This window comes from Streptomyces glaucus (genome assembly GCF_039533365.1).
Classification (GTDB): Bacteria; Actinomycetota; Actinomycetes; order Streptomycetales; family Streptomycetaceae; genus Streptomyces; species Streptomyces glaucus.
Genome location: NZ_BAAATK010000011.1, coordinates 57672 through 115342 on the forward strand (window position 1 = coordinate 57672; position 57671 = coordinate 115342).

At 70.9% G+C, this 57671-nt stretch carries 44 protein-coding genes and 13 pseudogenes (2 of these 57 cut by a window edge); 33 read left to right on the forward strand and 24 right to left on the reverse strand.

Annotation, left to right across the window (positions count from 1 at the left end; genetic code table 11):
• On the forward strand, positions 1 to 565 hold the 3' portion of the coding sequence (locus ABD363_RS11090) for a LysE family translocator (RefSeq protein ID WP_344602212.1). The gene continues 59 nt to the left of window position 1, outside the view; only the last 565 of its 624 coding nucleotides appear in the window; the start codon falls outside the window, past its left edge; the stop codon is at positions 563 to 565.
• A 10-nt stretch (positions 566 to 575) separates the two neighbouring features.
• Here the strand turns inward: ABD363_RS11090 and ABD363_RS32620 are convergent, their stop codons facing one another.
• The 4 genes from ABD363_RS32620 to ABD363_RS11105 form a co-directional block, all read right to left on the reverse strand.
• Positions 576 to 809, reverse strand: a complete 234-nt coding sequence (locus tag ABD363_RS32620) for a transposase (RefSeq protein ID WP_425577972.1) — start codon at positions 807 to 809, stop codon at positions 576 to 578.
• An 85-nt stretch (positions 810 to 894) separates the two neighbouring features.
• Positions 895 to 1074: a transposase gene (locus ABD363_RS11095; protein ID WP_344602214.1), complete on the reverse strand. Its 180-nt coding sequence runs from the start codon at positions 1072 to 1074 to the stop codon at positions 895 to 897.
• 566 nt (positions 1075 to 1640) lie between these two features.
• Entirely contained in the window at positions 1641 to 3551 is a 1911-nt protein-coding gene (locus tag ABD363_RS11100) for a serine hydrolase (protein ID WP_344602216.1), read from the reverse strand.
• Between the two features lie 1114 nt (positions 3552 to 4665).
• Positions 4666 to 5403, reverse strand: coding sequence for a dienelactone hydrolase family protein (locus ABD363_RS11105; protein ID WP_344602218.1), 738 nt, complete (start codon positions 5401 to 5403; stop codon positions 4666 to 4668).
• 144 nt (positions 5404 to 5547) lie between these two features.
• Between ABD363_RS11105 and ABD363_RS11110 the strand changes: the two are divergent.
• Positions 5548 to 5733: pseudogene (locus ABD363_RS11110) on the forward strand (DUF4158 domain-containing protein); the annotation flags it as partial.
• 154 nt (positions 5734 to 5887) lie between these two features.
• On the opposite strand, the gene ABD363_RS11115 reads toward ABD363_RS11110, so the two are convergent.
• Entirely contained in the window at positions 5888 to 6136 is a 249-nt protein-coding gene (locus ABD363_RS11115) for a hypothetical protein (protein WP_344602220.1), read from the reverse strand.
• A 321-nt stretch (positions 6137 to 6457) separates the two neighbouring features.
• Between ABD363_RS11115 and ABD363_RS11120 the strand changes: the two are divergent.
• A pseudogene (locus ABD363_RS11120) lies at positions 6458 to 7048 on the forward strand (potassium-transporting ATPase subunit KdpA); the annotation flags it as partial.
• Positions 7048 to 9036: pseudogene (gene kdpB, locus ABD363_RS11125) on the forward strand (potassium-transporting ATPase subunit KdpB); the annotation flags it as partial. The pseudogenes ABD363_RS11120 and kdpB, both read left to right, overlap by 1 nt.
• Here the strand turns inward: kdpB and ABD363_RS11130 are convergent.
• The 7 genes and pseudogenes from ABD363_RS11130 to ABD363_RS11160 all read right to left on the reverse strand — a co-directional run.
• Positions 9029 to 9416 (reverse strand): annotated as a pseudogene (locus ABD363_RS11130) (IS5/IS1182 family transposase); the annotation flags it as partial. The pseudogenes kdpB and ABD363_RS11130 overlap by 8 nt on opposite strands.
• Before the next feature lie 607 nt (positions 9417 to 10023).
• Positions 10024 to 10410 (reverse strand): hypothetical protein, encoded by a 387-nt coding sequence (locus tag ABD363_RS11135; protein ID WP_344602222.1) that lies wholly within the window; start codon positions 10408 to 10410, stop codon positions 10024 to 10026.
• A gap of 163 nt (positions 10411 to 10573) precedes the next feature.
• On the reverse strand, positions 10574 to 14941 hold the full coding sequence (locus tag ABD363_RS11140; RefSeq protein WP_344602224.1) for a trypsin-like peptidase domain-containing protein: 4368 nt from the start codon (positions 14939 to 14941) through the stop codon (positions 10574 to 10576).
• 8 nt (positions 14942 to 14949) lie between these two features.
• Positions 14950 to 15255, reverse strand: coding sequence for a trypco2 family protein (locus tag ABD363_RS11145; RefSeq protein ID WP_344602226.1), 306 nt, complete (start codon positions 15253 to 15255; stop codon positions 14950 to 14952).
• A gap of 65 nt (positions 15256 to 15320) precedes the next feature.
• A pseudogene (locus ABD363_RS11150) lies at positions 15321 to 15470 on the reverse strand (GNAT family N-acetyltransferase); the annotation flags it as partial.
• 391 nt (positions 15471 to 15861) lie between these two features.
• Positions 15862 to 16926 carry an MFS transporter gene (locus ABD363_RS11155; protein ID WP_344602228.1) on the reverse strand — a complete coding sequence of 355 codons (1065 nt, stop codon included), beginning with the start codon at positions 16924 to 16926 and terminating at the stop codon, positions 15862 to 15864.
• A 180-nt stretch (positions 16927 to 17106) separates the two neighbouring features.
• Positions 17107 to 17952: an alpha/beta hydrolase gene (locus tag ABD363_RS11160; RefSeq protein ID WP_344602230.1), complete on the reverse strand. Its 846-nt coding sequence runs from the start codon at positions 17950 to 17952 to the stop codon at positions 17107 to 17109.
• Between the two features lie 117 nt (positions 17953 to 18069).
• On the opposite strand from ABD363_RS11160, the gene ABD363_RS11165 reads away from it, so the two are divergent.
• Positions 18070 to 19002: a LysR family transcriptional regulator gene (locus ABD363_RS11165; RefSeq protein WP_344602232.1), complete on the forward strand. Its 933-nt coding sequence runs from the start codon at positions 18070 to 18072 to the stop codon at positions 19000 to 19002.
• 32 nt (positions 19003 to 19034) lie between these two features.
• On the opposite strand, the pseudogene ABD363_RS11170 reads toward ABD363_RS11165, so the two are convergent.
• Positions 19035 to 19145, reverse strand: a pseudogene (locus ABD363_RS11170) (IS5/IS1182 family transposase); the annotation flags it as partial.
• Positions 19146 to 19341: 196 nt separating this feature from the next.
• Here ABD363_RS11170 and ABD363_RS11175 point away from each other — a divergent pair.
• The 5 genes and pseudogenes from ABD363_RS11175 (at position 19342) to ABD363_RS11195 (ending at position 23468) form a co-directional block, all read left to right on the forward strand.
• Positions 19342 to 19524: a hypothetical protein gene (locus ABD363_RS11175; RefSeq protein WP_344602234.1), complete on the forward strand. Its 183-nt coding sequence runs from the start codon at positions 19342 to 19344 to the stop codon at positions 19522 to 19524.
• 13 nt (positions 19525 to 19537) lie between these two features.
• Positions 19538 to 20738 (forward strand): annotated as a pseudogene (locus ABD363_RS11180) (IS3 family transposase).
• 177 nt (positions 20739 to 20915) lie between these two features.
• Positions 20916 to 21200, forward strand: a complete 285-nt coding sequence (locus ABD363_RS11185) for a polyprenyl synthetase (protein ID WP_344602236.1) — start codon at positions 20916 to 20918, stop codon at positions 21198 to 21200.
• Entirely contained in the window at positions 21193 to 22245 is a 1053-nt protein-coding gene (locus ABD363_RS11190) for a polyprenyl synthetase family protein (RefSeq protein WP_344602348.1), read from the forward strand. Before ABD363_RS11185 ends, ABD363_RS11190 begins: the two co-directional genes overlap by 8 nt.
• A gap of 59 nt (positions 22246 to 22304) precedes the next feature.
• Positions 22305 to 23468: an oxygenase MpaB family protein gene (locus ABD363_RS11195; RefSeq protein WP_344602238.1), complete on the forward strand. Its 1164-nt coding sequence runs from the start codon at positions 22305 to 22307 to the stop codon at positions 23466 to 23468.
• A gap of 39 nt (positions 23469 to 23507) precedes the next feature.
• Here the strand turns inward: ABD363_RS11195 and ABD363_RS11200 are convergent, their stop codons facing one another.
• A complete protein-coding gene (locus ABD363_RS11200; RefSeq protein WP_344602240.1) occupies positions 23508 to 24230 on the reverse strand; it encodes an integrase core domain-containing protein in 723 nt (240 codons plus the stop codon).
• 256 nt (positions 24231 to 24486) lie between these two features.
• Between ABD363_RS11200 and ABD363_RS11205 the strand changes: the two genes are divergently transcribed.
• The 11 genes and pseudogenes from ABD363_RS11205 (at position 24487) to ABD363_RS11255 (ending at position 33022) form a co-directional block, all read left to right on the forward strand.
• Positions 24487 to 25257 (forward strand): helix-turn-helix transcriptional regulator, encoded by a 771-nt coding sequence (locus ABD363_RS11205; RefSeq protein WP_344602242.1) that lies wholly within the window; start codon positions 24487 to 24489, stop codon positions 25255 to 25257.
• A 231-nt stretch (positions 25258 to 25488) separates the two neighbouring features.
• Positions 25489 to 26532 (forward strand): iron-siderophore ABC transporter substrate-binding protein, encoded by a 1044-nt coding sequence (locus tag ABD363_RS11210; protein ID WP_344602244.1) that lies wholly within the window; start codon positions 25489 to 25491, stop codon positions 26530 to 26532.
• Positions 26529 to 27572 (forward strand): FecCD family ABC transporter permease, encoded by a 1044-nt coding sequence (locus tag ABD363_RS11215; RefSeq protein WP_344602246.1) that lies wholly within the window; start codon positions 26529 to 26531, stop codon positions 27570 to 27572. Before ABD363_RS11210 ends, ABD363_RS11215 begins: the two co-directional genes overlap by 4 nt.
• A complete protein-coding gene (locus ABD363_RS11220) occupies positions 27569 to 28621 on the forward strand; it encodes a FecCD family ABC transporter permease (RefSeq protein WP_344602248.1) in 1053 nt (350 codons plus the stop codon). Before ABD363_RS11215 ends, ABD363_RS11220 begins: the two co-directional genes overlap by 4 nt.
• Positions 28618 to 29466: an ABC transporter ATP-binding protein gene (locus tag ABD363_RS11225; protein WP_344602250.1), complete on the forward strand. Its 849-nt coding sequence runs from the start codon at positions 28618 to 28620 to the stop codon at positions 29464 to 29466. The genes ABD363_RS11220 and ABD363_RS11225 overlap by 4 nt, the downstream gene beginning before the upstream one ends.
• Before the next feature lie 2 nt (positions 29467 to 29468).
• Positions 29469 to 30773, forward strand: a complete 1305-nt coding sequence (locus ABD363_RS11230) for an MFS transporter (RefSeq protein ID WP_344602252.1) — start codon at positions 29469 to 29471, stop codon at positions 30771 to 30773.
• 105 nt (positions 30774 to 30878) lie between these two features.
• Positions 30879 to 31025, forward strand: a complete 147-nt coding sequence (locus ABD363_RS32625) for a hypothetical protein (protein ID WP_425577970.1) — start codon at positions 30879 to 30881, stop codon at positions 31023 to 31025.
• 131 nt (positions 31026 to 31156) lie between these two features.
• A pseudogene (locus ABD363_RS11240) lies at positions 31157 to 31276 on the forward strand (DUF6879 family protein); the annotation flags it as partial.
• Between the two features lie 77 nt (positions 31277 to 31353).
• A pseudogene (locus ABD363_RS11245) lies at positions 31354 to 31752 on the forward strand (Scr1 family TA system antitoxin-like transcriptional regulator); the annotation flags it as partial.
• Positions 31749 to 32144 (forward strand): hypothetical protein, encoded by a 396-nt coding sequence (locus ABD363_RS11250; protein ID WP_344602254.1) that lies wholly within the window; start codon positions 31749 to 31751, stop codon positions 32142 to 32144. The pseudogene ABD363_RS11245 and the gene ABD363_RS11250, both read left to right, overlap by 4 nt.
• Before the next feature lie 69 nt (positions 32145 to 32213).
• Positions 32214 to 33022 (forward strand): IS5 family transposase gene (locus ABD363_RS11255; protein WP_425577971.1). Its coding sequence is split into 2 segments (ribosomal slippage): positions 32214 to 32553 and positions 32553 to 33022, totalling 810 coding nucleotides; the frame shifts between segments, so codons are not numbered across the junction.
• A 9-nt stretch (positions 33023 to 33031) separates the two neighbouring features.
• Here ABD363_RS11255 and ABD363_RS11260 read toward each other — a convergent pair.
• The gene (locus ABD363_RS11260) at positions 33032 to 33226 is read right to left on the reverse strand and encodes a hypothetical protein (protein ID WP_344602258.1); all 195 of its coding nucleotides are present in this window, start codon (positions 33224 to 33226) and stop codon (positions 33032 to 33034) included.
• 17 nt (positions 33227 to 33243) lie between these two features.
• Positions 33244 to 34213, reverse strand: a pseudogene (locus ABD363_RS11265) (acetylxylan esterase).
• Between the two features lie 140 nt (positions 34214 to 34353).
• Here ABD363_RS11265 and ABD363_RS11270 point away from each other — a divergent pair.
• Genes ABD363_RS11270 through dgoD form a run of 5 tightly spaced genes read left to right on the forward strand, consistent with a single transcriptional unit; the run spans position 34354 to position 38982 of the window.
• Positions 34354 to 34998 (forward strand): bifunctional 4-hydroxy-2-oxoglutarate aldolase/2-dehydro-3-deoxy-phosphogluconate aldolase, encoded by a 645-nt coding sequence (locus ABD363_RS11270; protein WP_344602260.1) that lies wholly within the window; start codon positions 34354 to 34356, stop codon positions 34996 to 34998.
• Between the two features lie 41 nt (positions 34999 to 35039).
• Positions 35040 to 35963, forward strand: coding sequence for a sugar kinase (locus ABD363_RS11275; protein ID WP_425577973.1), 924 nt, complete (start codon positions 35040 to 35042; stop codon positions 35961 to 35963).
• Between the two features lie 40 nt (positions 35964 to 36003).
• Positions 36004 to 36963 (forward strand): SMP-30/gluconolactonase/LRE family protein, encoded by a 960-nt coding sequence (locus ABD363_RS11280; protein ID WP_344602264.1) that lies wholly within the window; start codon positions 36004 to 36006, stop codon positions 36961 to 36963.
• 38 nt (positions 36964 to 37001) lie between these two features.
• On the forward strand, positions 37002 to 37778 hold the full coding sequence (locus tag ABD363_RS11285) for an SDR family NAD(P)-dependent oxidoreductase (protein WP_344602266.1): 777 nt from the start codon (positions 37002 to 37004) through the stop codon (positions 37776 to 37778).
• A 58-nt stretch (positions 37779 to 37836) separates the two neighbouring features.
• Positions 37837 to 38982 (forward strand): galactonate dehydratase, encoded by a 1146-nt coding sequence (dgoD, locus tag ABD363_RS11290; protein ID WP_344602268.1) that lies wholly within the window; start codon positions 37837 to 37839, stop codon positions 38980 to 38982.
• Between the two features lie 79 nt (positions 38983 to 39061).
• Here dgoD and ABD363_RS11295 read toward each other — a convergent pair whose 3' ends face one another.
• Entirely contained in the window at positions 39062 to 41440 is a 2379-nt protein-coding gene (locus ABD363_RS11295; RefSeq protein WP_344602270.1) for a beta-galactosidase, read from the reverse strand.
• Positions 41441 to 41787: 347 nt separating this feature from the next.
• Here ABD363_RS11295 and ABD363_RS11300 point away from each other — a divergent pair, with 347 nt between their 5' ends.
• From ABD363_RS11300 to ABD363_RS11320, 5 genes are all read left to right on the forward strand, one after another.
• Positions 41788 to 43107 (forward strand): ABC transporter substrate-binding protein, encoded by a 1320-nt coding sequence (locus ABD363_RS11300; protein ID WP_344602272.1) that lies wholly within the window; start codon positions 41788 to 41790, stop codon positions 43105 to 43107.
• Positions 43104 to 44072 (forward strand): carbohydrate ABC transporter permease, encoded by a 969-nt coding sequence (locus tag ABD363_RS11305; protein ID WP_344602274.1) that lies wholly within the window; start codon positions 43104 to 43106, stop codon positions 44070 to 44072. The genes ABD363_RS11300 and ABD363_RS11305 overlap by 4 nt, the downstream gene beginning before the upstream one ends.
• On the forward strand, positions 44069 to 44974 hold the full coding sequence (locus ABD363_RS11310) for a carbohydrate ABC transporter permease (RefSeq protein WP_344602276.1): 906 nt from the start codon (positions 44069 to 44071) through the stop codon (positions 44972 to 44974). The genes ABD363_RS11305 and ABD363_RS11310 overlap by 4 nt, the downstream gene beginning before the upstream one ends.
• A gap of 112 nt (positions 44975 to 45086) precedes the next feature.
• Positions 45087 to 46691, forward strand: a complete 1605-nt coding sequence (locus ABD363_RS11315) for a glycosyl hydrolase 53 family protein (protein ID WP_344602278.1) — start codon at positions 45087 to 45089, stop codon at positions 46689 to 46691.
• Between the two features lie 146 nt (positions 46692 to 46837).
• Positions 46838 to 47563 carry a FadR/GntR family transcriptional regulator gene (locus tag ABD363_RS11320; protein WP_344602280.1) on the forward strand — a complete coding sequence of 242 codons (726 nt, stop codon included), beginning with the start codon at positions 46838 to 46840 and terminating at the stop codon, positions 47561 to 47563.
• 141 nt (positions 47564 to 47704) lie between these two features.
• Here the strand turns inward: ABD363_RS11320 and ABD363_RS11325 are convergent.
• Positions 47705 to 48126, reverse strand: a pseudogene (locus tag ABD363_RS11325) (transposase); the annotation flags it as partial.
• Positions 48127 to 48558: 432 nt separating this feature from the next.
• On the opposite strand from ABD363_RS11325, the gene ABD363_RS11330 reads away from it, so the two are divergent.
• Together ABD363_RS11330 and ABD363_RS11335 are read left to right on the forward strand one after the other, a co-directional pair.
• Complete coding sequence (locus tag ABD363_RS11330) at positions 48559 to 50106, forward strand: IS1182 family transposase (protein ID WP_344602350.1); 1548 nt, start codon at positions 48559 to 48561, stop codon at positions 50104 to 50106.
• A gap of 105 nt (positions 50107 to 50211) precedes the next feature.
• Positions 50212 to 51218 (forward strand): annotated as a pseudogene (locus ABD363_RS11335) (IS5 family transposase).
• Positions 51219 to 51300: 82 nt separating this feature from the next.
• Here ABD363_RS11335 and ABD363_RS11340 read toward each other — a convergent pair.
• From ABD363_RS11340 to ABD363_RS11365, 6 genes and pseudogenes are all read right to left on the reverse strand, one after another.
• Positions 51301 to 51921 (reverse strand): histidine phosphatase family protein, encoded by a 621-nt coding sequence (locus ABD363_RS11340; protein ID WP_344602352.1) that lies wholly within the window; start codon positions 51919 to 51921, stop codon positions 51301 to 51303.
• Positions 51922 to 52261: 340 nt separating this feature from the next.
• Complete coding sequence (locus ABD363_RS11345; RefSeq protein WP_344602282.1) at positions 52262 to 52837, reverse strand: tellurite resistance TerB family protein; 576 nt, start codon at positions 52835 to 52837, stop codon at positions 52262 to 52264.
• Between the two features lie 862 nt (positions 52838 to 53699).
• Positions 53700 to 54053 (reverse strand): annotated as a pseudogene (locus ABD363_RS11350) (IS6 family transposase); the annotation flags it as partial.
• A 79-nt stretch (positions 54054 to 54132) separates the two neighbouring features.
• Positions 54133 to 54477 carry a Pepco domain-containing protein gene (locus tag ABD363_RS11355; protein ID WP_344602284.1) on the reverse strand — a complete coding sequence of 115 codons (345 nt, stop codon included), beginning with the start codon at positions 54475 to 54477 and terminating at the stop codon, positions 54133 to 54135.
• Positions 54452 to 55720 (reverse strand): CHAT domain-containing protein, encoded by a 1269-nt coding sequence (locus tag ABD363_RS11360; RefSeq protein ID WP_344602286.1) that lies wholly within the window; start codon positions 55718 to 55720, stop codon positions 54452 to 54454. The genes ABD363_RS11355 and ABD363_RS11360 overlap by 26 nt, the downstream gene beginning before the upstream one ends.
• Positions 55717 to 57671, reverse strand: partial view of a hypothetical protein gene (locus tag ABD363_RS11365; protein WP_344602288.1) — the 3' portion only. Its footprint extends 625 nt past the window's final position; the window shows 1955 of its 2580 coding nt (coding positions 626–2580); its start codon lies off the right edge, out of view — the gene reads right to left on this strand; it ends in the stop codon at positions 55717 to 55719. Before ABD363_RS11365 ends, ABD363_RS11360 begins: the two co-directional genes overlap by 4 nt.

The window sequence follows — 57671 nt, forward strand, 5'->3', positions numbered from 1 at the left end:
ACCCGGGCCTGATATGGCCTACATGCTCGCAGTGGGCCTCGAAGGTGGTCGCCTGTCCGCGCTGAGAGCCATCCTCGGTATAGGAACAGGTATGAGTGTCTATGCCGCCGCCGTCGTTGCCGGGATGGGGGAGATCGCCCGATCGCACCCATCGGTGCTCGATGCGGTGAGAATGCTGGGCGCAGTGTATCTGCTGTGGTTGGCGTACGTGACGATACGAAGCGCGCGTCGCGCGATCGACGGGCACGGGAACATCGCGACAGGTAGATGGTATCTGCGAGGAATGCTGGTCAGCCTGACGAACCCGAAAATAATTCTCTTCTACCTCGCGGTGCTCCCGCAGTTCATGGGGGGTGCAGATGATCCCGAATTGCAGATGGCCGTTCTCGGTGCAATCAACGTTCTGACGGAGATAATTCTTTACGGGTGCATCGGGGTGCTGTCGGGGTTCTTTCATGCACGGCTCACCGGCTCGACAAAAGCGACAGCCGTGCTGAACTATGCTGCGTGCACCGTTTATGTTGTGCTGGCAGTGGCGATCACTGTCGAGATTCTCCTGGCCTGAAAGGGCAATCTCATCCGGCGAGCCCGCGACAGCAGATCAGGGTGCATGCGAGGCCCGTGAAGGCGAGGAAACGCTGAGCTTCGCGCTCGTAGCGGCGATGGAGTCGACGGCATGCAGCGAGCCAGGCCATCGCGCGTTCGATGGTCCAGCGGTGCCGCCCGAACCGTTGGGAGGGCCGGCTCCCTTGCGGGCCATGCGGTGCCGGATGCCCTGCTCGGACAACCGTCGTCGCAGGTGGGAGCAGTCGTAGCCGTTGCCGGCGTACAGTTGGTGGGGGCTTGCGCCGTCGGGGACTTCGCCTTCGGGAGTGGACCTCAGCACGCGCTTGGTCAGCTGCTGCTGCGAGCTGCCTCCTGCGGGGACAGCCCGCCCTCGCCGGTCAGCTGCAGGCCGCTCGCGCGGGCCCGGTCGACCAACGGCCCGACCAACTGCTCGTCCAGCACGTCCGCCGGCACCCCGGCCGGCCGAACCTCTTCAACCGCCTCGGCAGAGACAGTCACGTCACTCATCAGGTACTACTTCCATGATCGGGAGTTGTACCGAAGACCGCACGGACCCGCTGCTTGACCAGACCGGATGATGTGCCCGCACCCGCAGGACCGGAGGCGACCAGATCCTCGTCCTCCAGCGCGGCGGCGCGTACGAGTCCGGGCGCGGCACAGCGACAGCCGGAAGACGCATGGCGGCGCGGACGCGGCCGGACAGGGGCGACCGGGAACGCTGGCGCACGACGGTACGGCCAACCCGGCGGCAGGCGGGGCGGGGACGGCGGTGCCGCCCGTGACGCAGCCGCGGCGGCCCGTTCCGCGGCGGCGTGCACGCGCTCAGTCATGGTCCGCAGGGCCAGGTGGCCCGTGTGCTCGGCGTCCACCGGGTCCCTCAGCAGGTACTCGGCCACCACCGGCCGGTCACCGTTCCGTTGGGCGGCCGACAGTGTGCGTGCCCAGCGGGCCGCCAGCCGGCGTGTCCACCCCGCCGGTGCCCCCGCCCGGGCCGGCCCGGTGATGCGCGGCAGCAGGGGACGGACCTCGCCCGGGCCGAACCCGCGAGCCGGCGGCGGCCGGGGAGGACCAGGTCAGATGGCCTGTTGCACTTTCCACATCAGGTCGTCGAACTCCGCGGCGAGCGCGGTGTTCGGACGTCCGGTGTTGCAGACGGCGCTCCAGGCGCGGCCGTCGGAGGGCCGGACGAGGGTCGCCTGGGTGCCGGGCAGGGTGCCGTCGTGCCAGATGGTCCCCACGTTGTTGACCCACCACCCTCGGGCGTAGCCGGACTCGGTGGGGGTGACCGGGCGGACCGAGGACGCGGTGGTCATCGCTGTTCGTGTCGCGGGCCGCAGCAGGTCGGGGGGTGTCGGCAAGCCGTCGACGGAGAAGAGGAAGCGGAGCACTTCGGCTGGCGTCATGACCCAGCCGCCATGGGCGTCCATCCGGTCGACCCGGATCTCGTAGGGCGCTTCGCGGTTGAGGCCGAAGTACATCGCCTCCTGGCCATGCCGGTTCGCCGCGGTCGCGCCGGCCAGGACGGACTGGCCGGCGTTGCTCGGCTCCATCACGGAACGGTCGACGAACTGCGCGTACGACATCCCGCTCACCCGCTCGATGATCCGGCCGAGCAGGCAGTAGCCGAAATTCGAGTAGGCGTAGGTGGTGCCGGGGTCCGTGGTGAGCGGCCGGTTGTTGAGCGTCCAGGAGATGAGCGCGTCCTGTCCCAGGTGCTTCTGCTGGAACATGGGGTCGTCGCTGTCGTTGGCCCAGCCGCCGGCGGAGTGTTCCAGCAGGTGCTGCAGTCGCAGGGCAGCGAGCCGGGCGCTGTAGGGCTGTGTCCCGTACGTGGTTCCCAGCAGTGCCCCCGTGCCGAACACCTTGTCCGTCAGGGCGAGGCGGCCCTGGTCGATGAGCAGGTGTACGGCGGTGGAGGTGATGGGTTTGGCGACGCTCGCGACACGGAAGCGGTGGTTCGGCGTGGCGATCTCGCGGGTGATGCGATTGGCGTAGCCGAAGGCGCCGGTGGCCCGGATCGCGCCGTTGCGGGCAAGCGCGAAGGAGAATCCCGGTACGGCCCACTTCTGCATGAAGGGCACCACCAGTCCTGCCGCGGCGCCGGCGCTGGGGCTGGTCTCCGGGGTCGACTCCCAGATGGTGGTGTAGCGTGCCGAACTGCCGTCCCTCGCGCCGCTCACATCGACCAGGCGCAGCCGTGCGGCCGAATTGGCGTCGAACTGGCCCTGGTAGTCGGCGTGCGGGAGGCCGTGGGCCGCGTTTCCCGGATGACCGGGCGAATTCTCCCAGATACCCGCGTACCGGATCTGGCCACCGATCGGGTAGCCGACCACTCGCACCAGACGGAAGCCGCGCTGTTTCTGCGCGTTGAATTCGTCCTGGTATTCCTGCGCCGTCAGACCGTGCCGGGCCGTCCATGCGGGGCCGGCGTAACGGTCCCAGATGCAGGCGAAGCGCACGCCGTTCTGGTCCTCGTAAGGGGACACACAGCGTAGGCGGAAGCCCTTGTTCGACAAATCGGTGAACAGGGCTTGGTATTCGTCTCCGGTCAGTCCGTGGCGGGCGGCCCACTCCAGGCCTTGCTCCTGTTCCCAGATCGCGCTGAACAGGACGGTGTTCCCCGAGCGGAACACCGACAGGTCGACAGGCCGGAAACCGTCGCTGCTCAGCGAGGTCACCGCTGCCTGGTAGTCGCTGGCCGAGATGCCATGCCGGGCCCGCCAGGCGCTCCCGCCCTGGATCGCCCAGATACTGGCGAAGCGCGGGATGCCGCCCAGTTCATAGCCTGCGATCTTGAGAAGTCGGTAGCCCCTGCCGGTGAGCCGGTCGAACTCGGCTTGATGCTCCGCCGCGGTGAGGCCATGACGGGCTTGCCAGTCGGTGATGATCATAATCAGCTCCAGTGCTCGGATCGCCCCATTTCGATGGGAGGCCCGGGCGGGCGAGGAACGGCTTTCGCTCTTGTCCGGCTCGCTGACGAACAAGCCGCAAGGGAGGGGGAAGGGCGGTCGTATGACCCGGATCCGTCGTGCGGCTGCGCATGCGAAGAGACGGGCACTCCGGCGTCACCGACCGCCGCGACATGGGGTGATCTTCACTCCTCCGGCGGCCTTCACGGCATGGTGACGCGGAAGGCCCCGGATACAGGCTCGAAGGCCCCGGATACAGGCTCGAAGGCCCTGGATACAGGTTCTTGCAGACCGGGGGGAGCCGCAACCGGGCGATCGCTCCCGGGCACGCCTCGGGGGGAACACGAGGGCGTACCTTTCATCTGGTACGGCGCCCGTCGCCGTGTGCTGCTCACCGCCCCGCGGCGGTCGACGTGCCCGTCCGGCCCACGCGGCGCCCATCGCTGACCGACCCCTGCCCTGGGGGTTCCTCATGACTGCCATCGGCATACCGGGCCGCCGGCCACGCCGCTCCCGTGCCCGCGGCGGCCGGCGCCACACCGCCGGTACGCGCCGAGTCCGGCGCCGCGTGCGGCCGGCTGCTGCCCGGGACGGACGACCCGTCATGGGACACAGAAGGCGCCAACGGTGTCGGCACCGTTCCAGCCGCCCGACTCAGGGCGGACGCGGCCGTTCTCCACGCTTCGAGATGCCGGGTCACGGAACTCAAGGGAACGGCCGCTGTGTGTGAGTCTCCTCGCCCACGGCCCGCAAGCGAGGTGAAGAAGCCCTGACCCACGGGCCCGGCCCACTCCGTCTCGCGGAGGTCCTCGGGCTCGACGAGAAGACCGCGATGCGCTGCGCGGACTCCGCACGATCCCTGCTGGAACAGGCCGCCGAGCCGGGGTTCAGCCGAGATGCGCGGCAAGGGGGCGATGAGCAGATCCTGATGCGGCTTTACGCGTGGTCAGCACAGTGACGCCGCAGTAAGTGCGTACATCTCGCCCTGGAAGCCGGAACGGTCCGCCGCAGGTCGCGACGATCACGGCCGGGGCTCCGTCGCAGTGAGTCCGGTATTCCCTGCGGCAGTCGGGAGTGCGTCTTTGCGACCGCACGACTGTCCGAATGCGGGTCTGCTGTGAGGGTTCGAGGGGAGGAGACTGTCGGTGCGCGACGCCGACCAGGCCTGGCACCAGCGTGTTTGCCTGGGTCATGCCCCCAGGTCCTCCGTCACGGGCAGGCACTCGGCGAGCAGGGCGACGACGTCGCGCCAGGCTCGCTGCGCGTGCTGCCGGTGGTAGCCGACGCCGGGGACCACGGGGTGGTCGACCGGCGGATGGTGGAAGGCGTGCAAGGCCCCGCCGTAGACCGTGAGGCGCCAGTCGACGCCCGCGGCCTGCATCTCAGCGGTGAACGCGTTCCGTTGCGCGGGCGGCATGATCGGGTCTTCCGACCCGACCCCGGCCCACACCGGGCAGCGGATGCGCGCCGCCTCGCCCGGTCGGCCCGTGGTAGTTGCGTTGACTGTCCCGATCGCGCGCAGGTCGACGCCGCCGCGCCCGAGTTCCAGCCCGACGGCGCCCCCGGTTCCGTAGCCGACGGCGGCGATCCGGTCGGGATCGGTCCGGGGCTCGGTGCGCAACACGTCGAGCGCCGCATGGCCGATCTCCCGCATCCGGTCGGGATCAGCGAGCAGTGGCAGGCAACGGGCCAGCATCTCCTCGGGGTCACCCAAATAGCGCCCGCCATGAAGGTCGAAGGCCAGCGCTACATATCCCAGCTCGGCGAGAGCATCGGCCCGGCGGCGTTCGACGTCGCTGAGCCCCATGCCCTCTGGTCCGAGCAGCACCGCGGGCCGACGGTCGACACCGGCCGGGAGCGCGAGGTGCCCGATCATCGTCAAACCGTCCGCCGGGTACTCGACCGTACGCGTCGTAATCGCCGTCATGAGACTGGACTGTAGTGATCGTCGAGCCCGGTCCGGCCGGTGTTCTGCCGCCGGCAGAACAGCACGGGTGTCCCTCCGGAATACGGGGCAGGCCCGGCGCTCGGGGCTTCAAGATCATCCCGTTGCCCCTTCTGGCGCGTATCTCGCCACATCGGTCGGTTCCTCCCCGACGATCCGCTCGATGCGCCGTGGCCGGTGATCGAGCATCTGGTCGCGCAGCTCGGCACCGAGGACGCGTCGTCGGCGAAGCGGTACACCGAGCGGCCCAAGCCGGCCTACGAGCACGCGTGGGAGATCCGGGACGCCTACGAGTACCGCGAGTACGAGAATCGCGTCAGCGCCCTCATCCCGACCGGACCATGATCCGGGCCGGCGGCTACCGCTGATTTCCGTCCGGATACGCCCCGAGGGCCTTTTCGAGACCGTTCACGTTCCCGGGCGCAGGCCGGCGCCGGCGCCCGGGAGGTAAGGGCGAGGAGTCCGGCTAGCGGACCCACACCTCCCAGATGCCGTTGTTCCACCGGCACTGGAACTCGCGGTATCCCTGGGTGTTGTGGTCGATGTAGTCCCGTCCCTCGACCTGGCAGGCGTGGTGCGTGGGGAACCCGCCGGCCAGGTGGAAGCCGTCGGGGTCGGTGGGGAAGGCCGAGGCTGTGCCCGCGGTCAGCGGAACGGCGAGCAGGGCCGCGCCTGCCACGGCCGCGGCGGCGATACGGGAACGCCAGGAGGTCATATGTCTCCTTCGGTAGAGGGCCGTCCGGCTGTGCGGCCGCCGCCCTGCGTGCGGTGTACGGGGAGCAAGACGGATCGCGGGCGTCAAAGGTTCACCCCCCGCGCCGATCCGCCCAGGAGGCGCCAGCGGGTGGTGATCATGCCGTCCTCCGGGCCGGTGGCCGGGCGGTGGCGGGGTTGGGCCGGTGTCCGGCGACGGGGTTGCGCTCCCAGCGGTCGCCCTCCTCCGCGCAGCTCAGCAGGGCGCGGGAGCCGTCGGCCCAGCCGCCGCGGCGGCCGATGCGTCCGAGGGTGCGGCCGGCGCGGCGGGCGGCGGTGGCGAACCCTGCTCGGCATGATGCTGGGCGAGATCGCGCCCGGCGGCGTGGGCTCCGGCCTGTACGGCATGCCGATCATGGCCGTCGTCGCGGTGTTCATCGCCGGCCTGATGGTCGGCCGCACCCCCGAGTACCTGGGCAAGAGGATCGGCACCAGCGAAATCAAGCTGGCGGCCCTGTACATCCTGGTCGCACCGGCGCTCGTGCTGGTCTTCACCGCCGTCGCGATGGCCCTGCCGACCCCGGCGAACTCCATGACCAACAGCGGTGCGCACGGCTTCTCCGAAATCCTGTACGCCTACACGTCCGCCTCGAACAACAACGGCTCGGCCTTCGCCGGCCTGAACGCGGACACCCGGTGGTTCGACACCACGCTCGGCATCGCGATGCTGCTCGGCCGCTTTCTGCCGATGCTGTTCGTCCTGGCCCTCGCCGGCTCGCTGGCCCGGCAGACGCCGGTGCCGGTCACCGCGGGCACCCTGCGCACCGAGAAGCCGCTGTTCACCGGCCTGCTGGTCGGAGCGATCCTGATCATCACCGGTCTCACGTACTTCCCCGCCCTCGCGCTGGGTCCGCTCGCCGAAGGGCTGGCGTGATGACCACCCGCACTCAGAAGCCAGAGGACCGCATGTCCACTCCCACCCTGGCGCCCCACCAGGACGCGCCGACGGGCCACAAGACCCCCGAGGGCCGTGTCGACGCGGGCCTGTTCGACCCCAAGCAGCTGCTGAAGTCATTGCCGGACGCGTTCGGCAAGCTCGACCCGCGGGCGGTGGTCAAGTCCCCCGTGATGTTCGTGGTCCTCGTCGGGTCGGTCCTGACGACGGTCCTCTCCGTCACGGACCCGGGCGACTGGTTCGGCTGGACGATCAGCGCCTGGCTGTGGCTCACCGTGATCTTCGCGAACCTCGCGGAGGCGGTCGCCGAGGGCCGCGGCAAGGCGCAGGCCGACACCCTGCGCAAGGCGAAGACCGACACGGTCGCGCGCCGCCTTCTCCCGGACGGCACCGAGGAGCGGGTACCCGGCACCGGGCTGAAGGTCGGCGATCCGGTCGTCTGCGAGGCGGGAGACGTCATCCCGGGCGACGGTGACGTCATCGAGGGCGTCGCGTCCGTCGACGAGTCGGCCGTCACCGGTGAGTCGGCGCCCGTCATCCGCGAGTCGGGCGGTGACCGTTCGGCCGTGACCGGCGGTACGAAGGTCCTCTCCGACCGCATCGTCGTCAAGATCACGACGAAGTCCGGCGAGACCTTCATCGACCGGATGATCGACCTGGTCGAGGGCGCGGCCCGGCAGAAGACGCCGAACGAGACCGCACTGAACATCCTGCTCGCCTCGCTGACGATCGTCTTCCTGCTGGCGGTGGCGACCCTGCCACCGTTCGCCGGCTACGCGGGCTCCCCCCTGTCGACGGTGGTGCTGGTCGCCCTGCTGGTGTGCCTGATCCCGACCACCATCGGCGCCCTGCTGTCCGCGATCGGTATCGCGGGCATGGACCGCCTGGTGCAGCGCAACGTCCTGGCGATGTCGGGCCGGGCGGTCGAGGCAGCGGGTGACGTCTCCACGCTGCTGCTGGACAAGACCGGCACCATCACGCTCGGCAACCGGCAGGCCGCCGAGTTCGTGCCGGTGCGCGGCACCACCGAGGCCGAGGTCGCCGCCGCCCGGCTCTCCTCCCTGGCTGACGAGACGCCCGAGGGCCGCTCCATCGTCGCCCTGGCCAAGGCCACGTACGGGCTGCGCGAGCGCCACCAGGGCGAACTGGCGGGCGCCGAGTGGATCGCCTTCACCGCGCAGACCCGCATGTCCGGTGTGGACATCGACGGCAGGAAGATCCGCAAGGGCGCGGCCGGTTCGGTCGTCGCCTGGGTCGAGGAGCGCGGCGGCCGGGTCGCCGGGGACGCCGGCACCGTCGCCGACCGTATCTCCGAGGCCGGCGGCACCCCGCTGCTGGTCGCCGTCGAGGACACCGGCGGCACCCGGGTCCTGGGCGTCATCCACCTCGAGGACGTCGTCAAGGAGGGCGTGCGGGAGCGGTTCGAGGAGCTGCGCCGCATGGGCATCAAGACGATCATGATCGCGGGTGACAACCCGCTCACCGCCAAGGCGATCGCCGGGGAGGCGGGCGTCGACGACTTCCTCGCCGAAGCCACCCCCGAGGACAAGACGGCCCTCGTCAGGCGGGAGCAGGCCGGCGGCAAGCTCGTCGCGATGACCGGTGACGGCACCAACGACGCCCCGGCGCTCGCGCAGGCGGACGTCGGCGTGGCGATGAACACGGGAACGTCGGCCGCCAAGGCGGCCGGCAACATGGTCGACCTCGACTCCAACCCCACCAAGCTGATCGAGATCGTCGAGATCGGCAAGCAGCTGCTGATCACCCGGGGCGCGCTGACGACGTTCTCCGTCGCCAACGACGTCGCCAAGTACTTCGCGATCACCCCCGCTCCGTTCGCCGCCGCCCACCCGGGCCTGGACGAGCTCAACGTCATGGACCTGTCCTCGCCGGACTCCGCGATCCTCTCGGCGGTGATCTTCAACGCGCTGGTGCCGCTGTCCCTGAAGGGCGTGCGATACCGGCCGGGTCGGCGAGAACCTGCGCGTTCATGCCGTGATGCCTCTTCTTCCCGGAGTGGTGGGCGGTCGGCGGCGATGCGGTCGATCGGCAGGAGCGTGCCGTCGAGGATCGTGTACGCCTTCCTGCGGACCGTGTCCATGGCCTGCTCCGGCGTCGGAGCGAGCGGGGCCAGGGGGGCGACGGCCTCGCGTATGTAGCGGTAGACCGTCGCGAGGCGGGCGTAGGTGTCACCGCAGCGCAGGTGCGCGAGGACGAGCAGGGCTTGCCGGCCGCAGGTGAGGAGGCGCCGGCGAGAGCCGATCCGGCGCCGGTGCCCCGCGAGCAGACCGGCGAGACGCTGCAGGGTGCGGCTGGACAGGTCGATGGCAGACGAGTGGACAAGCACGAGAGCCCCTGACGGACTGGTGATCTTGGCCGTGAACCCGTCTACCGGGAGCTTTCTTCATGCCCGCAACCGGGGCGCCGACCCAGCCACCCGTCAGGTTGGAAAAGGCTCACCGACAACGGCCGGACGCCGGCAGACACGGCAACCGGCTGCTGCCTTCGAAACTGACGAACATCTCCTGGCTCCGCGGTCCCCAACTGCCTCCCCGATTCATCGACAAACGCTGTCGGTGAACATGCGCAAAGCCACCCGTCGCTGACTTCATGCCGACATACGTCCAGTCCTGCCAGCATCTGCCCTGTGCCGGCAGCAGGAGCTCACGGTGGTTCTTCCCCGGACGCCAGCCCGGCCGGCCGATGAACCCGGTCAGCCTTCAAGTGCGCTTGCGCGAGACCGGCGTCCTGCCGCAGCGCGGCAGGAATTCCGCGATCCGACAGCTCGTCCTCCAAGCCCCGGCTCCCGTCATCGCGAAGGCCCTCGGTCACCACGGCAAGACAGCCACCCGCCTGGTCACCGAAGCTGGAGGAACCTGGCGCCGATACGCTCCCGGCGACCACACACGGTGATTGCGCCTGAGCTCGGTTCGTCGCTCCACACGCTCGCGAGATCAGTCGTCCGGCGGAGACTCCCGGTTCAGAAGCTGTAGTACCTCCTGCTGCCGCCGATGAGATCCGGGCAGCAGGGGCTGCACGAGGGCGAGATGCTCCGTGCTCGACAAGCCCTGGTGAGCAGGCGGCTGCGCCGGGTGATTCCGATCAAGGGCCTTGTTCATCGAAGCACAGAACAGGTACGCCCTTCCCAAGGCCTCCGAGTCGAAAACGATCTGTCCGGCCGCCACTGAATCGACCGGGCCCCATACGCCTTCGACCAAGGCGCCCAGCACATCAACGGCGACCGCCGGATCACCGGCCGGGTCCCACCGGGCATGCATGAGCGCAGCGCGCATGCCCTCGGCCGACTCCGAAGCCGACGGCTCCGCCGGATCGCTCGCCATCCCCGCATCGTCCCGGCCTGACTCGTGGAAAACCACCCTGAACCAGCTACTCGCCGTGACCGAAGTCAGGGATACCCAGCGAATACACGACACCTCGACATGCGAGCCCACCAGTCCCGAGGCCGACCACACCGTCGGTCGGGCGCCCGGCCGGGTGCGCGGGTCACCTTCCGGCTTCGAGCAGGGCGTCGACGCAGCGCGGGTCCACCCGCACGGCGAGCGTGAGCGGCCCCGTGCCGTCCTGGAACTTCCAGTGGATCTCCGTCCAGACCTCGGCGGCCAGGGCCTGCGCCGCACGCCTGGTCGCGCGCCGCGCGTGCCGGTCCCGCGCCTCCGGCTCGGTGCAGCGATCCCGCATCGCCAGATCGGACTCCACCAGTCCCGTCAACGCCCGCGCTCGGTCACCGGGCGAGTGCAGCCGGGACACGAACTCGTCGGCCCTGTCGTGCTCGCCGATCCGGTCCGCGGCCTTCGCCAGGGCCTGGAGCGCGCCGGACGGGTTCGGTACCGCCCCGGTGCCGAAGGTGGTGACGGCCCGCGCGAAGACGGCCCGGGCGCGGTCGGCGGCACCGGCGTCCGCCAGGGCTGCCGCGATCTCGGCCAGCGTCTGCGCCCTGTCGTCGGTGCCGCTCACGGATCCGGCCAGGCTCTCGGCGAGATCGTGGTCCCGGGCGTCGTGCGCCACCTCGCGGACGAGCAGGGTCAGTGCGTGATCCCGGTCGCCCTGGCTCCAGTGCCAGACGGCGTCCTCGGCGTGCTCGATCATCGACTGGATCTCGTCGCGGTCGCAGACCGGGGCGGCGACGTGCAGGATCTGTCGCACGTTCGACGCCAGGGTCGGCCCGTTCTTCTCCCGCAGCGCCAGCTCCTGCGCCCGGAGGACGGCCGAGCGCGCGAGTTCGCGGTCGCCGAGCTCGATCGCCGCCTTGATCACCATTTCCAGGACGATCAGGATCTCGTGTCTCCTGGGGCAGGACGCCGCGATGCCCGGTACGTCGCGCAGCAGTCGCCCCGCGTGCTCGCGAGCGCCCGCCCGGGCCGCCATCAGCGCCAGGTCGGTGAGCGCGCACGCCCGGTAGTAGGGTTCGGCGATCCCCCGCGCGAGCGGCTCCACGTGGGCGGGGTCGGCGTCGTCGGTGCCCTTGGTGAGCAGGTTCAGCGCGCTGAGCTGGTCGGCCGGGTCACCGATGCCGTGCAGCACCGTGGCCGCCTCGTCCTGTTCGCCGATCAACGTGGCGACGCGGACGAGCAGTCCGAGGCCGTGCCGGTAGCCGGGGGAGGCCGGCGCCGCGCGCATGACCGGGGACGCCGACCGGAGCATGGCCGCCGCCCGGGCCCGGTCGCCCTTTCTGGCCGCCTCGTCCGCCAGGACGCACTGTCCCCACGCCTGGTCGGTCGGCACGTGCGAGGACCGCAGCATGGAGTCGGCCCTCGAGGCGTGGCCGGTCGCGGAGATCACCATGACAAGACGTTCGAAGACGTGCCGCCGCCGTCCCGGCTCCCCGATCTGGTGGATCTTCGCCTTGGCCAGCCTGATCAGCGCACGCGCACGGTCGCGGTCCTCGGGTGCGGTGGACCTCCCCACCGCCTCCAGGACGGCGATGAGCCCGTCGGCCTGGATCCTGGCGTAGTCCGTCGAGCCCATCGCACCCTCGCACCCGGCGATGAACCGCCGGGCCCTGTCCTGCTCGCCCGCGCCGGCGGCGACCCAGGCCAACCGGGCGAAGGCCTCGGCGGTGTCCAACGCCCTGGGCAGCGACCTGGCGAGATGTTCGGCCCGCTGGTAGTCCCCCTTCTCGGCCATGACCTCGACGAGCCGGATGAGATTCCAGGCCGGCGAGGCGCCCGCGGGCATCAGCCGGGCGACCCCCTCCGCCCGGTCGTACTCGCCGGCCCGCGCCATGCGCTCCACGAGCCACTCCGACTGGTAGACATCGTCGAACTCGTCCGCCTCGTGCAACAGGTCCTCGACGCGATCCCAGTCCCCGTCGAAGGCCGCCAACCGGGCGAGTACCTGCTGGTGGCCCACCGGGTCGGTCATCGCGCGCGCGAGTTCCCGTGCGGCTGCGGCGAGTTCCCGCGCCCGCGCGTGCTCACCCCGCTCGGCCGCGACCTCGGCCACGCCGACCAGGGTCTCGGCGCGCTCGACGAGGGCGTCGTCACCGTCGTACCAGCCGGCGTACACGTCGTCGCCGGTGTCGGCGACACCCACGGACCGGGCCAGCGACTCGGCCCGGGCGAAGTCACCGCGCCGCGCCGCGGCCAGGGCCCGGCGCGCCGTGAGCGAGGGGTAGCCGCAGGCGCGCGCGAGCAGCTCGGCCCGTTCGTGGTCGCCGGCCGCCTCGGCCGCCACCGAAAGACGGTCGAGCAGCTCACGATCCTGCCGGGTCGGGTCCAGGGCGATCCGGTCGGCTCGCTCGTGGTCGCCGGCCGCCTCGGCGACCACGGCAAGCGTCGCGTGGTCGTCGAGCCACCCGGCGACGGCCTCGGCGCGCTGCCGGTCGCCGTTCTCCGCGATGGTCTCGGCGACCTGCCGGATCGCCCAGTACCGCGACACCCCGCCGTGCAACCGGGCGAGCGACTCGGCCTGCTCGTACGCGCCGAGCCTGGCCCACACGGCCGGCAGGATGCTGGGCATGTGCTCGTACCGGCGGGCCAGTTCGTCGCGGCACAGGGCCAGGCGCAGCGCCAGCGGCAGATCGGTGGCATGCTGCCGGACGTTGAGCTGGTAGGCCATGTCGATCTCGGCGATGGCCAGGAAGTCGTTGCCGGTGCGTCGACGCAGCATGTCCTGCCGCGCCCGGTCGGTGGCGCACCGGGCGAGACCGGCGAGGTCCCGGGTGGCCATGAGCAGGTTGGGATAGTCGTACAGGAGGTAGGCGGGGGTGCTGTCCGGCCAGTCGCGCCGCCGGTAGCCGTCCGCCCAGCGGTGCAGCCGGTCGCGCAGGTCGTCGATCTCCGTGCCGAGGCTCTGCTCGGTCGCGGTCTGCAGCGTGTCGTGGCTGAGGAAGTAGGTGAGCTGCCCGGTCGCCGACGACCGGCCGGTGACGCTGTGTCCGAGGTCGGCCCGGAGCAGGGCGTCGATGTCGTCCGGTTCGCGTCCGGTGAGTTCGCCCAGGTCGGTGCCGGTCAGCCCGCCACGCGCTGCGGCGACGAACCCGAGCACCTGTCGCCGCACGCCGGTGTCCCGCAGTGTGTGCGCCAGCTCCGTCGAGGCGTCGTGCTCCAGCAGGCGTGCGTGCGGGGACGCGGCGAGTTCACGCACCGGGCACGTCCGCAGGGGGTGGTCGCCCGGCACGTCGGCCGGCAGGCGGAAGTCCGGCCGGCTGGACACCAGTACCCGCATGTTGTCCGGCGGGTGCCGGGGCAGCAGTGCCGCGATGCTGGCGGAGTCGCCGCCGAGGGCGCCGCTGTCCTCGTCGAGACCATCGACGACGAGCAGCAGCACCCTGCCGTTCCCGCGCGCCCGTGACGCCGCGGACTCGAACAGCGAGGCGAGCCGGCCGCGCCGGTGGGACGCGGCCCCGCTGCCGGACTCGCCGTCCGCCGACGCGGAGAGCTGCCGCGCGACCGTGGCCGTGAACGCGTCGCCGTCGGCCGCACCGGGCAGGCGCCGGGTGACGAAGAACGACACGACCTCCACCCCGGGCGGCGGGTTCAGCACGAACCACGAGAGCAGCGCCGTCTTCCCGGCCCAGGCCTCGCCCCGCACCCATGCGTAGGGCTGCCGGCCCGCGCAGAACGCCGCCAGGCCGGACAGTTCCTCCTCGCGGTCCCGCAGTCGCAGGGGCGCGAAGTCCTCACGGACGGCCGCCTGATGGACCCGCCTGACCACGTCGTGCCGGGTCGGCGGGAGGACGGGGGGCAGCGGCCCCGACTGCGGTGTCCCGGCCAGCTCCGCGAGGCGGAGGCGGTCGCCGGTGCCGAGGGCTGCGACGCAGCGGTCCACCCGAAAGGCCGTCAGGCTGCCGTCGCCCTCTTTCCCGTAGTGCCGCGCCAGCACGCCGACGATCCGGTCGCGGCACCACAGCGCGGCCCCTGACATGCCCTCCCACGGCGAGACGGCGCCGTCCGGCTCGGCGCGCGGCGCCGCCACCCTGACCTCCAGGGTGCCCTGCATCCGGTTGGACGCCGTCCCGATCGAGCCGTCCGCCTGGTGGGTGTCGCGGTACCACGTCCTGCCGTCGTCGTCCGACCGCAGTTTGAACCGCGGGAAACCGATCGCCAGGGCCTTCAGCCGCAGGACCCTGTCGTCGGGGATCCCGCCCAACGGTGTCTCGGGCAGGGCCTCGGCGCGGCCCTCCATGGCCAGGACGGCGATGTCGTGCTCCGGGCACGACCAGGCCACGGTGGCGTCGGCGGCCCACTCGGTCCTGAGGCCACCGTCGAACCGCACGCGGATCGAGCGTGCGCCGTTCACCACGTGCGCGGCGGTCAGGACCGCCGTCGGGCGGATCCGGTAACCGGAGCCGCGCTGCGGGGCACGGCCCCCGGCATCGACGATGATCTCGGCGACGCGGCGGACGTCCACCCCCGACGTCACCGTTCACCCGGCAGCGAGTCGCCCGTGATCATCATGCGGGAGTCCGGGGCGCTGGTCCGGCGCGGGTCGAGACTCAGCCTGATCCGCTGGGTCGACTGCGTCGAGAACTTCGCGTCGGCCCCCATCTCGACCACCCAGAACTTCACCTTCGCGGAGGGGCCCGCGTCCCTGGACACCGCCAGGGTCAGCTCCAGTTCCACCGGACCGAGTTCGAAACGCAGCTCCTCGCCGTCGCCGGCGTGCATCGCCGCCGAGAGCTCGGCCCGAAGCTCGGCGATGACCTCTGATAACTCGACGCTCATACCGCAACCCCCTCGTCACCCGTAATCTAGCGGCATCCGGGGGGACGGGCCCCGGATACCGCCGGTCACAGCGCGCGGTGCACGATGCGCAGCCCGGCGTAGCCCTCCGTCGGGTGCCGGAAGCCCTCCGGCACGGTGCCCAGCACGCCGAAGCCGAGCGACCGGTACAGCTGCACCGCATGGACGTTCGTCTCCACCACCGCGTTGAACGGGAGGCGAACAGGGACCGCGCAGAGGGTGCGGTTCGGTGCCACGTGATCTGACGCCTCGCTGGCGGGTTCGGCCACCGGGCTCACCAGCGGCGACCTCGATCGGCTCAGTCCGGGACGCCTGTGGCGGTTGCGGTCCGCAGGTGGCGGTAGACGGTTTCGCGGCTGATGCCGTATTCCTTGGCCGGCGTGGATTTCCGCTCACCGGCGGCGCGCTCGCGTGGCTGGCGGGCTTGGCCGGGGGCGAGTACGGGGTTGAAGCACTCTCAGGCACGCAACGGGCTTACTGGTCGTTTCGGAATGAGGTTCGCAGACAGCGGAGGCAGATGATGCCGCAGGCCGGCTCGGCGTTGGGGCTCACGAGCCTGCTGCCTCGCATCCCGGCGCTTCGCCGGGCTCACGATCCAGGTGTTCCGAACGTCCCCGCGGCACGCGCTGCATCTGCCCGTGGCACGGCTGATCGGTTCCGATCGCGCATCCGAAGGCTGATCAGCGCGGTGACGGTGAAGACGGCGGCCTCGTAGATCATGGCGTGCCGAAACGCGGCAGCCGGGCCGGCGGCGGGTGCGAAGTGGACGAGCCCCGCCGCAGCCACCCCGATCGACCCGCCCAGCTGCTGAGCCGTGGGCAACACAACAGCCCGGACACGGAACCGGCCGCGGAGCCGTCCGCCCTCGCCGGCACCAGAGCGAACACCGAGGCGGTGAACGAACCGAACGCGGTGCCGCCGAGACCAGGACCGGCAACGCTGCCCAGCGTCCGGCTGCCGTGCCGATGAGCGGCGCGAGAGCCAGGGCCGTCCCCGCCAGTACCGGCGCCGAGATCGTGAGCACGGCTGACCCGTGTCGGCGGGCCGGCGCGGGTGCGCCACGACTGCCCAGGACGGCCACCGACACGGCCGGCGTGGCCCATGTCCACCAGAGCCAGCCGGCTTCCCCTCCCAGCGCGAGCGGCAGCACAGCGCACCGAAGCCCACGGTGGTCAGCAACACGCCCACCCCGTCCACGCGCTGTCCGGCCGCGCCTCGCGTGCGAGGCAGCACGGTCGCGCCCGCGAGCGAGACGAGTGCCACCGGCACCGTGACCAGGAACACCGAGCGCCAGCCGAGACCGAAGAGGTCGGCTCCGACGAGAAGTCCGCCGATCAGCGGCCCGGCCAGCGACGCCACTCCCATCGGGGCACCGAACAGGCCGAGAGCCCGTGGGCGCCGGGCAGCGGGGACGGCGACCTGGGCGATCGGCAGAACCTGCGGGGCGACCAAGCCGCTGCCCGCGCCCTGGACCAGCCGGGCTGCGATGAGGAACGCGGCATCGGGAGCACGCGCGGCAGCCACTGAACCGGCCGTGAAGACGACGGTGCCCAGCACGAACAGCCGGTGGTAGCCGTACCGGTCGCCGAGGCGCGCGGCCGTGATGAGCAAACAGGCGTAGGCCAGGGTGTACCCGGCCAGAATCAGCTGCACGGCGCCTGAGCCGGCACCCAGGTCGGCCGGACCGCCGGGGCGGCGATCCGCGCGGCGGTGACGTTGAGCAACTGCACGAATGTCGCGCTCAGCACGACGGCAGCACGAGCCGCCCGCCGCCACCGGCGTCGAGCCGTTCCCGGCTCAGGGACGGGGAACCCTTCACGGGCCGATGCCGGCTCACGAGGCGAGGGCCGCGGCGAGTTCGCCCGGCCGGGCAGCGAACGGGCTGTGGCTGCCGGGCAGCGTATGCACGATGAACGGATTGCCGGGAAAGGCCCGGTCGGCTTCCGCGATCATCAGGTCCTGCGCGGCCGGTGCCAGCGCCCGGTCCTCGGCGCAGCGCAGGAAAGTTCGGGGAATTCGTCCCCACCGTGCTGCGGTCAGCGTGACCGGAGCCGTCGGGATCGCCAGGGGCAGATCAGGGCTCAGCGCGGACCGCCACCGGTCAAAGCGGTCCAAGGGGGTGTCGTGGTAGTAGGTTTCCCGCAGCTCGTCGAGGTAGGCGGGATCCGGCGAGAACGGATTGATCCGTACGGCGCCCAGGGCCTCGGGGTCGCCGAGGTTCAGGTTCTGGCCCAGCGCGGTGGCGTTCTCGGGTGAGCCCAGATAGTCGAAGAACCGCGGCCGCCCGCCCGGGACGAAAGCGGACAGGTAGACGATCCGGTCCACCAGCTCGGGCGCCCGCTCCGCGGCCAGGGACGCGGGACCGCCGCCCGCGCTGTGCGCGACGAGCACGACAGTGCGATGGTGACGCACCTGGTGCAGGACGCTCAGTACCGCCTCGGCGCAGTCGTCCATCGTCAGGGTGGCGAGCTGTGACTTCTCGGTCAGCAGGCCCGGCTGGCCGGGCAGCAGGTATCCGGTGGGCAGGGGTGCGTCGAAGCCGTGTCCCGGCATGTCGACGGCCACGCTTGCAGCGCCCAGTCCGGCCAGCGCGCGTTGCGTCGCCGCCCACTGTCCGGAGCTGTGCCAGGCACCGTGCACGAGGACGAAGACGGTGTCGGTCAGAGATACGTTCTTCATGGCTCCATTCCGGGCAGGAACCACAGCGCCGTCCATCCATAGATCTGGTAAGTGGCACGGCGATACCTTTGAGGTATTGCCAGCAGTCGACGGGACCGATGGGACGAGGGCAGGGGCATGGAAGCGCGACACCTGCGGTATGCGGTTGCTCTCGCCGAGCACGAACACTTCGGCCGGGCGGCCCGCGAGCTGGGCATCGCACAGCCGCCGCTGTCCAGGCAGATCGCCGACCTGGAACGCGAGGTCGGGGTCCGGCTGTTCGACCGCACACGTCAGGGTGTGTTCCCGACCGCCGCCGGCGAGGCGTTCCTCGCGCGGGCCCGCCGGGCGCTTGACGAGATCGCGGCGGCCACGGTCGACGCGGGCCGGGCCGCGCGCGGCGAGACGGGACGTCTGCGCCTCGGCTTCATCGCCTCGGCACTGCTCGACCCGCTGCCGGGCGTCCTGAGCCGGTTCGGCCGTGAACGACCCGACGTGAGATTGGAACTGCACGAGATGGCAACCAGCCGCAGCAGCCCGGCTCTCGTCGCCGGGGAGCTGGACGTGGCCATCACCCTCGGCCCCCCACGAGGTGCCGGAGCCGAGCATCTCGTGTCCGTCCCGATCGGACGCGACCACGTGATCGCTGTGGTAAGTACGGCGCACCCGTACGCGGGGCGACAGTCGGTGAGTGCCGACCAGTTGCGGCGACAGCCGCTGATCGTGTCGGCCGGCGAGGACGAGCCCGCTGTCGTCGCCGGACTGCGCGCACTGCTGGGCACGGACTCATCGGCTCTCGGCGGCGCGATCGTCGCGAGGGACGTGCACACGATCATCGGCCTCGCCGCCTCCGGCGTGGGCGTCGGCCTGGGGCCGTCCCGCATGAGGGCGGTCCCGCGTCCGGGAGTGCGGTTCTGTGCAGTGACCCCGCGCACGCCCCTGCCCGATCTCGTCCTGTCCTTCGCGGCCCGCGATCACTCCCCGGTGCTGCGTGCCTTCCTCGACACCATCCGGACCAACTGCCCCGAAGTCGGTGCCGCGCTCGACGACCGGCTCCGACCCCAGACCTGATGCGGGCCGGCCATCCCTTCTCATGCACGTGTCCGGCCTTCCGGGCGGATCCGTAGCCGCTTGAACCGGTGCAGCCGGGCGAAGGCGCGCCCGACGACCCAGCGCACCTTGCCCGGTCCGGAACCGTGGGCGACGCCGCGTCGGCGATCAACGGCTTGCTGCCCCGCTTCCACAGCAAGCAGCAGGACCTACGACCTGGTCCACGCGGGCACGGACAACGCCGAACGCACCACGCTCGGCTCGGCCTGGTTCCACCACACCGCCCTCGGCCTCGCCTCCACGGCCACCCACGGCGTCGACACCGTATTCATCCGCGAACCGGCGGGCACGCTGAATTCCATGACGACTGGGGGTAAGGCGTACTACTGCCTCACCGACGCCACCGGCAACGTCCTCGGCCTCGTCGACGACACCGGCGAACGCACCCACACCTACGGCCCGGCCGGCCTGCCCCGCACCACCCCCACTGGGGCCTTGGCCCCTGATCTTGGACACACGAGACACTGGATCCGGAGGATCTGAGAACGGACATCTCGTGGTCATGAAGAACTATCCGCCGCAGTTCAAGGCGGATGCGGTCGCGCTGTACCAGTCGCGACCCGAAGCGACGATCAGGCAGGTCGCCGCTGACTTGGGGGTGAACCCGGAGACGTTGCGGAACTGGGTCAGGGCGGCTGGTGCGAGCCGGCCGCGGGGCCGCCGGGCCGGGGCGTCCATTGAGCCGCCCACTGCGCTGGAGGCGGAGAACGCGGTCCTGCGCAAGAAGATCCGCGAGCTGGAGGAAGAGCGCGAGATCCTGCGGAAGGCGGCAAAGTATCTCGCCGGCCAGACGCGCTGGTGAACCCCTTCCAGTACGTCGCCGACCACCAGCGCCGCTACGGCGTGAAGCGGCTGTCCACCGTCCTGGGCATCGCCCGCTCCAGCTTCTACTACTGGCGCCGCACCGCCGCCGACCGGGCCGCCCGGCAGGCGGCCGACGCCGCTCTCGCCGCACGGATACGGGCCGTGCACCGCGAGCCGGACGGCGCCTACGGCGTCCCCAGGATCACCGCCGAGCTCCGCGAGGCGGGCGAGCGGGTCAACCACAAGCGGGTCGCACGCGTGATGCGAATCATCGGCCTGGCAGGCGTGCGCTTGCGCCGCAGGCACCACACCACGATTGCGGACCCGGCCGCGGCGAAGGCCCCGGACCTGATCGGCCGCGACTTCACCGCACGCAAGACGAACACCAAGTACGTCGGCGACATCACCTGTCTCCCCCTGGAGAGCGGGAAGTTCCTCTACCTGGCCACCGTCACCGACCTCGCCTCACGCCGCCTGGCCGGCTGGGCGATCGCGGACCACATGCGCACCGATCTCGTCACCGACGCCTGGCCGCCGCCGAACAAACCCGCGGCAGCCTCGCCGGAGCGGTCCTGCACACCGATCACGGAGCCCAGTACATCAGCCGGGCCTTCACCGACGCCTGCCGCAGGGCCGGCGTCCGCCAGTCCATGAGCGCGATCGGCTCCAGCGCGGACAACGCACTCGCCGAGTCCTTCAACGCGACGTTCAAACGCGAAACCCCCCAGGGCCGCAAGCACTGGGCCGGCGAGCACGAGGCCCGCCTCGACGCGTTCCGATGGCTGCACCGCTACAACGTCCGACGCCGTCACTCCCGCCTCGGACACCGCAGCCCCATCGCCTACGAGAACGCCTTCCGAACGACATCAACTTCGCTGACGCAAGCCGCATAACCCGTGTCCAGGAACCGGGGTCAAGGTCCCATGGCTTGTGCGCTGGACGTTTGTTCCCCTGTGTCGCTCGATAGTGAAACGCGGGTCAAGCGGTGTGATCGTCAGGTCATGCTGTGATTGGCGTACGCCCCGAGTCGGTGTGTGCCGCACGCGACCGACACTGCAGGGGGCATCGATATGACAGCTACTCCGCACGGCAGCCGGGGGCTGGACGAGCAGGCGGTGCTGCTCATGGCCGGCCTGGCGGACTTGGCCGTCACCACCATCAGTTCGGCCGTCGGTACTGTGCAGCAGCTGCTGCGCCGCTCCGACGGGCCCGACATCGCACGCGATGCGCAGCAGGACCTGATGGCCCGCGGCCGCATCACCCTCGACCGCTACGCTGCTGCTCCCCCCGCCCACCTCGAGGTGCTGGCCCAGCACGTTCTGGCCCGGCAGACGGCACCCGGTGGCGATGTCTGACCGCTGGAACCCGGTCGACTTCAAAGCACGCATCGACACCCTCTTGGCGGACTTCCTGACCGAGGAGACCGAGCAGCTGCTCGCGATTGACGAGGCTCTGCAGCCGGTGGCTGAGCAACTGCGGGCGGCGGCCGGGCACGGCAAGCGACTGCGGGCGGCGTTCTGCTACTGGGGGTGGCGTGCGGCCGGCCAGCCCGACAGCGACGCCCTGGTGCGCGCGGCAGCCTCCATGGAGCTGATCCATGCCGCAGCGATCGTCCACGACGACCTGATCGACGACAGTCCTCTGCGCCATAACCTGCCCACTGCCCACATCGCCCTGCAGACCACTCTTGTCGGCCGTCCGCGGGCGCGTGCTGCTGCCCGCTCGTTGGCCATGCTGATCGGCGATCATCTGATGGCGTTGGCGGGTCGGCTGTTCACCACCAGCGGCCTGCCCGCCGCCTACCTGGCCAGAGCCAGGCCGATATGGGCCGAACTGCCGCGGGAGCTGATCGCCGGCCAATGCCTGGAGATTCTGACCACCGGCAGCCGCCCGGACGCGGAAGTGTCCTTGAAGGTGGTCCGGTACAAGACCGCCAAGTACACCGTGGAGCAGCCCTTGCTCCTCGGCGGCCTGCTCGCCGGCGCTGCGCCGCACCTACGCGCCGGCCTGTCCGCGTACGGACTTCCGCTGGGCGAGGCCTTCCAGTTGCGTGACGATCTGCTGGGCCTGTTCGGAGAACCCGGCCGCACGGGCAAGGCCTGCCTGGACGACATCCGCGGACAGCGGCCCACCGCTCTGCTGGCCATGACCTGGCAGGCCGCCCTGCCCGCACAGCGCGAGCAGCTCGCCAGTGTGCTGGGCCGCCGGGACCTCACCGACGAGCATCTGCGCGACATCCGCGAGTTGATGATCACGCTCAAGGCTCCGGAGCAGGTGGAAAGCATGATCACCTCCCGGACGCAGGAGGCGATCAGCCACCTGGACGGGGTGGACATGCCTCACCCGGCGCGACGGGCCCTGACCGACCTCGCTCACCTTGCCACTGACCGCCACCACTGACCCGCCTGCCCAACGGCTCCCAGCCGCAGCCGTGCAGCTTGCCGAGAGGGACTGCTGTCATGACCTACACCGAAGCCTCGATGAACGCCCTGCGCCGGGCAGGTGACGAACTCGCCGACGCCGTCGTGGCCACCTTGTTCGAGCGGGAAGAGGTGGACAAGTTCAACACCCTCATGCGCCACGTATCCACCGCCGGCTCACCTCTGCCCGACGGACTGCCCGACGTCGCCCGCGAATACCTTCAGGCCACCAGCGTGCCCCCGGCCTGGGTGGACTGGGAGGAGATGGAGAAGGCCCGGCTGTTCTTCATCGACAACAACGTGCACATCTCCACCGCACTGTCCTTCGCCGCCATGCCCGCCTGCTACGTCGTCCCGCACGTGGCGAAGCTGCTGTCCACGACACACGGGCTGAACTACCCCTCCAAGCGGATGGCGGAGACCGGCCAGTTCACCGTCTACCTGATGCAGCCCGACGCCTTCGAGGCCGGCAGCCGCTTCATCCCCGCCGCGCAGAAGGTCCGGCTGCTCCACGCCTCCATCCGCCACCATCTCAGGCGCGAGAACCGCTGGGACGCCAAGGAACTGGGCACGCCGATCTGTCAGGAGGACATGATCGGCGGACAGATGTTCTTCTCCCTGCTCGTCCTGGACAGCCTGCACCGCCTCGGCATCCATATGAGCGTCGAAGGCGCCGAAGCTTACTACTACGCATGGCGGGTGGTCGGCGCCATGCTCGGCGTCGACCAGGAGGCCGTTCCCAAGTCCCTGGAGGAGGCCCGCCAATTCCTCGACCTGTACATGATCCGGCACATGGGACCCTCCGAAGAGGGCGCGCGCCTGACCCGGCAGCTCATCGACCTCTATGAGGAGGTCGTCCCCGGCACCTTCTTCGACCCGATCGTCTCCGCCCTGATCCGCCACCTGATCGGCGACACCTGCGCCGACTGGCTCCAGGTCCCGCGCACTGCCTGGGACAGCGTGGTCAAGGTCGTCCCTCACCTGCTGGGCGTACTGGAGACGATCGAAGACCGCTCACCGCTGGGCGCCTGGGCGCTGGACCGCCTCGGACACCTCACCACCGTCTTCGAGCTGTCCTCCCTCACCCGCGGCCGCGTCATGCACTACGCCATCCCCAAGCAGCTGAAAAAGGACTTCGGCGTCACCGACAATGTGCCCCGCACCCGCCGATGGACACCGCCCGCGCCGATTGTCGCGCCCTGACGGGACGACTCCCGCCCTCGGTCGCAGTAACCATGGCCTCTACGGGCGTCTGGCGCTGCCGCCACCCCGCCGCCCGGCACCGTCCGGAGGACCCCGGCCGCCACCCGGCCCCCGGCGAGGCAGGGTGACCCCGGCCCGTGGAGCTCGTGGAGTCATCGCTGCGGCTCGAGCCGTGTACCGGTACTCGCTGGCGACCCCGGAGAGGACGGGGGCGCGCAGGAGTCCGCCGGGCATGCGATCGTGCGATGCCGCGGACCGTTCCCGGGCCTCGGGTGGCCGTTGGTCTCGTGGCCGGTGTGGCCGATGTGTGTTGTGGTGCTTTTGGTACGCAGCGAGAACCTGGTGGGCGTGGGCGTCGTCCACCGTCAGGATGTGATCGGGGACGTCGGGCCGGATCGTGCCGGCCGCTCGCGCGCAGTGAACGTTCCTGCGGGGCGCCTGTGGTGCACTGAGCGGCACGTCCATGCCTTCGGCCCCGAAGACGGCGTCGAAGGAGCCGGTGTACTCGCGGTCGCGGTCGCGGAGAACGGAGCGGAGCGGCTCGACGCGTGCGCCGAGGCCGGCGATCAGACCGCGGTGCCAGGCCGGCGGCGTTGTCGGCGTGACCGGGAAGATACGGCTCCAGCGCCGGCGCGGTATCGGCGACGACCGCGCGACCAGCCGGAACCGGTCCGCTGGCTCGTAGCGGACCGGATCGGCGAGTCGCCGTCGCAGCACCGCGTTCTCGTGCCGCAACACCAGAAGTCCGGCGTCCTCGGCCATGTCTCGGCGCAACAGGACCGCAGGCACGGACAGCACGCCCGGGTGGCCCGGTACGGCAATAGATGATCACTGGTTCGGCGTGCCAGCCACCGTCGGGAGAACTCGCACGCGAGCTCCCACCAGCAGCGACGACTTCACGAGTCCCACAGGATCCGCCTCCCTCCGGCGCTGCGGTCCAGCGCTGGTCCGGTTCTCCGGCGCCGCCCCGAGGCGGGACGCGCGGCCGTGAAGATCCGGCTCCGGTTAGCCTGGGCGCATGCGTGTCACCAGGGACCTGCCGACGCTCGCCGCCGGCGAGGTGGACGTGCCCTTCGTGATCCAGGGGTACGAGGAGGTCGTCGCCGCCGACACCGCGTGGAACGAGCACTCGCACCCGTGGCACGAACTCCTCTGGAACGAGCACGGCACGTCCACCGCCGTGGTCGGCTCCCAGGTGTGGTGCATCACGCCGACGCTGGGACTGTGGATGCCGGCCGGGCAGCTGCACTCCGCCTCCGCGGTCGCGGGCACCTCCTACCGCGCCCACTTCTTCCGGCACGGCACGGAGTCGGCGCTGCCCGACGTGCCGGTGGCCGTGGAGATCACCCCGCTGCTCCGGCTGCTCCTGGAGCGGCTCGAAGAGGCGGAACTGCCGCCTCGCTCCCGGGCCGTGACCGAGGCGATGGTGCTCGACGTCCTACGGCCGTCGCCTTGGGCGCTGCTGGTGCAGCTGCCCACGTCCCCGTTGCTGCGGCCGATCGTGGACAGGGTGCGGGCCGACCCAGCCGACCAGCGGACACTGGCCGGCTGGGCCGCCGTCCTCGGCTGCAGCGCGCGCACGCTGACTCGCGCCTTCCGTGCCGAGACGGGTACGAGCTTCGCCCGCTGGGTCGCCTCGGTCCGGGCCCAGCACGCCGTGCAGCTCCTCTCCCTCGGGCACGAGGTCGACGTGGTGGCCGACGCGGTCGGCTACCGCTCGGCGAGCGCCTTCGGCGCGGCCTTCCGGCGGACGACCGGCATGACGCCCGGCAGGTTCCGGGCGCGCTGAGAACGTCGGGGCGGACGCCTTCCCTGCGGCGGAGCCACCCGCCTGCGTGTCCCGATCGCTACAAGGGCTGTCGAAAAGGCTCGATTGATCAGCGAGCCTTCGCTCCATAACCTGTGAAGGCAAGCCTTACCTAACTTGCTGTAGCAAGTCCGGTGCCCTGCTCCACGACCCACAGTCCGCGGTCCGGACGTGCGAGTCCCGGCACCCCCGACCGAAAGTGAAACCGGGTCGATGAAAACCCCACGTCTCCGTACGCGCGCCCTCGCGGCGGCCCTCCTGCTGGGACTCACCGCCTGCGGCGGCGGGTCCGTGGACGAGGACGACAGCAGTTCCGCCGGTGCCGAGGGCGCCGGCCGGTTCCCCGTGACGATCGAGCATGCGCTCGGGACCACCGAGATCCCCTCCAAGCCCCAGCGCGTCGCCACCGTGAACTGGGCCAACGACGAGGTGCCGCTCGCCCTCGGCGTCGTCCCCGTCGGCATGGCCAGGGCCGACTTCGGCGACGACGACGGCGACGGCGTGCTGCCCTGGGTCGAGGAACGGCTCAAGGAACTGAACGCCAAGACCCCGGTGCTGTTCGACGAGACCGATGGCATCGACTTCGAGGCCGTCGCCGACACCAAGCCCGACGTCATCCTCGCCTCGTACTCCGGGCTGACGGAGCAGGACTACGAGACTCTCAGCCAGATCGCCCCCGTCGTGGCCTACCCCGAGGCCGCCTGGGCGACCCCGTGGCGCGACATCATCCGCCTCAACAGCAAGGCCATCGGACTGGCCGACGAGGGCGACGAACTGATCGCCGGCCTCGAGGGGCAGATCGAGAAGACCGCCGCGAAGTACCCCCAGCTCAAGGGGAAGACGGCGATGTTCATGACGCACGTGTCGTCCAAGAACGTCAGCCAGGTCGGCTTCTACACCACCCACGACACCCGCACGCAGTTCTTCACCGACCTCGGCCTGAAGATCCCCGCCAGCGTCTTGGGACCGTCCGGGGCGACGAAGAAGTTCGTCCTCACCAAGAGCGCCGAGCACATCGACGACTTCAACGACGTCGACATCATCACCGGCTACGGGGACGACAAGGGCGAGTTGCTGAAGGCCCTCAAGAAGGACCCGCTCACCTCCAAGCTGGCCGCCGTCGAGCGGGACTCCATCTACCTGCTGCCCGGCAGCACCCCGCTGGCCACCGCCGCCAACCCGACCCCGCTGTCCATCCCGTACGTCCTGGAGGACTACGTGAAGGCGCTCGCCGAAGCCGCGGACAAGGCAGCGTGACCGTCACCGAGACCCCGCCCGTGTCGGACACCGCCCCGCTGCGGCGTCCGGCGCGCGTGCGCGTCACCTGGCTCCTCGTCGTCGCCGCGGTCCTGCTCGCCGCCATGACGGCCTCCCTCGCCTTCGGCTCCCGCGACGTCGCCTGGGCCGACGTCTGGGCGGCGCTCGGCGGAGCGGAGGCCACCCTGGAGGAGGCGGCGGTCGCCAACCGCGTACCGCGCACCCTCCTCGCCGTCGTCGTGGGCGCCGCCCTGGGCCTGTCCGGCGCGGTCATGCAGGGCGTCACCCGTAACCCGCTGGCCGATCCCGGCATCCTCGGCGTCAACATGGGCGCCTCGCTCGCCGTGGTCACCGGCATCGCCCACTTCGGCCTAGCGTCGGTGTCCGGATACATCTGGGCGGCGATGACCGGAGCGGCCGTGACCGCAGGGTTCGTGTACGCCGTCGGCTCGCTGGGCCGGGGCGGCGCCACCCCGCTGAAGCTGGCCCTCGCCGGTGCCGCCATCTCGGCCGCGCTCGCCTCACTGGTCAGCGCCGTCGTCCTGCCGCGCAACGACATCTCCGACACCTTCCGGCTGTGGCAGATCGGCGGCGTCGGCGGCGCCACCCACGCGCAGCTCGGCAGCGTCCTGCCGTTCCTCGCCGTCGGCTTCGTCGTCTGCCTGGCCTCCGCCCGCGCCCTCAACTCCCTCGCCCTGGGCGACGAGCTGGCCGCCGGACTCGGCGAGCGGGTGGCCCTCGTACGGGCCGGCGCCGCGCTCGGCGCGGTCGTGCTGTGCGGCGCTTCCACCGCCGCCGCCGGCCCGATCGCCTTCGTCGGACTCGTCGTACCGCACGCCTGCCGGCTGCTGGTGGGCGTGGACCACCGCTGGCTGCTGCCGTTCTCCGCGCTGAGCGGCGCCGTCCTGCTGACGGTCGCCGACGTGGTGGGGCGAATCGTGGCCCGGCCGTCCGAGATCGAGGTGGGCATCGTGACCGCGTTCGTCGGCGTCCCCTTCTTCCTCCACATCGTCCGCCGGCAGAAGGTCGGATCACTGTGAGCGCCCCCGTCGTCACCGCCCCGCCCACACTGCGCACGGTCACCCGCACGCGGGTCCGCCGCGCGTACCGGCGACGGCTGATCGTCTGCGCCCTGCTGGTCCTCGTCGTCGCCGCGTTCGCCACCACGCTCATGGCCGGGCACACCTTCTACCCGGCCTCCGACGTGCTGCGCGTGATCACGGGCGAGCAGGTGCCGGGCGCCTCCTTCACCGTCGGCACACTGCGGCTGCCGCGCGCGGTGCTCGCCCTGACCGCCGGGTTCAGCTTCGGCATGGCCGGCGTCACCTTCCAGACGATGCTCCGCAACCCGCTCGCCAGCCCCGACATCATCGGCATCAGCGCGGGGGCGAGCGCGGCGGCGGCCATCGCCATCGTCACCTTCTCGCTGAGCGAGACCCAGGTGTCCGTGCTGGCGATCGCCGCCGCGCTCGCGGTGGCGCTGCTGGTGTACGTCCTCGCGTTCCGCGACGGGGTCGCCGGCACCCGGCTCATCCTGATCGGCATCGGCATCGCCGCCCTGCTCGACAGCGTCACCTCCTACGTCCTGTCCCGGGCCGGTGAGTGGGACCTCCAGGCGGCGATGCGCTGGCTCACCGGCAGCCTCAACGGCACCACCTGGGAGGAGACCGTGCCCACCGTCCTGGCCGTGCTGGCGCTCGGCCCGGTGCTGCTGTTCGAGGGCCGCGACCTGAGCGCGCTGAGCCTGGGCGACGACACGGCCTCCGCGCTCGGCGTCCGCGTCGAACGCACCCGCGTCACCGTGATCGTCGCCGCCGTCGGGCTGATCGCGTTCGCCACGGCGGCGGCCGGACCGATCGCCTTCGTCGCGTTTCTCTCCGGGCCGATCGCCGCCCGGCTCACCGGAACCGGCGGCCCCCTGCTGGTGCCGGCCGGCCTGGTCGGCTCCCTGCTCGTCCTGGTCGCCGACTTCACCGGCCAGTACGCCTTCGACACCCGCTACCCCGTGGGCGTCGTCACCGGCGTCCTCGGCGCCCCCTACCTCGTCTACCTGATCGTCCGCACCAACCGGGCCGGAGGCTCACTGTGACCGCGTCCCACACCCTCGCCACCGAGGACCTCACGCTCGGCTACGGCGACCGCGCCGTCATCGAGGGCCTGGACCTGACCCTCGCGGCCGGGCGCATCACGGTGATCGTCGGCGCCAACGCCTGCGGCAAGTCGACGCTGCTGCGCTCGATGTCCCGGCTGCTCGTCCCGCGCACCGGCCGGGTCGTCCTGGACGGCAAAGAGGTCCACCGCACCCCAGCCAAGGAACTCGCCCGCACCCTCGGGCTGTTGCCGCAGTCACCGGTCACCCCCGAGGGCATCACCGTCCTCGACCTGGTCGGCCGGGGCCGCCACCCCCACCAGCGGGCCTTCTCCCGTTGGACGGCCCAGGACGACGCCGCGGTCGCCGCCGCGCTGGAGGCCACCCAGACGACGGAACTGGTGGACCGGGCGGTCGACGAACTCTCCGGCGGCCAGCGCCAGCGCGTGTGGATCGCGATGGCGCTGGCCCAGCAGACCGATCTGCTGCTGCTCGACGAGCCCACCACGTTCCTCGACATCAGCCACCAGATCGAGGTCCTTGACCTGCTGACCGACCTGAACCGGACCCGCGGCACCACGATCGTCATGGTCCTGCACGACCTCAACCTGGCCGCCCGCTACGCGGACCGGCTCGTCGCCCTGGCCGCCGGACGGCTGCACGCCGCCGGAACGCCCGAGGAGGTGATGACCGAGGACACGGTCCGGGCCGTCTACGGCATGGACAGCCGCGTCATCGAGGACCCGGTCTCGGGCAAGCCCCTCGTCCTGCCGATCGGACGCCACCACGCGACGACCGGGGACACGGGAGCCGCCCCCGCGTCGGAGCCGGCCGGGAGCCGCTGACCATGCACGCCAAACTCGCCGCCGTACTCCCCGACCTCTCGCCCTGGCGCTCCTCCCGCGACTTCCGCCTGCTCTGGACGCAGGGCGTCGTCACCCACGTCGGCAGCGTGATGGCGTTGATCGCGCTGCCGCTGCAGATCAAGGAACTGACCGGCTCACCGCTCGCGGTGGGCGCGATGGGCGCCGCCGAACTGGTGCCGCTGATGGTCTTCGGCCTGTACGGCGGGGCACTCGCCGACGCCGTGGACCGGCGCAAGGTCATCGTGCTGACCGAGGCGGGACTGGGACTGCTGGCCGCCGTCCTGCTGTTGAACGCGCTGCTGCCCAGCCCCATGCTGTGGCCGCTGTACGTGGTCGCGGCCGGTGTCGCGGCACTCGCCGGACTCCAGCGGCCCGCCCTGGACTCGCTGCTGGCCCGGATCGTCCCGCACGACCGGCTCGCCGCCGCGGCCGCGCTGAACTCGCTGCGCTGGCAGACCGGCGCGATCGCCGGACCGGCGCTGGCGGGCCTCGTCGTCGCGTACGCGGGCAACAGCACCGCGTACGCCATCACGGTGGTGAGCTTCACGGTGTCGGTCCTGATGTGCCGCCGGCTGGCGCCGGTGCCACCGGTCGAGCAGGCGGCCAGGCCGTCGCTGCGCGGCATCGCGGAGGGGGCCCGGTACGCATGGTCCCGGCCGGTGCTGCTGGGTACCTACGCGGTCGACCTGGCGGCGATGTTCTTCGCCTTCCCCAACACCGTCTTCCCCTTCCTCGCCGACGAGCTCGACGCCGACTGGTCGCTGGGCCTGATGTACGCGGCGGGCTCCGTCGGGTCGCTGCTGGTCAGCCTGACCAGCGGCTGGGTGTCCCGGACACGGCGGCACGGCCTGCTGGTGGTGTTCGGCGCGGCCGGCTGGGGCCTGGCGATGGCGGCGGCCGGCTGGACGTCGAACGTCTGGCTGGTGCTGCTGTGCCTCGGACTGGCGGGAGCGGGGGACATGCTGAGCGGACTGGGCCGCTCCACCATCTGGAACCAGACCATCCCGGACCGGCTGCGCGGCCGGCTCGCCGGCATCGAGGTCCTCTCCTACAGCGTCGGCCCGCAGTTGGGTCAGGTCCGCGCCGGGGCGATGGCCGGCTGGACCGGCGTCCGCCCCGCGATCTGGACAGGCGGACTCGCGTGCGTTGCGGCGGTGGGCCTGCTCGCTGCCGCGCTGCCGAAACTGATCAGCTATGACGCCCGCACCGACGAGGACGCCCGCCGCCGCGCCGCCGAAGGCACCGCAACCGCACCGGGCCATGGGGACGTCGGCACTGACCGGTAGCCCGCTGCCCCCCTCACGGCCGAACGGCCGGCGACCTCTGATGGCCTCCCGCCCGGCGGGTGGAAGGGACGGGGCCTGGCCGCGGTCGGTCTCAAGGCCGGGGACGTGGCGACCGAGCGGCAGGCCGAACTCCTCCTGGGAGAGGGCCGGCACCCGGACGCCGACCGGATCGAGCGCGAACTCCTGGCGCAGGGCAAAAGCCCCGCCCGCGCCCTGTCCCGGCTGCGGCACTCCAACGCCTGGCTGTGGTGACGATGCCGGACACCGTCCACCGAGTGGAATCCACCCGACGGGTTCCACCGAGTGGATTCCGCTCTGGCGCGCACCGGATGACGATGGACGTCACCGTGGTGCGCACCGAGAGCGGATCAAAGAGGCGTGTGATGCCGCAGAAGCCGCCGGCCCCCAGCTTTGAGGACCTGCTCGACTCCGCCCGGCAGCACGCTCTGCGTCTGGAACTGCGCGACGTCTACGCCGTGGGGGAGGAGCGGGAGGTCCTTGACGCGTTCCTGCGTGACGGGAGCGTGCCCGCGGACGACTCGGAGTGCTGGAGCGGGCGGCTGCCGCTGGTGGAGCGGACCGGCGCCGCTCCCGGTTCCTCCACGAGGGAGGCCACCTCTACGTCGTCCTCCTCGAGGAATCCGTCCTGCGCTATCGAACCGCCGACCTCGACGCGATGCGCGGGCAGCTGCGCCACCTCCTGGCCGTGATGCCGCTCGCCTCGATCCCGCTGGGGATCATCCCGTTCACCGCGCAGCGCACCGTGTGGCCGCTGGAGGCGTACTACGTCCACGACGACACCATGGCCGTCGTGGAGACACCGACGGCGGAGATCACGGTGACGCAGCCGCGCGAGGTCGCCGCCTACGCCAAGGCGTTCGCCGGCCTCGCCTCGATGGCCGTCTACGGCGACGCCGCCCGCGCCCTCATCCAGGCCACGATCGACGCCCTGGTGCGCTTCCGTGCCTTCTGCTGTTGATCGCCTCGCTGGTCAAACCTCTCTTCGTCGACCGGTATGTGCTCTACAGCAATATCGGGATCGCCTTGCTGCTGGGCGCCTGCATGGATTACCTCCACCGGCTGTGGCAGCCTTCCCGCAACGCGTGGATCGCGGCGGTTGCCGTACTGGCCGCGCTCGTCCCGACGAGCCTTTCGCTGAGGACGCCTCAGAGCCGGACCGATGACGTCACCGCCATCGGTGCCGCCGTACGCGAGGAAGGCCGTCCCGGCGACGGACTGCTCCATCTCCCCGGCCAGCACCGGATTTGGACCGCGGCCAACCCCGAGGACACCCGTCTCCTGACGGATCTGGCCCTGGCGCAGGACCCCGTTTCGTCGAACACGCTTGCAGGTGTCGGGTTTCCCGCCTAACTGATCGTTTCAGAATGGGTTGATTCGCAGGTCTTGCACTCGGTGGCCTTGGTCGGCAGGGTGTCCGGCGTGCGTGCTGATCTTGTTCCTGATGACCTGTGGAAGCGGGTGGCCCCGCTACTGCCGCCTGCTCCCGAACGGCGCCACCGGCATCCTGGGCGGCTTCGTGTGCCGGACCGGGCAGCACTCGCCGGCGTCCTGTTCGTGCTGCGGACCGGTGTCGCGTGGCGTGATGTTCCCGCGGAGACGGTGGGCTGCTCAGGTGTGACGGCCTGGCGTCGGCTGCGGGACTGGACCGAGGCCGGCGTGTGGCCGCGCCTGCGCGCCGTCCTGCTGACCGAACTGCGCCATGCCGGCCTGCTGGACCTGGATGACTGTTCCGTGGACGGGTCGCATGTCCGGGCCGTCAAAGGGGGGATCATGTCGGCCCCTCGCCCGTCGACCGTGCCCGGCCCGGCTCCAAGCACCATCTGATCGTAGACCGCCACGGAACCCCACTCGCCGTGACGCTCACCGGTGGCAACCGGCACGACGTCACCCAGCTTCTGCCGCTGCTGGACGCCGTCCCGCCGATCCGGGGACTGCGGGGACGTCCCCGCCGCAAGCCCCAACGTCTGTATGCCGACCGGGGCTACGACTTCGACAAGTACCGTCGCCTGCTGTGGAAGCGGGGCATCAAGCCGTTGATCGCCCGGCGCGGCGTCGCCCACGGGTCCGGACTGGGCAAGGTGCGCTGGGTGGTGGAGCGCGCCTTCGCCTGGTTGCACCAGTTCAAACGGCTCCGCATCCGCTACGAGCGACACGCCGATCTCCATCAGGGTCTGCTCGAACTGGCCTGCAGCCTCATATGCCTCCGCCGCCTGCGGACCTCATCCTGAGATGATCAGTTATGCCCCGTAGAGCGCGAGGCTGCGCACGGCGCTCTTGCTTCCGGCCACGGGGAGGGCGAAGCATGCAAACTGCGAGCAGGGCCGGGCCTGGACGTCGGCGGCGTACTCGTCGTAGGAGTTCGTGGTGAGCGTCGCGTCGTCGAGTGCGGCGCCCACGACGTCCGCACGTTCCGGCTCGGTGAGGGCGTGCACCCACCGCGCGAGGAGCCTCAGACGTACGACCGCAGCCAGCGCAGCTTGGCCGCCTCGTGGTACGGGCCGCCGCCCTCGTGGTCGTTGAAGTCGTAGACCTCGATGGCCTTGTCGGGACCGGCCCAGGCGTTGAACGCCGCGAAGACGGTCGACGGGGGGCAGGTCTGGTCCTCCAGTGCTACCGAGAACAGCGCGGGCGCGCGGCCGCGGGCGGCGAAGTGGACGGCATCGAAGTACGACAGCGTGAGCAGGGCGTCCTCGGTGCGGCCGCGGTGCGTCTTGAGGTAGAGGCCGATCTCACGGTACGGGTGTCGGTCCGTCAGCACCGCGGCGCGGGGGAAGTCGCACAGGAACGGCACGTCCGGCGCCACGGCGACCAGGTCCGGCACCAGGCCGCCCACTGCGATGCTGATCCCGCCGCCCTGACTCGTCCCGAGCGCCACGGTCCGCGACGCGTCCGTCAGCGGGTGCGAGCGCGCCGCCTCCACCGCGCGTACGGCATCGGTGAACACACGCCGGTAGTAGTAGTTCTCCGGGGCGTCGATGCCCCGGGTCATGAAGCCCGGGTACGCCGGAGCGCTGCCCACCGGGTCGGCGGTGCTGCCGCCGCCACCCCCGCCGCTGCCCTGCTCCCGGGTGTCCATCACGAAGTGCGTCCGGCCGCTGGACGCCCACAGCAGGTCCTCGTGGGGGAGACCGCGTCCGCCGCCGTAGCCCATGAACTCCACCACCAGAGGCACCGGCTCTTCGGCATCGGCCGGCAGTCGCAGCCAGCCCTTCACCGGATGACCGCCGAAACCGGCGAAACGTCACGTCGTACACCCTGACTGTCGACAGCCCGGCGTCGACCGGCTCGAAGCGGGCATCCACGTCGAACTCGCGCGCCTCGTGCAGCGTCCTGGCCCAGAAAGCATCGAAGTCCTCAGGGGCGACCGAGTCGCTGCGATACGCGCGGAGTTCGTCGAGCGGGAGGTCGATCAGGGCCATGCGGCACCACCTTCGGCAGGTAGGGGGTCGCTCACACCGAACGCGGAAGCGCATCCAGGCCCCCCTTGAGAGCACTAATTAATTATTATTTAATGCCTTGATCGTGTCCAGTGTCCCATGCCACCCATCGGAGCCCTCTCGTGGACCTCGCAGACTTCCCCCACCGCCTGAGCCATCGCAGGCTCGCCGCCATCGTGCGCGGACGCTCTGCGCACGCCGCTCTGCACACCGTGCTCACGTTGGTGGAGGAGGGGGTCGATCTCATCGAGGTCTCCCTCAATACCGACGACGCCTGCGGTGTGATCGCGAAGGCCGTTCGCTCGGTCGGCCAGGATGCCTTCATCGGTGCGGGCACCGTCGTCACGCGCCATGATCTGCTGTGCGCCCAGGACGCCGGTGCCACCTGGGTGGTCACCCCCGTCGTGGGCGAGGGCGTCACCGCCGCCGTGGAGCAGGGCCTGCCCGTACTGGCGGGGGCCCTGACCCCTACGGAGGCCGCCACCGCGATGGCCGCCGGTGCCACCGCGGTGAAGCTCTTCCCCGCCTCCATCGGCGGACCCGCCTACCTCCGGGCCCTGAAGGACCCCTTCCCCGACCTCCCTTTGGTTCCCGTCGGCGGTGTGGACGCGCAGGCGATACCGGAGTACTTCGCGGCCGGCGCTCTCGCCGTCGGCGTCGGCTCGCCGTTGGTCGGCGACGCCGCCCACGGCGGCGACCTGGACGGACTGCGGCTGCGGGCCCGCCGGTTCCGCGCGGCGTGCCAGGGAGAGGAGCGCGCCGCGTGAACTCCGGAACGGTCGCCGATGTGCTCACCTTCGGCGAGACGATGCTGTCCCTTCAAGCGGAGGGGCCTCTGGCCACGGGCGCCCCGACCCGTACGGCGGTGGCCGGCGCCGAGTCGAACGTCGCCATCGGGCTGGCCCGCCTGGGCCACCGGGTGTCCTGGGCGGGGCGCCTCGGCGCGGACGAGCCGGCCCGCCTGGCCCTGCGGACGCTGCGGGGTGAAGGCGTCGATGTGCGCCACGCCACGACCGATCCCGAAGCGCCCACGGGTGCCCTGCTGCGCGAGCGCCTGGCGGCCGACGTGACGCGTGTGCACTACTGGCGGTCGGGATCCGCCGCATCCCTCCAGCAACCCGAACACCTCGCGCCGGCCCTGGCCGCGGGAGCCCGCGTGCTTCATGTCACCGGCATCACCTGTGCCCTCGGTGCGGGCCCCCGCGCGACGGTGACCGCCGCCGTCGAACACGCTTCGGCGCACGGCTGGACGGTGGTCCTCGACGTCAACTACCGCGCCCGCCTCTGGAGCCGGGGCCGGGCGACGGAGGCCATGCGCCGGCTCGGTGGCAGCGTCGACGTGGTCATCGCTTCGGACGACGAGCTCTCCCTGATCGCCGGTGGCGAGGAATCGCTGGAGGAAGTCACCCAGGTGCGTCGGCTGCTGGACGACGGGGCACGCGAGGTGGTCGTCAAGCGCGGAGGCGACGGCGCGGACCTGTACACCGCCGACGGCGAGCACTTCCACCAGCCCGCTCATCGTGTCCCGGTCCTCGACACCGTGGGTGCCGGGGACGCGTTCTGCGCCGGATACCTCTCGGGGCTCCTGGACGGTTTGCCACCGGCCGATCGCCTGCGACGCGCCGGCACCACCGGCGCGTTCGCGGTCGCCAGCCGCGGCGACTGGGAGGGACTGCCCCACCGCGACGAACTCGCCCTCCTCGACGTCCCGCCCGGAAGCGCCATCCGCTGAGCAGCCCTCCTCCTCGACCGCCTATCGCCGGAGTTCCGCCATGTCCACGCACCTTCGTACACCCGAGGTCGGCACCGAGTTCACGCCCGTCGCCGTCGACCGGCTCGAACTGGGCGAGGGGGTACGCATCCTGAGGGACGGGCGCGTCGTGCTCGTCGACATCCTCGCCGGCCGGCTGCTGAGCCTGCCGGACACTCCCGGCGCCCCACTGATCGAGCTTGCCCGCCTCGAAGAACCGCTCGGCGCCGTCGCGCCCTTGGCGGCCGGGGCCGGATTCCTCGCCGCAGCGGGCACCGGTTTCACCAGGCTCGCCCCGGACGGCAACCTCATCAGTCGTACGAGTCTGCCAGACCTCGAGGGGTGGCCGCCGCGCCGGATGAACGACGCCGCTTGCGACGCGCAGGGCCGCCTCTGGGCCGGCTCGATGGCCTACGACGCCGCTCCCGGCGCGGGAGCGCTGCACCGACTGGATCCCGACGGCGCCGTCGTCACCGTCCTGAAGGGTCTGACCGTTCCCAACGGCCCTGCGGTCAGCCCCGACGGGGCCACCCTGTATCTCGCCGACAGCGCCGAGGGAGCCGTGTACGCCTTTGACATGGATCCGGCGACGGGGGTGCTGTCAGGCCGGCGCCTCTTCTTCCGGCTCGCCCCGGGAAGCGGCAGCCCCGACGGGATGACCGTGGACGACGAAGGCCGCTTGTGGTCGGCGGTATGGGGAGCGGCGCAGGTCCGCTGCTACGCGCCGGACGGACGGCTCCTGCTGACGCTCGCCCTGCCTGCCCAGCAGCCCACCAGCGTGTGCCTGACCGGCAACCGGCTGATCGTGACCACTGCCCGGTACGGCCTCCCGGCTCCCGGTCCGCTGGACGGCGCGGTGCTGTCCGTCCCCTGTGACGCCACGGCGCCCCCTGCGGCGTCCCGGACCGTCTGTTCCTGGCCCGACGGTCGGCACGGCGGGGCGGGAGATCCCCCTTGGCACCCCTCAATAATTCATATTTAATCTGAGTGTTGCCGCTGTTCTTCCCGAGGAGACCTCTCATGCAGCCCGCCGCCACCTCCCCAGCCGACCGCTTCGACGGCCGCTGCGTGCTGATCACCGGCGCCGCGTCCGGGATCGGCGCGGCCACGGCTCACCGGCTCGCCGCCGAGGGCGCTCGCGTCGTCGTCGCGGACATCGACGAGGAGGCTGGGCAGGCCGTGGCGGCCTCGATCCTGGAGGCCGGCGGCCACGCGCTGTTCCAGCGGTGCGATGTCTCCGAGGAGTCGTCCTGGGGCGAGACGGTGAAGGCGGCGCGAGAGGCGTTCGGCCCTGTTCGGGCGCTGGTGAGCAACGCCTACTCCGTGCGGGTCGCTGCGGCCCACCGGACCAGCACCGGCGAGTGGAACCGTCAGCTGGCCGTGAGCCTCACCGGATCGTTCCTCGGCGTGCGCGCCTGCCTGGACGACCTGGTCGCGACCGGCGGCAGCGTGGTGCTCGTCTCCTCGGTGCATGCCCTGGTGGGTCTGCCCGGGCGTCCCGCGTACGCCGCGGCGAAGGCCGGTTTGACGGGGCTGGCCCGGCAGTTGGCCGTCGAGTACGGCGGACGCGTCCGGGTGAACAGTGTGCTGCCCGGGCCGGTTCTGACCCGTGCCTGGGAGGGCATCAGCGAGGAGGACCGGCAGGCGACCGCCGCGGAGACCGCCGCCGGCCGCCTCGGCCGCCCCGAGGAGGTCGCCGCCGCGATCGCCTTCCTCGCGAGCGACGACGCCTCGTTCGTGACCGGGGCCTCGCTCGTCGTCGACGGCGGCTGGAGCGTTTTGAAGAACTCCTCGTGAACCCCGCCGGATCTCGTGGCCGGCCCCTTGTCTTGTGCTGCCCTTTGGAGCAAACCTCTTGAAGATCACCCGTGTTGAAACTTTTGCTGTTCCGCCCCGCTGGCTTTTCTGCCGTATCGAGACCGACGAAGGCGTGGTCGGATGGGGCGAGCCCGTCGTGGAGGGCCGGGCGGCCACCGTCCGTACCGCTGTCCACGAGCTTGCCGAGTATCTGATCGGTCAGGATCCGATGCGGATCGAGGACCACTGGCAGATGATGACCAAGGGGTCGTTCTACCGCGGCGGCCCGGTCCTCTCCAGCGCCGTCGCCGGACTCGACCAGGCTCTGTGGGACATCGCGGGCAAGACCCTCGGCGCGCCGGTCCATGTGCTGCTCGGCGGTCCGGTGCGCGAGCGGGTGCGGGCCTACAGCTGGGTGGGCGGCGACGACCCCGCCGAGATCGCCGATGCCGTCAGCGCGCAGGTCGAGGCCGGCTTCACTGCGGTCAAGATGAACGCCTGCGGGCGGATGAACCGGCTGGCCACCGCGGCGGACATCGCAGCCGTCGTCGAACGGGCCGCCACGGCCCGCGAGGTCCTCGGCCCCGACCGGGACTTCGCCATGGACTTCCACGGCCGGTTCACCGCCGCCAACGCGCGCCGCGTCCTGCCTCATCTCGCTCCGCTGTCTCCTCTGTTCGTCGAGGAACCCGTCCTGCCCGAGTACACCCACCGCCTCGGCGACACGGTCGCGGCCTCGTCCGTCCCGATCGCCACCGGCGAGCGGCTCTACTCGCGCACCGAGGCCCTGCCCGCACTGCAGGCCGGCATCGCGGTCCTGCAGCCGGACCTCTCGCACGCGGGCGGGATCTCCGAGGTACGCCGCATGGCGTCACTGGCCGAGACCTTCGACGTGCTGCTCGCCCCACACTGCCCGCTGGGCCCGATCTCCCTGGCGGCGAGCCTCCAGGTCGCCTTCAGCACGCCGAACTTCCTCATCCAGGAACAGAGCATCGGCATCCACTACAACGAAGGCGCCGAGATGCTGGACTACATCGTCGACCGCGAGGTGTTCCGCTTCGACGAGGGCCACATCCGCCGGCCTCTCGGCGCCGGTCTCGGAATCGAGGTCGACGAGAAGGCCGTCCGCAAGGCCGACGGCATCGCCCCGGACTGGCACAACCCCACCTGGCACCACGCGGACGGCTCCTTCGCCGAGTGGTAGCCCCCTCTCACCACACGCTCGTGGGCGGCGCCGGTCACATGACCGGCGCCGCCCACGTCGTGCAGCGGACCACAAGGGATCAGCCGGACAGACTCACACCTTCGGTGCGCACAGCCGTTTGCGGTACGGCCACCAGCTCGGCGGTCTCGACCGCGGCCCGGGTGTGCGCCGCGTTCAGTCCGTCGCGCAGGGAGGGGTTCACGTAAATGTCGGACGCGGGGTCAAGGGGCAGGACGCGGATCTCGATGCCGTGCCGGCGGACCGCGTCGGCGAAGCGGCGCAGCCCGATCTCCCACTCCGGTCCGTACCAGAAGTGGTCGGCGACGAGCTGCCCGTCGATGTAGGCGCGGGCGGCGTCCCCGGTGTAGCGCAGCCGCAGCAGCACCTCTCCCTCGCCGTCCAGAGCCGCTTCAGGGACGTCGACCTGGTACACGGCGGCCTTGTCGAAGTCCTCGTCGCGCGGGGCCGAGGCCCTCAGGTGGGAGCCTCCGGTGCGGGCCGGGGCGGCGACCGCGTCGCCCTGCAGGCAGCGCAGGGCCGGCTGCGGCAGCCGCGGCGCGGGGCTGAGCGACCAGCGGGTGAACACGCCGTCCTGGGCGGGCTGCCCGACACCGTCTCCGTGGAGCGCGGCGGGCGCCGGCAGCAGGGCGAGGGACGGAGTGGGGGCGGCGATCTGCAGGCGCAGTTCGTCTCCGTCGGCGAGGACCAGGTCGTCGCTGAGCACGAGCCGGTCCTGCCCGTCGAAGTGGATCCGGTTCAGGCGCAGTGCGTCGTCGTGCGACAGCACCAGGACCTGGGCGGTGCCGGACGGGCCGGTCAGGGTGAGCAGCGCCCCGGTGCCGGGCTCGTTCACCGTGATCAGGGTGCCGTCCGTGCCCCGCTCCACCTGCGCCGGGCCCTCGACCTGCACGTCCCCGTTCAGGGAGAGAGTGGCCGGGATGCCGTCGACGGCGGCCAGCACGGTGAGGGTGCCGGTCTCGGTGTCCAGGCGGGTCGCGGGCTGGGCGCTGGCCCAGTCCAGGCGCAGCCCGCCCCCGAGGTCCAGGCCGATGGGCCAGACGAAGTGCGCTCCGGACGGCACGCGGACCGGCTGCGCGGGCAGGGTGACGGTGCGCCCGCCGTCGAGGTGGACGCGGAACTGGACGCCTTCGTGGTCCGGCAGTGTGTCGTGCGGCTGGTGGTTGTTGACGAACAGGAAGCCCTGCCCGCCCGCCGACCGTACGGCCCAGCGCAGCGTGGCGAGGTCGTCGAGCGAGTCGGGCTGGGTGTCGGGCAGGGCCAGCGGCATCCGGGCCAGGTCCGCTCCGTAGCTGTGCAGGAACAGGTGCTGGAGGCGCAGCGCGTGGAAGGCGGGGCGGACCTGGCCGTACTCGCCGAGCGGTGCCTGGAAGTCGTAGGTCACCGTCGGCATGTCGTTGGGGTAGCCCGTGTCGTGGCTCTCCTGGTTGGGCTCCTTCAGGTCCGTGCGCTGCGAGCCGCCGTGGTACATGTAGTAGCCCTGCCAGACCGAGCCGCTGCCCAGCTTGGCCAGCGCCAGCGAGGTGATGTCCTCGACGGGCACCGCAGGCCGGCGGTGGTAGGCGATCGCCATGCCGCCGCCCAGTTCGCAGGTGGCGTACGGGTAGCGGCTGGTGTCCGGCCCGGGGCCGGTCGCCTCGACGGCGCGCAGGTCCGCGCCGATGGCGTGGTCGTCCCGGATCGGCGTGAAGAAGTAGTGGCGGCGCATGTCGCGGGCCGGGCCGATGCCGGCGTCCTCCCAGAACACCTCCGGGTAGCCGCCGTACAGCGGCAGGAGGGTGTCGCGCGGGATGTCGGCGGAGCCCCAGGCGGTTGCGGTCCACAGCGGGGCCTGCATGCCGTACTCCTCGGCCATGCGGCGCAGGGTGGCCAGGTGCCCGGGCTGGTCGTAGAGCTCGTTCTCCACCTGGAGCGCGATGATCGGGCCGCCGTCCCCGTGGAAGAGGCCGCGCAGTTCGTGGGCGATCCGCCGGTAGTAGGGCTCGACCAGCGCCAGATAGGCGGGGTCGTCGGTACGCGGGGCGCAGTCCACCTCGCTCAGCCAGTCGGGGTGGCCGCCGTTGCGGCATTCGCCGTGGGACCAAGGGCCGAGCCGGACGACCATGGCCAGGCCGATCTCGTCGCACAGCCTCACGAAGCGGCGCAGGTCGAGGTCGCCGTCGAAGCGGAGGGTGCCCCGCTCGTTCTCGTGCTGGTTCCAGAACAGGTAGGTGGCGAGCAGGTCGATCCCGCCGGCCTTGATCTTGAGCAGCTCCTCGCGCCACTCGGCGGCCGGGTAACGGCTGAAGTGGAACTCGCCCATCACGGGGATCCACGGGCGGCCATCCCGGACCAGGCTCTGGCTGTCGACCGTGAGCTGGTGCGGCGCGTCGGCGGAACTGCCCATCGGCAGATGCCCGGCCAGGACCTCGGAGGCTGCGTGGGCGTGCAGGGACAACATGGAAGGCGGCTCCAATGAGGGGGCGGGTGAAGTGCGCGTCCATCGTCGGGCGGCCACAAGCCCAGGTCAAGATGTATTCATAATTAATATCCCTCCAGTCGCGGGCCCGCCCCATGGCCCGCCGAGGGCCGCCCGTGTTCTAAGCGTTATTTATGAATACATCTTGACAGGGGTGTGGGTCGCCTTGACGATGAACCCACTTCACGAGCCGCCACGCAGGAGCCGCCTGTCATGTTGTCGTTTCATGCCCTCAAACCCCCCGCTGCCTTGCCGAACCGGCTCATGGGCGGGTTCCGCTTCCGGCCGATCGCACCGACGGCCAGAAGCGGAGGCGGTGAATGAACGGGATGAGCCGCCGTTCCTTGCTGCGGGCCGCGACAGGCGCCGGTCTGGGCGCCCTGGCCCTGCCCGGTCTGGCCGCCTGTGGCTCCTCCTCGGGCCGTACGGTGTCCTCGGGTCGGGTCGATGTCTCGCTGTGGACCCATGACCCCGGCTACATCAAGACCTTCCAGGCCGCGGCCGGCGACAAGGCGCTCATGCGGGGCTCCCGGTTCGACTACCGGGTGAAGGCCACCAACGCGGCCGGCAGTGACGTAGTGACCCGCACGATCGCGCAGGCGGTGGCCGGCGGGAACACGCCCGACCTCGCCGGCGTCATCGTCGACCAGTTCCCCCGCGTGATGGGCTCGGCGATCGCCGAGAACCTCTTCGTCGACCTGAGTGACACCGTCAGGCCCTTCGAGGGCGAGCTCCTCAAGCTCGCCCCCTACTCGGTCGACAAAATCCCTTACGGACTGGACTCCGACAACTCCATCACCGTTCTGTACTACCGCCAGGACCTCTTCGCCAAGTACGGCATCCCCGAGGACCTCGACACCTGGCAGGACCTCGCGCGCGTCGGCGCACGCGTCTACGACCAGCACAAGGTCAGCCTCGGCATGGTCTCCACCGGTGACAACGGGGCCATCGTCAACGGTTTCCTGCAGCTCCTCCTGCAGCGCGGCGGCGGCATCTTCGACGCATCCGGCGAGCTCGTACTCGACTCCGCCGAGGCGGTGGAGGTCCTCGAGTTCATGGCTCAGGGAGTCCGCTCCGGTTTCCTGATGTCCCTGCCCGACCCGTACGGCGCCGTCTGCGGTGCCGCCCTGAAGTCGGGTCGGCTGGCGGCTGCGGCCATGCCCAACTGGTACAACGTCTACGGTCTGCAGGCCAACGCCCCCGAAGACAAGGGCAAGTGGCGCATGCGGACGCTGCCGCGCTTCGCCGGCGGCGGTCACGTGGCCTCCATCCTCGGAGGCACCGCGTTCTGCGTTGTGAAGGGCAAACCCAACACCGAGGCCGCTCTCGAACTGCTGCGGAGGGTGTACCTGACCCGCGAGGGGCAGCTGCTGCGCTACCACAGTGGCGGCTTCCTGCCGACCCTCAAGTCCCTCTACGACGACCCCGAACTCACGTCGGTCGCCGACGACTACCTCGGCGGCCAGCGGGTCTTCGACGTCTACCGCGCGGCAGCCGCCGATCTGCCGCTCTACTACCAGGCACCCGGCATGCAGTTCCTCTCCGACCTGCTGGGCGGCCACATACTCCAGGCCCTGCAGGGCAAGACCTCCGCCGCCGCGGCGCTCAAGGCCGGCATCAGGGATTACCGACAGCAGGTGAAGCGATGACCCGTCCCGTTGCCACCCCCGCCCGGCCCGAATCGAGCACCGCCCGGCCCGCGAAGCAGCCCGCGAACTTGGCCGAGCGCTCCTGGTGGAGCCGCAACCAGCGGTCGCTGGCCCCCTACGTGTTCGTGTCGCCCTTCTACCTGCTCTACGGGCTGTTCCTGCTGGTCCCGATCCTGGTCGGTTTCTACCTCAGCTGCACCGAGTGGGCCGGTCTCGGAACTCCCCGCTGGGTCGGGCTGCGCAACTACCGCGACCTGCTGACCGACCAGAGCTTCTGGGCGGCCATGGGCAACACCGCCCTGTACGTGCTGTTCACGCTCTGCGTCGTCGTCCCCGCCGCACTACTGATCGCCCAGGCACTCAACGCCCGGGGACTGCGGGGCCGGGACATGTTCCGGATGACGTACTTCATGCCGGTGGTGATCTCACCCATCGTCATCAGCCTCGTCTTCGGGCTGATCTTCGACAAGGACTACGGCCTGGTCAACGCCACCCTGCAGGCCGTGTTCGGGTTCGGCGGAGTCGACTGGCTCGGCGACCCGGCCTGGGCACGGGTATCCGTGGTCATCCTGGTGCTGTGGCGCTGGACCGGCTACCTCACCATCTTCTTCCTGGCCGGTCTGCAGAACGTGCCGCGGGAGCTGTACGAGGCCGCCGCCATCGACGGCGCCGGGCCGGTGCGCCGCTTCTGGGACGTGACCCTGCCGGCGCTGCGGCCGGTGACCGCCTTCGTCGCCGTGACCGTCCTGGTCAACACCGCCCAGATCTTCGACGAGCCCTTCCTGCTGACCCAGGGCGGCCCCGGTGAATCGACTCTGTCCGTCGCCATGTTCGTCTTCCGCGCCGGCTTCCAGCGCCAGCAACTCGGCTACGCCGCAGCCGCCGGCGTCATCCTCTTCGTCGTCGTGTTCGTCCTGGGACAGCTCGCCATGCGGGCCCTGGGCGTAGGAAGGAGCACCCGATGACCTCGGTCACCGTGCCCGAGACCGCATCCCCCTCCTCCGCCCCGGCCACCCGCACCGTGCCGCCGCGCCGGGCCGAGCGCGGACGCCTGACAGGCCGAGTCCTGCTGTACGCGTTCCTGATCGCCCTGCTGGCCGTCTTCGCGCTGCCGCTCCTGTGGGCGCTGTCGGCGTCCTTCAAGTCCCGCAGCGAGATCTTCTCCTATCCGCCGCAACCACTTCCGATCCCGGGGAATCTGGACAACTACCGGGGATTGCTGGACGGCTACCCGTTCTGGACCTGGCTGCTGACCAGCACCGTCGTGGCGCTGATCTCCACCGTGGTGTCCGTGGGGCTGTGCTCCCTGGCCGGGTTCGCCTTCGCCAAGTACCGCTTCCGCGGCCAGAACATCCTGTTCAACGTGATGTTCAGCTCGATGGCCGTGCCGTTCGCGGTCATCGTCGTACCGCTGTTCATCATGATCGCCAAGGCTCAGCTGACCACCCCGTACTTCGCCCTGGTCGTGCCCTGGGTGGCCCCGGCGTTCGGCATCTTCATGATGCGCCAGTTCGTCGAGCAGTCCGTCCCCGACGCCCTGTTGGACGCCGCCCGGGTCGACGGCTGCACCGAGTTCGGACTGTTCCGCCGGATCGTGTTCCCCCTGCTGCGGCCCGCCCTCGGGGCCCTCGGCGTGTGGTCCTTCCTCACCAGCTACAACAGCCTGCTCTGGCCGCTGATCGTGGTCAGCGAGCCGGGCGACTACACGCTCCCGATGGGCCTGCAGGTGATCTTCAGTGCCACCGGCCGCCAGTACGACCTGGTCTTGGCCGGCGCGGTCCTCGCGGCGGTGCCGAGCCTGCTGGTCTTCTACGTCCTGCGCAAGCAGCTCCTCGAAGGGCTCACCGCAGGAGCAGTCAAGAGCTGACCTCCCTTCTCCGGCCGGGCGCACGCCGAGCCGACCATCAGCGAAGGTCCGTGCGCCCGGCTCGTACACCCCGGCTGGACGAGCCGGGTACCCACCAGAAGGAGTAATCCCTGTGCGAATCCGCAGAAGCGGCGCGATGGCGACCGGCCTCGGTCTGCTGCTCACAGCGACGACACTCGCCACCGCGCCCCTGAGCTCCGCCAAGACCACAACGACGAACCTCCTGGCCAACCCCGGCTTCGAGAGCGGGCTGACCGGCTGGACGAACATCGGCACCTCGAACTCCGCTTACACGCAGACCGCCGGGCCCCACAGCGGACAGACCAGTCTCGTCCACGGCAAGAAGGGCCAGTGGTCGGTGAACACGGTCCAGACCCTGACGGGGCTGACCAAGGGCACCTACACGCTCTCCGCCTGGATCAAGAACAACGGCGTGGCCGCCGCAGGTCTGCAGGCGTACTCCTGCGGCGACACTGCGCAGACCCTCGACCTGCCCAGGACCACGCAGTGGACGCGGGTGACGCTCAGCGTCTCGGTGCTCAGCCCCTCATGCACCGTCGGCATCTGGTCGAACTCCGCCGCGGGCACCCTCCAGGCGGACGACTTCTCCTTCACCCGCATCACGCCGGGAACCGGTGGCGCGATGGCCGTCGGCGGCGACATCACCTACCGGCGGATGAATGCCGCCGCCGGCGCCCAGTACGCGGACAGCGCCGGCAACAAGAAGGACGTGCTCGACGTCCTCGCCCCCGAAGGTTTCAACCTGGCCCGCATCCGCGTCTACAACAAGCCGGGCGCCTTCGTGACCACCAACGGACAGCGGTACCAGCTCCAGCCCGGCTGGCAGGACATCAACGACGCGGTGGCGAACGCGAAGGACGCCAAGGCACGGGGAATGAAGGTTCTCCTCTCCTTCCACTACAGCGACTTCTGGACCAACCCCGGGCTCCAGGCCAGGCCCGAGGACTGGGCCGGCTACTCCCAGAGCCAGCTCGAACAGGCCGTCTACGACTTCACGGCCGCCTCCGTCCGCAAGATGAAGGACGCGGGCGTCGCACCCGAGTACGTCTCCATCGGCAACGAGATCAACAACGCCCTCGCCGACGTGGACCGCTGGACCACCCCGGCCGACTACTACGCGCTGCTCAAGTCCGCCTCCAAGGCGGTGAAGGACACCTCCCCGACGAGCAAGACCGTCATCCACCTCACCACCCCTGACCGCACCGCCTACCAGGGCTGGATCGACGGCGCACGGGCGAACGGCCTGGACTACGACATCATGGGCGTCTCGCTCTATCCGTTCTGGACCGACATGACGATTGCCTCCCTGGCCAACTTCGCGAGCTGGGTGGGAACGGCGAGCGGGAAGCCGGTCATGGCGATGGAGACCGGCTATCCCTTCACGCTTGAGTCCAGCGGCGCGAGCGAGACGACGCTGATCGAGGGGAACAACCTCGACCCGGACGGCCCCGAGAACTACGGCGCCACCCCCGAAGGCCAGCTGAGGTGGACGCAGGAGTTCTTCCGCGCCATGTACGACACCGGCAAGGTGGTGGGAATCTCCTACTGGGACCCGATCGCGATCGACTTCGCCGACGGCGCCGACCCGAACGGCTGGGTCGTCGGCGGCGACAACGAGGTCGAGGACACCTCGCTCTTCGGCTACGGCCCGGTCCACAGGGCGCTTCCCGGCCTGAGCGCCTTCCGCACCTGGTGAGAAAGCAGAGCTGACGGATGCGCCGGCCTCGGAAGTAGCCCCTGTCCGAGGCCGGCGCATAATTCACGCCACAGTGTATTCATAATTAATATTCAACTGTAGAATTGGGAGACCTCTCAGTCCTCTGACATCAAGGAGCACCAGCGATGGCGTCCTACTCCGGCCGCGGCGTACACGGACAGGTCGTGCACCGACTGGGCGCGCGCATCGTGGGAGGCCGGATAGCCGAAGGCGAGACGCTGGACATCGGCGCCCTCGGAGCCGAGCTGGACGTGAGCCTGACCGTCATGCGAGAAGCCCTGAAGGTTCTCGCCGGCAAGGGGCTGATCGACGCGCGGCAGAAGCGCGGCACCTTCGTCAGGGAACGCGTCCACTGGAACCTCCTCGACGCGGATGTGATCCACTGGCGCATGGAGACGGGCGACGGCGGCCAGCTGCTGCGCGACCTCGCCGACGTGCGCTCCATCGTCGAGCCGGCCGCGGCGCACCGTGCTGCCCTGCACCGCACCGATGCCGACCTCGCCGCCCTCGAAGCCGCCCTTGATGCCATGGGGCAGGCGCATGCCGAGTCCAGTGACGCCGCCGAAGCCGACGCGGCCTTCCACCGAGCACTCCTCGCCGCCACCGGCAACGAGATGCTGCAAAGGATGGACATGCTCCTGGAACCGGGGCTCAGGGAGCGCGACCGCATGGTCCACGCCCACGGTGACGCGGACGACCCGGTCCCCAGCCATCAAGCGGTGCTCGACGCCGTCCGCGACCAGGACCCCGCCCGCGCGGAGCTCGCCATGCTCGACCTGCTGGCCAAGGCCACCGAGGACCTCGATCACCTCACCCATACCCGGGATGCCGCGCACCGGTCCCGGGCGTGAGAAGAGCGGTACACCGGGCACTGCCCGTTGCGGGTCGGGTCACGTGGCGGGTCAGGCATTCTCGGCGGTCACGCGAGGATGGCCGACGGTGAGCATGATGATGTCCTTTATTGTGCCGATTTCGGCCAGGCAGGGGGAGACGAGGGGTGTGCCGTGGCGATCGACGATCAAGGGGTACTTCCTGCCAGGGCGTGCGCGGTCGACCGCGAAGGTCTGACGTGAGCCCTCTTCAGCGCTCTGACGTGCGAGCCGTCGATCGCGGCATCGTCCATGTCGAGCTGGCCGGTTCTGCGCAGTTCGGCCAGGAGTACTTCGTGCAGGTGGGGTCAGACGCCGACTTCGGTCCAGTCCCGTAGGTGCTGCCAGGCTGTCACTCCGCTGCAGCCGATCCGGTCAGCTGGCACGCATCTCCAGCTCACGTTCTTGCGGAGCACGTAGATGATGCCCCGCCAAGCCACCCGGTCGTCCGCCGGCAGGCGCCCGGGATACCGATGGCACCGCGGCGACCAGGGGCAGTGGAGCAATGCGTTCCCCAGGTCATCAAGCGCAAGATCATCCGGCACTCACGCCACTCTGCCGCCAGCAGACCCGCCAGCCAAGCCCCTCACGCCGGACTCATTCTGAAACGATCAGTAAGACATAGTGGCACGCATGCTGGAATCCGACCGGATCGTCGCGGTCCGCGACCCGGCAGGTGCACACTCGCCGACCAGCCCGCAGGAGCAAGCGAAAACGAGCACCCTGCGGCGCCACTTCCGCGAACGCGGAACAACCCATGTCAACGGGGCGCGAGTCACCGTCTATGTCCGAGACCACGACCCGCTCCGAAGGCCGGTCCCGGGTTCGACAGCCCGGGAGCGAGCGGTGGGGTGATGAGGTGACCGCGGCTAGAAGACTGATGAAGATGTTGGGTTCTGGCCCCGCCGCGTCAGCGGTGGGGCCAGACTCGTGTGGTGGTTCAAGGGGAGTGGGCCGGGGAGACGGTCGGGCCGGACGTGTGGGAGTCCTGCCGGGAGTTGATCCCGGCAGGGAGTGTCTTCGCGTTCCTGGCGGAGCATCGTGGCGTGCTGTTCCCGGCGGAGATGTTCGCGGACATGTATCCGTCGGCGAACGGGCGGCCGAGTATGCCGCCGCAGGTTCTGGCCGCGGCGGTGGTGCTGCAGTCCCTGCATGGCCTGTCGGACTTCGAGACGGTTCAGGAATTGCGGTGTGACCTGCGGTGGAAGGCCGCCTGCGGGCTGGGCCTGCACGACACGGCGTTCGATCCGTCGCTGTTGTCGTACTTCCGGCGGCGACTGGCCCGCTCGGCCCGTCCGCATCGGATCTTCGACGCGGTGCGTGAGGTCGTGCGGGCCACCGGCGTGCTCAGGGGCAAGCACCGCAGGGCTCTGGATTCCGCCGTGCTGGACGATGCGGTGGCCACCCAGGACACCGTCACCCAGTTGGTGTCCGCGATCCGGGCGGTGATCCGCGAGGTTCCTCAGGCGGCCGGCGTCGCGACCGGGCAGTGCACCGCGCACGACTACTCGTCGCCGGGCAAGCCGCGGATCGTCTGGAACGACGAGGAGGCCCGGGCCGCCCTGGTCGATGCTCTCGTCGGTGACGCGCTGCGGCTGCTGGGACATCTGCCCGAGCAGAATCTCGGGGAGAAGGCGGCGAACGCGGTCGGGCTGCTGGCCCTGGTCGCGGGCCAGGACGTCGAGCCCGCGGACGACTCCGACGGTCGGGACGGCCGCTGGAGGATCAGCCGGGGCACCACCTCCGAGCGAGTCGTCTCCACCGTCGATCCCGACAGCCGGCACATCCACAAGACCCGGTCCCACTACCAGGACGGTTTCAAGGCCCATCTGGCCATGGAGCCCGAGACCGGGCTGGTCACCGCCGTCGAACTCACCCCCGGAGCAGGGCCGGCCCACCACGAGGCGGTCATCGGGCTCGGTCTGCTGGCCGACGAGGACCGTCCGCTCGACGTCCTGGGGGACACCGCCTATTCCACCGCGCAGGCCCGGGCCGCTCTCACAGAGGCCGGGCACCGGCTGTTCCTCAAGCCCGCTCCGCTGCGGCCGGTCGTCCCCGGCGGGTTCACCCTGGACGACTTCGCCATCGACACCGCGGGCAACACGGTGGTCTGCCCGCGGGGAGAAACCGCCGAACTGCGGCCGCCTTCCGGCATGCACCAGCAGCGAAAGGCCGTCTTCACAGCAGAACAGTGCGTCGGCTGCGAACTGAGGAAGCGGTGCACCAAGACCAGGGCCGACCGCATCGTCACGATCCGCCCTCACCACGACCTGATGGCCGAGGCCCGCCGCCAGGCCTCCACCGACCCCGGCTGGCAGGACACCTACCGCCGCTGGCGGCCACCCGTTGAACGGGCTGTCGCCTGGCTCGCCCACCGGGGCAACCGGCGCCTGCGTTACCGCGGCACCATCGCCAACAACACCTGGCTCCACCACCGGGCCGCCGCCCTCAACCTCCGCCGCCTGATCAACCTCGGTCTCACCCGCGCCAACCACACCTGGCACCTCAACATGGCCCCCGGATGACCAGAGAGGCCGCCCGGCCGCCGGCCGGACAGCCCCTTACCAAGATCTTCATCAGTCTTCTAGGGCCTGTGCGGAGTCGTGATCAACCTGGGATAGAACGTTTGTGTGGCAAGACGCGAACTGAGCGATGATGATTGGGTGTTGGTAGAGCCGTTGCTGCCGATAGGTGGGTACGGGCCGTATCCGCACCGGCTGCGGGATCAGTTCGAGGGTGCGGTCTGGCGGTTCCGTACCGGAAGCCAGTGGCGGGAGATGCCGGAAGAGTTCGGGTCCTGGTCGACGGTCTACGACCGGTTCCGTCAGTGGCGCGATGCCGGGGTGTTCCAGGCCCTGATGGAGGCGCTGATCGCCGAGGCCGCGCGGCGCGGGCAGGTGGACCTGTCGCTGGTCAGCATGGACTCCACGACCGCCCGTGCACATCACGACGCGGCGGGCGCACGGGTGAGTGAAGACGTCCTGGTCGCCCTGGAGGAGACCATCGAGCAGTCAAAGGGGGTCGCCGGAAGGGACAAAAGGATCAAGAAGGTACGGAAGATGCTGACGCGGCCGATCCTGCCCGTGCCGAGCGGCGCCGGGTTCGCCGTCGGCGCCGCGCGCGGCTGAGGGCCGCTGCCCTGGGGCGCTCGCGGGGCGGGCTGACCAGCAAGGTGCACCTGGCTGCCGAACGATGCTGCCGTCCGCTGTCCTTCGTGCTCACCTCCGGGCAGGCCGCCGACAGCCCGCAGTTCATCCCCGTCCTGCAGGGCATCAAGGTCCGCGGTCCGGTAGGCCGGCCGCGTACCCGGCCCGACGCGGTCGCCGGCGACAAGGCATACTCCTCGCGCCGCAACCGCACCCACCTGCGCACACGCCAGATCAAGGCGGTCATCCCGGAGAAGGCCGACCAGGCCGCCAACCGGAAGAAGAGGGGGCGCCGCGGTGGGCGGCCCGTCAGCCACGACGCCGAGCTCTACCGTGACCGCAACGTCATCGAGCGCCTGATCAACAAGCTGAAGGCGTGGCGCGGCATCGCCTCCCGCTACGACAAGGCCCCCGAGAGCTACCTCGCAGCACTCCACCTCCGCGGCGCGATCATCTGGCTCCGCAGCCTCCGCCCCGCCACACGAGACTGAACTCCCTGGGCTGGCCGATGAGTGGTTGGTTCGCCCCGTACAGCGCCGGCCACCAGCAAGCCGCCATCCGGGCAGGAAGCTGTCAGGGCGTGCGGAACTGGGGCGGGAAACCGGTCCAGCGCAGGTCGTCCGGGAGGTGACTCACGTCGTTGTAGACGAGGACGGTTGCGGGCCGGGCAGGCGCGTAACGGATCACCGTGAGCGCAGCGTTTGCGTGGTTGAGTCCCATCCAGCGCCAAGTCGGCGCTTCGAAAGCGGCGCGCACCAGCCAGGCGATGAGAAACGCGTGGGTGACGACAAGGTCGTGGCGGGGGGCATTCCCGCCGTCGGCCGGCCCGGTGAACTCCACGACCGCCTGGCGGACCAGCTCCGCTCCGCGCGCACGGTCCACGGCAGACAGCGAAGCAAGACGAGGCAGCATGGCGTCGGCAACATCTGCGGGAACCTCGTCACGCTCCGGCACGTACGGGACGTAGTCCCCGGCCGCCTCGCACTCACGCAGCGGCACATCGCCCAGACGCTCCCCGACCAGCCGGGCCGTCTGCACCGCGCGAGGCAACGGACCGTGGTGAACGGCCGTCAGCGGCACGCCGCGCAGACGCTTGCCCAATAGCTCAGCCTGACGGCGCCCTGCCGCAGTGAGACTGCCTTCGTCGGGCGTGGCCTCGCCATGGCGGGCCAGGTAAAGGTATCGATCTTGCATATCGGGGTCGACGCCCCCCGGTGGCCGCTGGTTCTCCCGCCCCGCCCAGGGAGCCCAGAGTCGGCCGCCGGCGATGCTCATGATCACGACCCCGCACAGGCCCTAGTGCCGACCCGGCCGGCACCACCGCCGTCACGCTGTCTCGACCCGGAAGCCGGGCCTTGACTTGCTGCTCGCGGTATCAGCGCAGCGAGCGGTTCTCGCTCCTGATCGGCGAGCTCGTGACGACGTACCACCACACCATGATCCATCACGCGGTGATCCTGGAAGACGAACCCTGGATTCCGGGCGGGGACTCGCGCCGGCTCGGCCGTCCGGACTGGCGCAGGACCGCCCGGGATCAGAGCTGGAATTCGGCCGGGGACAGCCCCAGTGCCGCGCAGGCCTCGCGCAGGACCTCCGCCTCGGCCTGGGAGAAGTGGCCGTCCGCGCCGGCGACGACCATGCCGGTCTGGACGACGGCCCGGGCCTCGGTGGGCTTCTTGGCGGCCTTGGCGATTTCCTGCAGCGCCTCCGCCTTGCCGTGCTGGAAGTTTCTCGTCAGCTGGTCCACGTGCTTGCCGAAGCGCTGGCGCAGCTGCTCCGGCGGGAAGTTCTGCAGCACGTCGTTGCTCAGGATCATCGATTCGACCTGCTGGCGCTCGGCCGGGTCCACGTGCCCGTCGGCCGCCGCGACCAGGGCGCACATGGCCATGCTCGCGTCCCGGTACGCCCCGCTCTTCAGTTCGTTCTTCAGCGAACCGAGCTGCGTCTTGAACAGGCCGATCAGTTGGGCCTTGCCGCCTCCGCCGGACCTCGCCCCACCGCCGAGCCCGCCGGCCGCGCCGGCCGCGCCGTGCCCGCCGGTCGCGCCGTGCCCCGCCTGACCCTGCTGCAGAGCCTTGGCCTGGTCCTTGAGCCGGTCCCACACTGCCATCGCCGTCACCTCGGTATTCGTCAGCCTCGAAGGGCGCACCCGCTCACGCGCGCACACCCTCTCAACGCCCCGCCCCCGGGCAAAGGTTCCGCAGGCCGCCCGGGGCCGCGGGTGAGCGACGGCGCGCAGACACCCGCCGTCGTGCGGCTGGGTCAGGCTGTCGTCCTCACCGCCGCCGAAGAAAGCTGCCGGGGCCCCCGGGGAACGGCCGGCGTTCCTCGCGCAGACGGGGCCCCCGCCGCTTCGGTCATCGGCCGGCCGGGGCCCGGCCGTCCGGCACCCCTTTCGCGCGTCCTCGCGGTCCCCACCGTCGACCGCCGGGGCGGCGCCGTGCCCGGCATCCGCCGGTTCCCCGGTCGGCGGGCTGCCGTGCCGGGCGGCCGCCGTCCCCCGGACCTCCGACGCCGGCCGGACGAGCCGGGCGACGGCTCGGAAGTGCTGGACCCGTGCCACGTCGGCTGCGGGAACCGGGCAGCAGGCCCGCCCCGCACGCGCAGCACGCGATGCCGCCGGTGCGAGTCCGCGGCGGCACCGACCGGGGCACGAACGCGATCGCCTGCCCGAATCCGACCGGGGCCAGGATCATCAGGGAGTCCCGCCCTGCGGGCCCCTCCCGCCCGGGGCGGTCTTCGAGGCCGCCCCCGGCCCAGGAGGCACGCTCCTGCCCACCGGCCACGGGCCCCGTCGCCACCGGCTCCCCGGCCAGGCTCACCTTGGCGCGGTCCGCGAGCGGGCGGCCCTCGGCCACGACGGCGACGCGGGGTTCCGTCAGCCACGTGTCACTCGCGGCTTCCAGGTGCCGAGCGGGCGCGGAGCAGTGCCAGGTCGCCCGCCCCGGAGCGGGCCGCGGCGGGCTTGGCCACCGGGCCGCGGTCTTGTCCCGGCGGCTCCGCACCAGGATGTCGAGCACGTTGCCGTCGGCGTCCACGGCCCGCCGCAGGTGCTTCGGCTCTCCGCCGACCTTGGTGAACACCTCGTCCGAGTGTCATTTGTCCCCAGGGCGGGGCCGGCGGCGGCACAGTCCGTCGGCGTAGACCTGTCCGGACTCCGGACACCATCGGCGGATGGTCTCATGGGAGACGATGACGCCGCGCTGGAGCATCAGCTCCTCCGTCTCGCGGGAGCCGAGCGGGAAGCGGAAGCACAACCGTACGCAGGGGGAGATGACCTCGAGCGGGTACCGGTGCCCTCTGTACGACGGCAGCGCGTTCCCCACGGACGGCTTCCCTCCGGCACGACCGGTCCGGAGACCATCCCGCCCCGCCGGCCGGCGTGACAGTGCCGGGACGGACGGTTCAGCTTCGGGTGAAGGTGAAGGTGATCCCCGCCTGCCCCGCCAGTTCGCCACCGGACCCGAGCAGGGACACCGTTCCCTTTGCGCTCACCTCCGCGCTGAACGTCACCTCGTTCAGCTGGAACTCGCCCGCGCGCTGGGGCAGCGAGGCGATCACGTCCTGCATCGTCGTGACGAAGTCGCCGAGGCGGGAGCGGAGTTCCTCGGCGGGAATCTCGGTGCGGGCGGCCCGCCATTCCTCGAGGCGTCGCAGGGTCAGCCGGTCGGTGCGGCCCGAGTCGGTGTCCTCCAAGCCGAGGACGCTGATGGTCTTCGTGGTGTCAGGGGTGGGCTGGGGCTGAGGCACGGGGTCTCTCCTGGGGTGTCGGGCGGACGTGCAGGCCGGGATCGGCGTAGGCGGCATACGTGAGGCCGAGCGGGTTGCGCAGCGTGTACAGGAGGTGCAGGCGGGACTCGAGGAGTGCTCTGCCCAGCGGGATCCTGCGGACGAGGAAGCGTTCGTACAGCGCCGTGGAGAACGCCGCGGCGATGTCGTCGGGGATCTCGGTCTCGGTGCCGATGAAGCCGCGGTTGCCGTTCATGAGGAAGAGGTACGGGAACGACGGAGCTCCCGGGACGCGCATCCGGCCCGACCCGCAGGCGTTCATCACCACCAGCGGAAGGTCGAAGTCGCGCAGGTCCTGGCTGGCGCCGAGGGCGACGAGGTCCGCTCCGAGGGCGCCCAGCGTGGTGCGCGAGTGGTGTCCCGCTCCGCTGAGTTCGATCTCGGAGGCGAGTGTGTCGTCCGAGCGGGTGTAGCAGTGGCAGGCGAAGTGCTGTACTTGATCGGGCAGTTCACGGCGGGTGCCGTCGAGGAGGAGCCGGGGGTCGAAGATCTGCTCTGCCAGGCTCGGTGCGCGTTCCGCGCCGTTGGGGTACGGGCCTTCGAGGTCGACGTGCGCGCTTCCGGCACTGCTGAACCAGGCCAGTTCCTCGATGGCTCCTTCGAGGTGCTCGTAGTACAGGTAGCGGGCGGGGACCCGGCCGTGGGGGCCGGTATGCAGGGTGAGGCCGCCGTGAACCGGGGCGGGCAACATGGCCCGGCGCACCACGCACGAGAAGCCGACGAGGGTCCGGCAGGCGGTGATGAAGTCGTCCGGGGTTTCGACGGGTGCGCCTGGGAACATCCGGAACAGCGGCAGGAACTCCAGGGGCAGGAAGCCGTCCCGGTCGCCGACGCACTCGACGAGCGGGGGCGGCAGTTCGGGGATCATGCCGTACGGCAGGGCGTTGTTCCAGAACGCCTGGAGTTCCCTGAGGACGGCCTGCTGTCCGCCGAAGAGGATGAACAGCAGGGTGCGGCCGAGGCCGTGCAGGCTCTGGAAGACCCGGTTGAGGTCCTTGTCCTCGACGTCGAACGCGGTGAGTTCGTCCTTGAGGCGGGTCAGCCCCCGGTCCAGTTCCTGGCGGACCCTGGGCAGGGCGTCGCTGCCGAGCAGGGTGGCGTGCACGGGTGCGACGCCGGGGCGCCTGGCGGTGAACTCCAGCCGGGTCGCCTCGTCGGTGGTCAGGACGCGTACGGAGACGTCCGGCGGCCGTGCCTCGCTCATACGTCGCCTGTCGCTCCTGCCGGGGCCCGGGCCTCCACCTTGAGGGCGACGACCTGGACGAGGTGGCCCGCCTGGTAGAGCTGGAACCACACCTCGTGGCCGCCCTCCTCCTCGGGCAGCTGAAACTCGAAAGCCGTCTGCTGCTCGTTCTCGACGAGGAGGTTCCTGCGCTGTGGCAGGGGGGTGAGCGTCGAACTGTCGGCCATGGCGTCGAAGGACACCGTACGGGTGTCCCTGCCGCCCTCGACGCGTACCGGCTCGAAGACGAAGAAGTCCCGGCCCGGAGTGCTTGTGACGACCGACGGGAGGTCACGGGCGCGCGGGTCGCGCACGACGGAGACGAACAACTTCACCCGCTGCCCCGCCGGTGCCGTGACCGCGCAGCCGTCAGCCCGTACGTCCTGCTGCCCGCGGTCCAGCTCGATTGCGAGGTAGCCGACGAAGTTCGACAGGGCGGGGCCGGCCATGGACTCCTTCATCGAGGAGTGGATCGCGGCTCGGACGTCCCGTTCGAACTGCCGGTGGAGCTCCGTCAGATGGTCTTTCAGATGACTCTTCAGGTCTTCGGCGACGGGGCCGGCCGCCCGGTTGGCGACCTCCCGCGCGAGGGCGGTCAGGTCGAGGTCCGAGCCGGCGGCACCGGCCGGCCTCCGCGGGTCGTGTGAGGCGTACCTCTCCCGGATCGCCTGGCGTACCTCGGCGCGTACGCCGCTCCGTACCCGTAGCGCCACGAGGTCGGCGAGTTCGTCGAGCCGGGCGCCGTCGGGAAGCTCTTGCTCCCGCGGCCGGTGCCACTCGGATCGGTCCGAGGGCTCGGCACCGCTCAGTGCGCGGGCCAACCGGATCATGTACGGGCCCGAGGGGTCCGGCGGCAGGGTGATGTGCATGCGCTTCGCCAGGTCGTACCGGTAGACCTCGAGCGCGTCCGCCTTGGCCTGGGTCACCTCGGCCAGCAGCCTGCGCGCCTGCACCAGCGCTATCGCCGCCACGAGCAGCGGCCCCCAGACGAGCGGGACGGGCCGCCAGTCCGTGTAGCGGAAACCGCCGAAGCCGGTGAGCGCGATGAGCAGCCAGGCGCCCGCCGTGCACAGGGCGGCGGCGACGGTGATCCGCCAGACGAGGACGCCCCGCTCCCCGCGCCGCACCTGTCGCAGGACCTCGTCGGAGGCGACCAGGGCGATCCGGGGCCAGACCTCGTCGAGGGCGAGGCCGGTGGTGAGGGCCGTACGCCGGTGGATCTGGATCACGGCGGCGGACCGGAGGGGCTGTGCGAGACGCCGCCACCAGGTGGGGACGCTGTCCGGAGTCGAATCCAGTTCGCGCAGGCGGCGTTCCCAGTTCCGCTCCCGCTCTCGCTCCCATTCCCGCTCGCGCTCCCGGAGCCGCTCCCGCTCGCGCTCCCAGGCCTGCTCCCGCTCCCAGTCCCACTCGCCCTCCGGGGACGACCACCCGGGCCCGTACCCGGCATACCCGCGTGACAGCCGGCCGGAGCGGTCCGGACGGCCCGCGGACCCGGCCTCCTCCAGCGCCAGCTCCCGTACGCGCCGGGCCATGTCGGCCGTCCAGCCCCTCGGCTGTCCGGTTCCCGTCCACAGCAGCACGCCGTTCTGCACCAGCAGCAGAACGGCGCCGGCCGCGGCCAGCCAGCCGACCCGCAGTAGCCGTTCGCCGGAGTCCGCCGCGCTCCACGGCTCCCCATGGGACATCGCCCACGCGACACTGGCCAGCGGGACCAGGATCCCGGCGAGTTGCGCCCCGGGCGGAGCGGTCCGGCCGCGACGGCCGGTGGCCCTTCGGCGGAGGGCGGAGGTGAGGCAGAGCGCACCGACGACGAGCAGCGGAACGCCCACCGCGATACCGCCCGCCCACCACGCGGCCATGGTCTCGCCCCTCAGCGCGAAGTCCGCCACCACACCGCCCGCGCCCAGAGCCCCGGCGGCCCCGAACACCT

Coding starts and splice junctions, on each gene's coding strand:
- ABD363_RS11135 (WP_344602222.1), bottom strand. CDS start 10,410: ATGGCGAGCGATCCGGCGGAGCCGTCGGCTTCGGAGTCGGCCGAGGGC.
- ABD363_RS11200 (WP_344602240.1), bottom strand. CDS start 24,230: ATGGCCGAGGACGCCGGACTTCTGGTGTTGCGGCACGAGAACGCGGTG.
- ABD363_RS11205 (WP_344602242.1), top strand. CDS start 24,487: ATGCGTGTCACCAGGGACCTGCCGACGCTCGCCGCCGGCGAGGTGGAC.
- ABD363_RS11275 (WP_425577973.1), top strand. CDS start 35,040: ATGCTGTCCCTTCAAGCGGAGGGGCCTCTGGCCACGGGCGCCCCGACC.
- ABD363_RS11340 (WP_344602352.1), bottom strand. CDS start 51,921: ATGCAAGATCGATACCTTTACCTGGCCCGCCATGGCGAGGCCACGCCC.
- ABD363_RS11310 (WP_344602276.1), top strand. CDS start 44,069: ATGACCTCGGTCACCGTGCCCGAGACCGCATCCCCCTCCTCCGCCCCG.
- ABD363_RS11300 (WP_344602272.1), top strand. CDS start 41,788: ATGAGCCGCCGTTCCTTGCTGCGGGCCGCGACAGGCGCCGGTCTGGGC.
- ABD363_RS11230 (WP_344602252.1), top strand. CDS start 29,469: ATGCACGCCAAACTCGCCGCCGTACTCCCCGACCTCTCGCCCTGGCGC.
- ABD363_RS11115 (WP_344602220.1), bottom strand. CDS start 6,136: ATGACCTCCTGGCGTTCCCGTATCGCCGCCGCGGCCGTGGCAGGCGCG.
- ABD363_RS11160 (WP_344602230.1), bottom strand. CDS start 17,952: ATGAAGAACGTATCTCTGACCGACACCGTCTTCGTCCTCGTGCACGGT.
- ABD363_RS11210 (WP_344602244.1), top strand. CDS start 25,489: ATGAAAACCCCACGTCTCCGTACGCGCGCCCTCGCGGCGGCCCTCCTG.
- ABD363_RS11195 (WP_344602238.1), top strand. CDS start 22,305: ATGACCTACACCGAAGCCTCGATGAACGCCCTGCGCCGGGCAGGTGAC.
- ABD363_RS11190 (WP_344602348.1), top strand. CDS start 21,193: ATGTCTGACCGCTGGAACCCGGTCGACTTCAAAGCACGCATCGACACC.
- ABD363_RS11305 (WP_344602274.1), top strand. CDS start 43,104: ATGACCCGTCCCGTTGCCACCCCCGCCCGGCCCGAATCGAGCACCGCC.
- ABD363_RS11145 (WP_344602226.1), bottom strand. CDS start 15,255: ATGAGCGTCGAGTTATCAGAGGTCATCGCCGAGCTTCGGGCCGAGCTC.
- ABD363_RS11320 (WP_344602280.1), top strand. CDS start 46,838: ATGGCGTCCTACTCCGGCCGCGGCGTACACGGACAGGTCGTGCACCGA.
- ABD363_RS11095 (WP_344602214.1), bottom strand. CDS start 1,074: ATGAGTGACGTGACTGTCTCTGCCGAGGCGGTTGAAGAGGTTCGGCCG.
- ABD363_RS11360 (WP_344602286.1), bottom strand. CDS start 55,720: ATGAGCGAGGCACGGCCGCCGGACGTCTCCGTACGCGTCCTGACCACC.
- ABD363_RS11165 (WP_344602232.1), top strand. CDS start 18,070: ATGGAAGCGCGACACCTGCGGTATGCGGTTGCTCTCGCCGAGCACGAA.
- ABD363_RS11175 (WP_344602234.1), top strand. CDS start 19,342: ATGACGACTGGGGGTAAGGCGTACTACTGCCTCACCGACGCCACCGGC.
- ABD363_RS11185 (WP_344602236.1), top strand. CDS start 20,916: ATGACAGCTACTCCGCACGGCAGCCGGGGGCTGGACGAGCAGGCGGTG.
- ABD363_RS11285 (WP_344602266.1), top strand. CDS start 37,002: ATGCAGCCCGCCGCCACCTCCCCAGCCGACCGCTTCGACGGCCGCTGC.
- ABD363_RS11295 (WP_344602270.1), bottom strand. CDS start 41,440: ATGTTGTCCCTGCACGCCCACGCAGCCTCCGAGGTCCTGGCCGGGCAT.
- ABD363_RS11280 (WP_344602264.1), top strand. CDS start 36,004: ATGTCCACGCACCTTCGTACACCCGAGGTCGGCACCGAGTTCACGCCC.
- ABD363_RS11105 (WP_344602218.1), bottom strand. CDS start 5,403: ATGACGGCGATTACGACGCGTACGGTCGAGTACCCGGCGGACGGTTTG.
- ABD363_RS11345 (WP_344602282.1), bottom strand. CDS start 52,837: ATGGCAGTGTGGGACCGGCTCAAGGACCAGGCCAAGGCTCTGCAGCAG.